Source organism: Aphanothece sacrum FPU1, from assembly GCF_003864295.1.
Taxonomy (GTDB): Bacteria; Cyanobacteriota; Cyanobacteriia; order Cyanobacteriales; family Microcystaceae; genus Aphanothece_B; species Aphanothece_B sacrum.
Map to the genome: position 1 here is coordinate 170,048 of NZ_BDQK01000005.1, position 56,831 is coordinate 226,878.

The 56,831-nt window shown below is 36.8% G+C and carries 60 protein-coding genes, 1 tRNA gene and 2 pseudogenes (2 of these 63 running past the window's edge); 27 read left to right on the plus strand and 36 right to left on the minus strand.

Annotated features, from left to right (window positions below; genetic code table 11):
- The 10 genes from AsFPU1_RS06825 to AsFPU1_RS06870 all read right to left on the minus strand — a co-directional run.
- A protein-coding gene (locus AsFPU1_RS06825; protein WP_124972033.1) for a cyanoexosortase B system-associated protein crosses the window boundary here: on the minus strand, window positions 1–377 show its 5' portion. It extends 343 nt beyond the left edge of the window; 377 of the gene's 720 nt are visible here — the first part of the coding sequence; it begins with the start codon at window positions 375–377; its stop codon lies beyond the left edge, outside the window.
- A complete protein-coding gene (gene crtB / locus AsFPU1_RS06830) occupies window positions 370–1,278 on the minus strand; it encodes a cyanoexosortase B (protein ID WP_124972031.1) in 909 nt (302 codons plus the stop codon). The genes AsFPU1_RS06825 and crtB overlap by 8 nt, the downstream gene beginning before the upstream one ends.
- 31 nt (window positions 1,279–1,309) lie before the next feature.
- The gene (locus AsFPU1_RS06835) at window positions 1,310–2,440 is read right to left on the minus strand and encodes a DegT/DnrJ/EryC1/StrS family aminotransferase (protein ID WP_124972029.1); all 1,131 of its coding nucleotides are present in this window, start codon (window positions 2,438–2,440) and stop codon (window positions 1,310–1,312) included.
- 36 nt (window positions 2,441–2,476) lie between these two features.
- Window positions 2,477–3,367, minus strand: a complete 891-nt coding sequence (locus AsFPU1_RS06840; protein WP_124972027.1) for an ABC transporter permease — start codon at window positions 3,365–3,367, stop codon at window positions 2,477–2,479.
- A gap of 627 nt (window positions 3,368–3,994) precedes the next feature.
- Window positions 3,995–4,372, minus strand: a complete 378-nt coding sequence (locus AsFPU1_RS23305) for a hypothetical protein (protein WP_172957440.1) — start codon at window positions 4,370–4,372, stop codon at window positions 3,995–3,997.
- A 396-nt stretch (window positions 4,373–4,768) separates the two neighbouring features.
- Window positions 4,769–5,278 carry a hypothetical protein gene (locus AsFPU1_RS06850; protein WP_124972023.1) on the minus strand — a complete coding sequence of 170 codons (510 nt, stop codon included), beginning with the start codon at window positions 5,276–5,278 and terminating at the stop codon, window positions 4,769–4,771.
- A 310-nt stretch (window positions 5,279–5,588) separates the two neighbouring features.
- Window positions 5,589–6,083 carry a DUF427 domain-containing protein gene (locus AsFPU1_RS06855; protein WP_124972021.1) on the minus strand — a complete coding sequence of 165 codons (495 nt, stop codon included), beginning with the start codon at window positions 6,081–6,083 and terminating at the stop codon, window positions 5,589–5,591.
- A 215-nt stretch (window positions 6,084–6,298) separates the two neighbouring features.
- Window positions 6,299–7,054: an SDR family oxidoreductase gene (locus tag AsFPU1_RS06860; protein WP_227873380.1), complete on the minus strand. Its 756-nt coding sequence runs from the start codon at window positions 7,052–7,054 to the stop codon at window positions 6,299–6,301.
- Between the two features lie 228 nt (window positions 7,055–7,282).
- The gene (ylqF, locus tag AsFPU1_RS06865; RefSeq protein ID WP_124972019.1) at window positions 7,283–8,116 is read right to left on the minus strand and encodes a ribosome biogenesis GTPase YlqF; all 834 of its coding nucleotides are present in this window, start codon (window positions 8,114–8,116) and stop codon (window positions 7,283–7,285) included.
- Window positions 8,117–8,146: 30 nt separating this feature from the next.
- The gene (locus AsFPU1_RS06870) at window positions 8,147–8,839 is read right to left on the minus strand and encodes a DUF305 domain-containing protein (RefSeq protein ID WP_124972017.1); all 693 of its coding nucleotides are present in this window, start codon (window positions 8,837–8,839) and stop codon (window positions 8,147–8,149) included.
- A 326-nt stretch (window positions 8,840–9,165) separates the two neighbouring features.
- Between AsFPU1_RS06870 and recJ the strand changes: the two genes are divergently transcribed.
- Window positions 9,166–11,127: a single-stranded-DNA-specific exonuclease RecJ gene (gene recJ, locus AsFPU1_RS06875; protein ID WP_124972015.1), complete on the plus strand. Its 1,962-nt coding sequence runs from the start codon at window positions 9,166–9,168 to the stop codon at window positions 11,125–11,127.
- An 86-nt stretch (window positions 11,128–11,213) separates the two neighbouring features.
- Entirely contained in the window at window positions 11,214–12,362 is a 1,149-nt protein-coding gene (locus tag AsFPU1_RS06880) for an aminotransferase class V-fold PLP-dependent enzyme (protein ID WP_124972013.1), read from the plus strand.
- Between the two features lie 225 nt (window positions 12,363–12,587).
- On the opposite strand, the gene fbp is transcribed toward AsFPU1_RS06880, so the two are convergent.
- The 4 genes from fbp to AsFPU1_RS06900 form a co-directional block, all read right to left on the minus strand.
- Entirely contained in the window at window positions 12,588–13,628 is a 1,041-nt protein-coding gene (fbp, locus tag AsFPU1_RS06885; RefSeq protein ID WP_124972011.1) for a class 1 fructose-bisphosphatase, read from the minus strand.
- A gap of 268 nt (window positions 13,629–13,896) precedes the next feature.
- The gene (locus tag AsFPU1_RS06890) at window positions 13,897–14,340 is read right to left on the minus strand and encodes an Hsp20/alpha crystallin family protein (protein WP_124972009.1); all 444 of its coding nucleotides are present in this window, start codon (window positions 14,338–14,340) and stop codon (window positions 13,897–13,899) included.
- Between the two features lie 691 nt (window positions 14,341–15,031).
- Window positions 15,032–15,412 carry a HepT-like ribonuclease domain-containing protein gene (locus tag AsFPU1_RS06895; RefSeq protein WP_124972007.1) on the minus strand — a complete coding sequence of 127 codons (381 nt, stop codon included), beginning with the start codon at window positions 15,410–15,412 and terminating at the stop codon, window positions 15,032–15,034.
- Entirely contained in the window at window positions 15,409–15,708 is a 300-nt protein-coding gene (locus AsFPU1_RS06900; RefSeq protein WP_124972005.1) for a nucleotidyltransferase family protein, read from the minus strand. Before AsFPU1_RS06900 ends, AsFPU1_RS06895 begins: the two co-directional genes overlap by 4 nt.
- A gap of 322 nt (window positions 15,709–16,030) precedes the next feature.
- Between AsFPU1_RS06900 and lysA the strand changes: the two genes are divergently transcribed.
- The 6 genes from lysA to AsFPU1_RS06930 all read left to right on the plus strand — a co-directional run bounded on the left by lysA (window position 16,031) and on the right by AsFPU1_RS06930 (window position 22,087).
- Entirely contained in the window at window positions 16,031–17,455 is a 1,425-nt protein-coding gene (lysA, locus tag AsFPU1_RS06905) for a diaminopimelate decarboxylase (protein ID WP_124972003.1), read from the plus strand.
- Between the two features lie 58 nt (window positions 17,456–17,513).
- Entirely contained in the window at window positions 17,514–18,431 is a 918-nt protein-coding gene (gene cdaA / locus AsFPU1_RS06910) for a diadenylate cyclase CdaA (RefSeq protein ID WP_124972001.1), read from the plus strand.
- Window positions 18,428–19,177 (plus strand): undecaprenyl pyrophosphate synthase, encoded by a 750-nt coding sequence (gene uppS / locus AsFPU1_RS06915; protein ID WP_124971998.1) that lies wholly within the window; start codon window positions 18,428–18,430, stop codon window positions 19,175–19,177. The genes cdaA and uppS overlap by 4 nt, the downstream gene beginning before the upstream one ends.
- 70 nt (window positions 19,178–19,247) lie before the next feature.
- Window positions 19,248–19,598, plus strand: coding sequence for a hypothetical protein (locus AsFPU1_RS06920; RefSeq protein ID WP_124971996.1), 351 nt, complete (start codon window positions 19,248–19,250; stop codon window positions 19,596–19,598).
- A 274-nt stretch (window positions 19,599–19,872) separates the two neighbouring features.
- Window positions 19,873–21,243: a 23S rRNA (uracil(1939)-C(5))-methyltransferase RlmD gene (rlmD, locus tag AsFPU1_RS06925; RefSeq protein WP_172957443.1), complete on the plus strand. Its 1,371-nt coding sequence runs from the start codon at window positions 19,873–19,875 to the stop codon at window positions 21,241–21,243.
- Window positions 21,244–21,679: 436 nt separating this feature from the next.
- A complete protein-coding gene (locus AsFPU1_RS06930; protein ID WP_501162111.1) occupies window positions 21,680–22,087 on the plus strand; it encodes an ATP-binding protein in 408 nt (135 codons plus the stop codon).
- Between the two features lie 90 nt (window positions 22,088–22,177).
- Here AsFPU1_RS06930 and AsFPU1_RS06935 read toward each other — a convergent pair whose 3' ends face one another.
- A complete protein-coding gene (locus tag AsFPU1_RS06935; RefSeq protein WP_124971990.1) occupies window positions 22,178–22,468 on the minus strand; it encodes a DUF6439 family protein in 291 nt (96 codons plus the stop codon).
- 348 nt (window positions 22,469–22,816) lie between these two features.
- Here AsFPU1_RS06935 and AsFPU1_RS06940 point away from each other — a divergent pair, with 348 nt between their 5' ends.
- The 3 genes from AsFPU1_RS06940 to hslO are packed head-to-tail and all read left to right on the plus strand — an operon-like array spanning window position 22,817 to window position 24,850.
- Entirely contained in the window at window positions 22,817–23,203 is a 387-nt protein-coding gene (locus tag AsFPU1_RS06940; protein ID WP_124971988.1) for a sll0565 family protein, read from the plus strand.
- Window positions 23,204–23,211: 8 nt separating this feature from the next.
- Window positions 23,212–23,898 carry a ribonuclease III gene (rnc, locus tag AsFPU1_RS06945; RefSeq protein WP_124971986.1) on the plus strand — a complete coding sequence of 229 codons (687 nt, stop codon included), beginning with the start codon at window positions 23,212–23,214 and terminating at the stop codon, window positions 23,896–23,898.
- A 52-nt stretch (window positions 23,899–23,950) separates the two neighbouring features.
- The gene (gene hslO / locus AsFPU1_RS06950; protein WP_124971984.1) at window positions 23,951–24,850 is read left to right on the plus strand and encodes an Hsp33 family molecular chaperone HslO; all 900 of its coding nucleotides are present in this window, start codon (window positions 23,951–23,953) and stop codon (window positions 24,848–24,850) included.
- Window positions 24,851–25,153: 303 nt separating this feature from the next.
- On the opposite strand, the gene AsFPU1_RS06955 is transcribed toward hslO, so the two are convergent.
- Window positions 25,154–26,788, minus strand: a complete 1,635-nt coding sequence (locus AsFPU1_RS06955) for a DUF655 domain-containing protein (RefSeq protein WP_124971982.1) — start codon at window positions 26,786–26,788, stop codon at window positions 25,154–25,156.
- Between the two features lie 161 nt (window positions 26,789–26,949).
- Here AsFPU1_RS06955 and AsFPU1_RS06960 point away from each other — a divergent pair, with 161 nt between their 5' ends.
- Entirely contained in the window at window positions 26,950–27,825 is an 876-nt protein-coding gene (locus AsFPU1_RS06960; protein ID WP_124971980.1) for an energy-coupling factor transporter transmembrane component T family protein, read from the plus strand.
- A gap of 125 nt (window positions 27,826–27,950) precedes the next feature.
- On the opposite strand, the gene AsFPU1_RS06965 is transcribed toward AsFPU1_RS06960, so the two are convergent.
- Window positions 27,951–28,526 carry a Uma2 family endonuclease gene (locus AsFPU1_RS06965; protein ID WP_124971978.1) on the minus strand — a complete coding sequence of 192 codons (576 nt, stop codon included), beginning with the start codon at window positions 28,524–28,526 and terminating at the stop codon, window positions 27,951–27,953.
- A 323-nt stretch (window positions 28,527–28,849) separates the two neighbouring features.
- Between AsFPU1_RS06965 and trxA the strand changes: the two genes are divergently transcribed.
- A complete protein-coding gene (trxA, locus tag AsFPU1_RS06970; RefSeq protein WP_124971976.1) occupies window positions 28,850–29,167 on the plus strand; it encodes a thioredoxin in 318 nt (105 codons plus the stop codon).
- A 666-nt stretch (window positions 29,168–29,833) separates the two neighbouring features.
- Here trxA and glgA read toward each other — a convergent pair.
- Window positions 29,834–31,267 (minus strand): glycogen synthase GlgA, encoded by a 1,434-nt coding sequence (gene glgA / locus AsFPU1_RS06975; RefSeq protein WP_124971974.1) that lies wholly within the window; start codon window positions 31,265–31,267, stop codon window positions 29,834–29,836.
- Between the two features lie 196 nt (window positions 31,268–31,463).
- On the opposite strand from glgA, the gene AsFPU1_RS06980 reads away from it, so the two are divergent.
- Both AsFPU1_RS06980 and AsFPU1_RS06985 read left to right on the plus strand, forming a co-directional pair.
- Window positions 31,464–32,630, plus strand: a complete 1,167-nt coding sequence (locus AsFPU1_RS06980; RefSeq protein ID WP_124971972.1) for a pyridoxal phosphate-dependent aminotransferase — start codon at window positions 31,464–31,466, stop codon at window positions 32,628–32,630.
- A 19-nt stretch (window positions 32,631–32,649) separates the two neighbouring features.
- A complete protein-coding gene (locus AsFPU1_RS06985; RefSeq protein WP_124971971.1) occupies window positions 32,650–33,147 on the plus strand; it encodes a universal stress protein in 498 nt (165 codons plus the stop codon).
- Window position 33,148: 1 nt separating this feature from the next.
- On the opposite strand, the gene AsFPU1_RS06990 is transcribed toward AsFPU1_RS06985, so the two are convergent.
- The 4 genes from AsFPU1_RS06990 to AsFPU1_RS07005 all read right to left on the minus strand — a co-directional run bounded on the left by AsFPU1_RS06990 (window position 33,149) and on the right by AsFPU1_RS07005 (window position 35,230).
- Complete coding sequence (locus AsFPU1_RS06990; RefSeq protein ID WP_124971969.1) at window positions 33,149–33,778, minus strand: cysteine dioxygenase family protein; 630 nt, start codon at window positions 33,776–33,778, stop codon at window positions 33,149–33,151.
- A gap of 144 nt (window positions 33,779–33,922) precedes the next feature.
- Window positions 33,923–34,180 (minus strand): type II toxin-antitoxin system RelE family toxin, encoded by a 258-nt coding sequence (locus tag AsFPU1_RS06995; protein WP_124971967.1) that lies wholly within the window; start codon window positions 34,178–34,180, stop codon window positions 33,923–33,925.
- Window positions 34,180–34,434 (minus strand): type II toxin-antitoxin system Phd/YefM family antitoxin, encoded by a 255-nt coding sequence (locus AsFPU1_RS07000; protein WP_124971965.1) that lies wholly within the window; start codon window positions 34,432–34,434, stop codon window positions 34,180–34,182. The genes AsFPU1_RS06995 and AsFPU1_RS07000 overlap by 1 nt, the downstream gene beginning before the upstream one ends.
- Before the next feature lie 193 nt (window positions 34,435–34,627).
- A complete protein-coding gene (locus AsFPU1_RS07005) occupies window positions 34,628–35,230 on the minus strand; it encodes a Uma2 family endonuclease (RefSeq protein WP_227873379.1) in 603 nt (200 codons plus the stop codon).
- Between the two features lie 219 nt (window positions 35,231–35,449).
- On the opposite strand from AsFPU1_RS07005, the gene AsFPU1_RS07010 reads away from it, so the two are divergent.
- The 3 genes from AsFPU1_RS07010 (at window position 35,450) to AsFPU1_RS07020 (ending at window position 37,144) form a co-directional block, all read left to right on the plus strand.
- Window positions 35,450–35,974, plus strand: a complete 525-nt coding sequence (locus AsFPU1_RS07010) for a DUF1993 domain-containing protein (protein WP_124971961.1) — start codon at window positions 35,450–35,452, stop codon at window positions 35,972–35,974.
- 26 nt (window positions 35,975–36,000) lie between these two features.
- Window positions 36,001–36,393, plus strand: coding sequence for a hypothetical protein (locus AsFPU1_RS07015; RefSeq protein ID WP_124971959.1), 393 nt, complete (start codon window positions 36,001–36,003; stop codon window positions 36,391–36,393).
- 127 nt (window positions 36,394–36,520) lie between these two features.
- On the plus strand, window positions 36,521–37,144 hold the full coding sequence (locus AsFPU1_RS07020) for a Uma2 family endonuclease (protein ID WP_124971957.1): 624 nt from the start codon (window positions 36,521–36,523) through the stop codon (window positions 37,142–37,144).
- Window positions 37,145–37,179: 35 nt separating this feature from the next.
- Here the strand turns inward: AsFPU1_RS07020 and AsFPU1_RS07025 are convergent, their stop codons facing one another.
- The 3 genes from AsFPU1_RS07025 to AsFPU1_RS07035 form a co-directional block, all read right to left on the minus strand.
- On the minus strand, window positions 37,180–37,518 hold the full coding sequence (locus tag AsFPU1_RS07025; protein ID WP_124971955.1) for a type II toxin-antitoxin system PemK/MazF family toxin: 339 nt from the start codon (window positions 37,516–37,518) through the stop codon (window positions 37,180–37,182).
- Window positions 37,505–37,714, minus strand: a complete 210-nt coding sequence (locus AsFPU1_RS07030) for a toxin-antitoxin system, antitoxin component, Xre family protein (RefSeq protein ID WP_124971953.1) — start codon at window positions 37,712–37,714, stop codon at window positions 37,505–37,507. Before AsFPU1_RS07030 ends, AsFPU1_RS07025 begins: the two co-directional genes overlap by 14 nt.
- A 119-nt stretch (window positions 37,715–37,833) precedes the next feature.
- Window positions 37,834–39,774, minus strand: coding sequence for a DNA polymerase III subunit gamma/tau (locus AsFPU1_RS07035; RefSeq protein WP_124971951.1), 1,941 nt, complete (start codon window positions 39,772–39,774; stop codon window positions 37,834–37,836).
- Between the two features lie 391 nt (window positions 39,775–40,165).
- On the opposite strand from AsFPU1_RS07035, the gene AsFPU1_RS07040 reads away from it, so the two are divergent.
- The 6 genes from AsFPU1_RS07040 (at window position 40,166) to ispD (ending at window position 45,556) form a co-directional block, all read left to right on the plus strand.
- Complete coding sequence (locus tag AsFPU1_RS07040; protein WP_227873378.1) at window positions 40,166–40,882, plus strand: SIMPL domain-containing protein; 717 nt, start codon at window positions 40,166–40,168, stop codon at window positions 40,880–40,882.
- A gap of 180 nt (window positions 40,883–41,062) precedes the next feature.
- Window positions 41,063–42,790 (plus strand): succinate dehydrogenase/fumarate reductase flavoprotein subunit, encoded by a 1,728-nt coding sequence (locus AsFPU1_RS07045; RefSeq protein ID WP_124971949.1) that lies wholly within the window; start codon window positions 41,063–41,065, stop codon window positions 42,788–42,790.
- Between the two features lie 149 nt (window positions 42,791–42,939).
- A complete protein-coding gene (locus AsFPU1_RS07050) occupies window positions 42,940–43,278 on the plus strand; it encodes a DUF2605 domain-containing protein (RefSeq protein WP_124971947.1) in 339 nt (112 codons plus the stop codon).
- A gap of 498 nt (window positions 43,279–43,776) precedes the next feature.
- Window positions 43,777–44,079, plus strand: coding sequence for a DUF2973 domain-containing protein (locus AsFPU1_RS07055; RefSeq protein WP_124971945.1), 303 nt, complete (start codon window positions 43,777–43,779; stop codon window positions 44,077–44,079).
- 103 nt (window positions 44,080–44,182) lie between these two features.
- Window positions 44,183–44,830, plus strand: coding sequence for a lysophospholipid acyltransferase family protein (locus tag AsFPU1_RS07060; protein WP_124971943.1), 648 nt, complete (start codon window positions 44,183–44,185; stop codon window positions 44,828–44,830).
- Between the two features lie 36 nt (window positions 44,831–44,866).
- Window positions 44,867–45,556: a 2-C-methyl-D-erythritol 4-phosphate cytidylyltransferase gene (ispD, locus tag AsFPU1_RS07065; protein ID WP_124971941.1), complete on the plus strand. Its 690-nt coding sequence runs from the start codon at window positions 44,867–44,869 to the stop codon at window positions 45,554–45,556.
- Window position 45,557: 1 nt separating this feature from the next.
- Here ispD and AsFPU1_RS07070 read toward each other — a convergent pair whose 3' ends face one another.
- Entirely contained in the window at window positions 45,558–46,175 is a 618-nt protein-coding gene (locus AsFPU1_RS07070) for a serine O-acetyltransferase (RefSeq protein ID WP_124971939.1), read from the minus strand.
- Window positions 46,176–46,257: 82 nt separating this feature from the next.
- Here AsFPU1_RS07070 and AsFPU1_RS07075 point away from each other — a divergent pair, with 82 nt between their 5' ends.
- Window positions 46,258–47,253: a glycosyltransferase gene (locus AsFPU1_RS07075; RefSeq protein ID WP_497462949.1), complete on the plus strand. Its 996-nt coding sequence runs from the start codon at window positions 46,258–46,260 to the stop codon at window positions 47,251–47,253.
- A gap of 91 nt (window positions 47,254–47,344) precedes the next feature.
- Here the strand turns inward: AsFPU1_RS07075 and AsFPU1_RS07080 are convergent, their stop codons facing one another.
- From AsFPU1_RS07080 to AsFPU1_RS07095, 4 genes and pseudogenes are all read right to left on the minus strand, one after another.
- Window positions 47,345–47,983, minus strand: a complete 639-nt coding sequence (locus AsFPU1_RS07080; protein WP_124971935.1) for a PAP/fibrillin family protein — start codon at window positions 47,981–47,983, stop codon at window positions 47,345–47,347.
- A gap of 75 nt (window positions 47,984–48,058) precedes the next feature.
- Window positions 48,059–48,295, minus strand: a pseudogene (locus AsFPU1_RS07085) (HEPN domain-containing protein); the annotation flags it as partial.
- A gap of 50 nt (window positions 48,296–48,345) precedes the next feature.
- Complete coding sequence (locus tag AsFPU1_RS22995) at window positions 48,346–48,891, minus strand: nucleotidyltransferase domain-containing protein (RefSeq protein WP_227873377.1); 546 nt, start codon at window positions 48,889–48,891, stop codon at window positions 48,346–48,348.
- Window positions 48,884–49,135, minus strand: coding sequence for a hypothetical protein (locus tag AsFPU1_RS07095; RefSeq protein WP_124971933.1), 252 nt, complete (start codon window positions 49,133–49,135; stop codon window positions 48,884–48,886). The genes AsFPU1_RS22995 and AsFPU1_RS07095 overlap by 8 nt, the downstream gene beginning before the upstream one ends.
- Before the next feature lie 213 nt (window positions 49,136–49,348).
- Here AsFPU1_RS07095 and AsFPU1_RS07100 point away from each other — a divergent pair.
- A pseudogene (locus tag AsFPU1_RS07100) lies at window positions 49,349–49,450 on the plus strand (IS1 family transposase); the annotation flags it as partial.
- Between the two features lie 60 nt (window positions 49,451–49,510).
- Here AsFPU1_RS07100 and AsFPU1_RS07105 read toward each other — a convergent pair.
- The 6 genes from AsFPU1_RS07105 to AsFPU1_RS07130 all read right to left on the minus strand — a co-directional run bounded on the left by AsFPU1_RS07105 (window position 49,511) and on the right by AsFPU1_RS07130 (window position 56,702).
- Window positions 49,511–49,584, minus strand: a tRNA-Met gene (locus AsFPU1_RS07105).
- Between the two features lie 121 nt (window positions 49,585–49,705).
- Window positions 49,706–51,865, minus strand: a complete 2,160-nt coding sequence (locus tag AsFPU1_RS07110; RefSeq protein WP_124972173.1) for a peptidoglycan DD-metalloendopeptidase family protein — start codon at window positions 51,863–51,865, stop codon at window positions 49,706–49,708.
- A 487-nt stretch (window positions 51,866–52,352) separates the two neighbouring features.
- Window positions 52,353–52,814 carry a tRNA (uridine(34)/cytosine(34)/5-carboxymethylaminomethyluridine(34)-2'-O)-methyltransferase TrmL gene (gene trmL, locus AsFPU1_RS07115; protein ID WP_124972171.1) on the minus strand — a complete coding sequence of 154 codons (462 nt, stop codon included), beginning with the start codon at window positions 52,812–52,814 and terminating at the stop codon, window positions 52,353–52,355.
- A 325-nt stretch (window positions 52,815–53,139) separates the two neighbouring features.
- On the minus strand, window positions 53,140–54,282 hold the full coding sequence (gshA, locus tag AsFPU1_RS07120) for a glutamate--cysteine ligase (RefSeq protein WP_227873382.1): 1,143 nt from the start codon (window positions 54,280–54,282) through the stop codon (window positions 53,140–53,142).
- An 88-nt stretch (window positions 54,283–54,370) separates the two neighbouring features.
- Window positions 54,371–55,840 (minus strand): hypothetical protein, encoded by a 1,470-nt coding sequence (locus tag AsFPU1_RS07125; protein WP_124971929.1) that lies wholly within the window; start codon window positions 55,838–55,840, stop codon window positions 54,371–54,373.
- A gap of 229 nt (window positions 55,841–56,069) precedes the next feature.
- A complete protein-coding gene (locus AsFPU1_RS07130) occupies window positions 56,070–56,702 on the minus strand; it encodes a transaldolase family protein (RefSeq protein WP_124971927.1) in 633 nt (210 codons plus the stop codon).
- A gap of 88 nt (window positions 56,703–56,790) precedes the next feature.
- Between AsFPU1_RS07130 and AsFPU1_RS07135 the strand changes: the two genes are divergently transcribed.
- Window positions 56,791–56,831 carry the 5' end (the start) of an ABC transporter ATP-binding protein gene (locus AsFPU1_RS07135; RefSeq protein ID WP_124971925.1) on the plus strand. The gene runs 1,810 nt beyond the window's last position, so 41 of the gene's 1,851 nt are visible here — the first part of the coding sequence; its start codon is at window positions 56,791–56,793; its stop codon lies off the right edge, out of view.

Sequence of the window (56,831 nt, forward strand, 5' to 3'; positions counted from 1 at the left end):
TGAATATCTACCCACTCTACTTGAGGATGATTTTTGTAGTAATCTTGGGGCATTAATAATAAAGTAACCGGATCTTGTTCGGGTTTTTCAATAATCTGCATTGACCATTGATTTCCTCCTATGACTATTTCTTTTTGGGTTAGAGTTTTCCATCCTTCTAAGGGTAAACTGGTTTTGCGAATACTAGCAATTTCCTTAATTTGTGTCACTTGAGGCTGATCTTTCCAAGTCCATTTTCCGCTTAAATATCCAGGAACAGCAGCTATGGTTATTGCTAAAGTTAGTAGGCATAAAATAATTATTTGAGATGGTAAAATCCCTTTTGTCATTTTCAACCCGACTCTTGATAAATTTACTCTATATTTTAGTTTATTCATGGGAATTTTCCCTCTCTAACTCCAGACTTTCTTGAGATTTTATGGAAATTTTATCCATCAGCCAATTTACACCAACAATAATGCCTAACATGATCACAGAATAAATGTCTCCTCCTGTTCCTTCATGTAAGGAATCAAATGCCTGTTTATTTCCTGTTCCATGAAACATGGCCAATAAAGAATTACGGATAATATTGGTGATTACACTAATAAATACGGCACTTATTGATAGAGAAATTACCCTTTTTTTATCATCTATTTTACCTGACCAATGTAACAATAAAAGAGAGACATATAAGCCAGTAAATAGCATTTTTAATCCAGCACAATAGGGAGCTACTTCAACCGGAATATTATTGACATATAAATAAATTCCATCAACATTAACATTTGCTCCAAATTGCATTAAAATAAATCCTGCCGCTCCTGCAATAAATTTTTGCAACGGTAAGGTATAAGGGGTAAGCAGATAAGGAATAGAATTGGGAGTCGCCAAAAGCACCAATAATAAGGGAAAACTATTCAATTTCAAGCCTGGCATTCCTTTAAGCCATAATAAAATTCCCCCCAAAATAATCGGGAAAGATAAATTCACTAACTCAATGGAACCCGTAATATAAAAGACTATCCCCACCCCCAACAAAAAACCTCCCAGAGGATGAATTTTATTATCTAAGTTTTCCCATTCTTTACTATTTTGATTAAACACTAAATAAGCAGCATAAGGCAAGCCAATTAATCCATGACTAAAATATTCATGCTCAGTGTTAATATTTTTATTGAGCCAGCCATCAACCCAGTGAAGCAAAATAGGCGCATACATCAAGGTAAGACACCCAATAATCAAAACATTACCTAGTTCTTTCTCAATCAATGGTCGCAGTTTTTGAGTAATTTGCATCGTTATTTACCTAACAATCAATGTAATATCTTTAAAGTAATGAAATTTGTGACCCAACCCATTCTATTTGTTCTGTACTTAATCCAGGATACATAGGCAAAGATAAAATTTGTTGACAAAGATCTTCAGCGTTGGGAAAATCTCCCAATTGATAGCCTAATGCTTTATAAGCAGGTTGTAAATGACAAGGAATAGGATAATGAATACCCGTTTGAATTCCTTTGTTTCCTAATAAGTCTTGAACCTTTTCTCGATTGAAAGGAAACTCTTGTCCAATACGAATTACATAAAGATGATAAACATGACCTTCCTCACTATAATTTTTAATGGGAACAATACCTTTATTTTCTAAAGGTTTCAACAACTCATCATACTGTTTTGCCGCCTCATTTCGTAATTGATTCCATTGGGAAAGATGGGGTAATTTAACCTGAAGAATCCCTGCTTGAATTGTATCTAAACGGCTATTAATTCCCAATTCCGTATGATAATATTTACTCGGTGCGCCATAATTACGCAAACTACGCAGGGTTTTGGCAATGTCCTCATCACGAGTTACCACTATCCCCCCATTCCCAAAAGCACCCAGATTCTTACTCGGATAGAAACTAAAGGCCCCCACACTACCCACAGAACCCGCATAATAGCCTTCTCGTTGCCCTAAATGAGCTTGAGCCGCATCTTCGACAATAATTAAATTATAAGCCCCCGCAAAGTCTAATAACGCTCTGGGGGAAACCATTTGTCCATAAAGATGAACGGGAACAATACCCTTAGTTTTTGTCGTCACTACTTTAGCCGCCTGATTTAAGTCAATCAGAGCCGTTTCGGGGTCACAATCGACTAAAATTGGAGTTGCTCCTGCTTGTAAGACTCCGATTACCGTAGCAATGAATGTATTAGCAGGGACTAACACCTCATCCCCTGAACCTATACCACAAGCTTTTAATCCCAAGGTGATCGCATCAGTTCCTGAAGCAACCCCTACCCCATACTCTACCCCACAAGCTTGAGCAAAAGCACTCTCAAACTCTCGTAATGCTTGGCCTAAAACAAAATCTCCCCGTTGTATTACGGTTTGTATCGCTTGGTCAATTTCTTTGTGAAGGGGTTCATGTTGGATCTTCAAGTCAACAAAAGGTACTGTTTTTAAGGAAGTCATTGAAAAAATAATTTTTATCTAAAATAAAATGTGAAATCAGGATCGACTCGTTTTTGGATCAAGGGCATCTCGTAAACCATCTCCAATATAATTGATGCTTAACACACTCAGAAAGATGGCTAATCCTGGAAATAAGGCCATATGGGGGGCCGTGGTTAAATAATCTTTGGCCTGAAACAGCATTTGTCCCCAGGTTGGTACATCAGGGGGAAATCCTAATCCTAAAAAACTTAGGGTAGATTCTGTAATAATCCCATTTCCTACCGCTAAGGTGGCCGCTACAATAATTACACTCAAAACATTCGGCAATAAATGAACCGAGATCAACCGACTTGGAGTTGCTCCTAAGGCTGTTGCTGCGCTCATAAACTCCATTTCCTTGAGTTTTAACACATTTCCTCTTACCAGTCGCGCTACCGACATCCAGTTAAGTCCTCCAATGACAATTACAACTAATCCAAAGATACCCAATTCTGGCCCCGCGATCGCTTTTAGACTATCCCGAAATAAATAAACTACCAATAGTAATAAGGGTAATTGAGGTAGGGACAAAAATAAATCCGTTAAGCGCATTAATAAATTATCTACTAACCCCCCATAAAATCCGGCGATCGCACCGATAGTGGTTCCTAACGCAATAGCGACTATCATCGCGCTAATAGCGACACTTAAGGAAATGCGTCCCCCAAACAACACCCTAGCTAGTTGATCTTGTCCAAGATCATTAGTTCCTAAGAGATGTTGTCTACTTGGTGGTGCGGCCGCTTGCGTAAAATCTATGGCATCAATTGGTATTGTATAAACAAAGGGCCCGATCACAATAGCGAGAATAATGATGATTAGGAGGGTAAGTCCTACAATGGCTAAGCGATCGCAGCAAAATCTCCCCCAAGCAAGTTGCCAGACATTCTCAGATACTTTTGTCATCTTTTGTCTCATTTTATAACATAATAATTATAAGATTTGGATAAAATATAAATAGTACTTTACAGTATTAATTACTACGTGAAATCAACAGTAACACGTTTCAGGTTAATTTCTCAAATTGAATAATTGTCAGATTCTCTCTATTACTGACTAACTAAGTAATCTACAAGTAATACTGTGATTATTATCACACAGTTTAGGTAATTTGGATCACAGGCAAAAGGACAAAAAAGTTTGATCATTTAATCATAAAGATTCTTGATTCCAATTATTTATATTTTGGTTAATGATGAAACATACCATAGGAAAAATACCTCTGTTAGCAGTCAGTATTAGTTTAGGATTGATGCTAGGAACTGCAGCTACAAAACCTGCTCTTGCGGGTTCATTTGACAAAAGTATCGTGAATAATAGTAATGGTCAAATCATAGGTAGCTTAAAATTTACTTGGGATGACGCAAATGTAATCAACAATGTCCTTGATAGTTATTCGGATTTAACAAGCTTTAACTATACAGATACTCAGGGTAAATCGTTTGATTTAGAGTTTGCTTCTACGACAAGATTTACAAGCAACTTTAACTACAATCTAGTGACTGGGGATTTTAAGGCCATCTCCTATAATACTTATCCCGCAAGGAATGGTTTTTTTGCTTCATCTGCTAGAGTAGCTAAAGATATATCCGTCACGCCTACAATATTTTTCAACGATTTCACCCTAGTTGATCGTCTGGTAGTACCCCCTGTAACACCACCTCCTGTAACACCACCTCCTGTAACACCACCCCCTGTAACACCACCTCCTGTAACACCACCCCCTGTAACACCACCTCCTGTAACACCACCTCCTGTAACACCACCTCCTGTAACACCACCTCCTGTAACACCACCTCCTGTAACACCACCTCCTGTAACACCACCGTCAATTTCGTACAACCCTTCTACAGCGAATTCTGACGCACAGTCTATTCCTGAATCTAGTTCAGTTGTTGGGTTATTAGTCATTGCTGGACTTGGTGTAGGGATGTCGAGGAAGAAATTATCTAAATAGTTCAGAAAAATACCTAATTTTTCTAATTCTCCTAGTTCTCTCTAAATTAATAGAGAGAATTGTTTTTTAGAAGATTTACCCACCCATAAGTGCTTAAACAAAATTAATTCACAGCCAGGGCGGGTTTATTTAACTTTGTTATGAGAATCATGGATTTATGTAAAAAACCCTCCGGCGGGTTGATCTAGTTTTTTTGTGAGAATCATGGATTTATGTAAAAAACCCGCCCCTACAAAATTTTTGGTAATTAGTTTTGTGTACCTACTTACCAATTCTTTAAATATAAGCTACATATCTTCGTAGGGGTCAACGGCCGTTGACCCCTAAACTATTTTCAAGAGAATTTTTTTTTACTTTTTAGAAGACATTAACTGTCTATGGAGGCAACCACTAATACCGAAAATTAATAATGCCGTTAAATGATTCGTTTCAGGAACAGGTTTAGGGGCTATAGCAAGCGATTCAACTGTACCTGTTTGGACATTATTAGAAACAAAAATAATCCCCACAATGGCATCATAGTCATATGTATTATCGCTTGAAGATAACTCGTCAAAAGAAAAACTTTCTAAACTAAATTGCACACTTTCTAAGTTAGCTAAAGTGTGGGTAAAACTAGGAATAGTTGAAGTTGAGTTTAGTGCAGTAAAGGTCATCATATAAGTAGAAACTTCATTCAAAGATATGAAGCCATTCCCATCATTATCTTGTCCTGCAAACACTCCGCTTACTGTGCCGCCATTATCCCATCCTAACTGAGTAAAATTAAGATTGAGAGCGTTAGCGGGTGCATTGCTTAGACCCAAAACTAGGGTAATTCCTGTAGTAGCGATAGCTAATGAATTTGTCAAATTTTTCATGACTTAAATAATCCCATGAGAATTGGTTGATTGCAATTACTAGAATTTTATGTCAAATTTTCATAAAAAATTATAAAAATAATCCTAAAATCTAGTTGATTTATCTCTATAATAACTAACAGAAAGTGATTTTTCGAAAAAAAAAAAAATATATATTTATTATTTGACATATTTTGTAAAATAAGTTAATAATAAAGGATTATTCGACAAAAAGTTAATACAAAATTAAACTATACTTAATATAAGCATAAAGAAAAGACTATATTAGACGATATTATTCAAGTACTAAGTTAACGTACTATCTTGACTCTTACCACCAATTTGTTCCTGGTTCCCCTTTAAATGGCCCAACAATATTATTTGTAATCCATCCCCCATAAAAATCCCCTGATTGAGGTTTTACTAACTCATCATTGACATAACAAGCATCCATTAAACTAGCATAAAAACTATAGTATTCTTGAAGATTAATAAAATTGGATGTTGGCTCAAAATATCGCCAAGCAGCATTATTTATATATTTCTCACCGACAGAAACATCGTAATAACTACACCAACCTTTCCATTCACACCAAGTTTTTCTAGGTGTTTCTATCAAGTGTTCTAACTTAATATCTTCAGAAGGAATATAATAAACAGGTGGATGACTGGTTTCTAATACTCTTTTGCCTCTAGTTGTTTCTGCCAAAACAACACTATTACAGATTATTTTCAGATGTTTATTTGTATCTTCTAAAATAGCAGGACGGGGATAATCCCAAACAGATTCTTGACCTGGTTGTGGGGGTATAGGATTTGGTTTCATTATTAATAATTTCCTGAAATATTTAAGTAGGTAGACAAAATTAATTACATAAAATTTGTAGTAGGGGCGGGTTTTTCTTAACCCGCCGGAGGTTTTTTTACATAAATCAATGATTCTCACCAAAAAACTAGATCAACCCGCCCCGTTTTTTTACTATATTATACAAGTGAGGTACATAATTTTCTTATTTTAGGGAAAAAGAGGATAATAAGCACTTATTGAGCAAGAAACCCTCCATCGATCGCAATATTTTCTCCAGTAATAAAAGAGGCTTTATCAGAGCAGAGAAAGACGACCATATTAGCCACTTCTTCAACTTTTCCAACTCTTTTCATAGGATGTTTAGCGATAAATTCTTGATAAAAAGGAAAGGCTAACATTGGACGAGACATTTCTGTTTCAATCACACCAGGAGACACGGCATTAATGCGAATATTGGCGGTGGCAAATTCTAAGGCGGCCGACTTAGTTAATCCTAATACAGCGTGTTTACTAGCTGTATATAATAGACAAACTGGTGCTAATCCCACAACTCCCAAAATAGAGGAACAATTAACAATTGCCCCACCTCCATTTTTTAACATTTGAGCGACTTGATATTTGAGACAAAGAAAGACTCCTTTAACATTGAGATCAAAGACTTTATAATAGTTTTCTTCGGTTTCTTCTAGTAGAGGATTCCCCACAGCAACCCCTGCATTATTAAAGGCACAATCTAATCTACCATAGTGGAAAACTGTTTGCTCAATTAAGGCTTTGATTTGTGCTTCTTGAGTAATATCTGTGGCAATAAAAATTCCTTCTCCTCCTATTTCTTTAATTAATTTAATCGTTTCTTCGCCTTCTTGAATACGACGGGCAGCAACTACAACTTTAGCCCCTTGTTGAGCAAAAGCAAGGGCAGTTGCTCGGCCAATTCCTGAACTTCCTCCGGTGACTAAAGCGACTTTATTTTCTAGATCTTTCATCATTAGGTAATATGAAATTGCTAAAGGTTTTGTATCAATAATAGGGGGTGTAAGTAGTTGGACATAAATAAACAATACTATGTTAAGAAATGTAACTAGGTTGTAACCCCTCTCCGGCGCTCCGGCGCTCCCCTGCTCACTTCACCGTAACGTTTATTTTTGTCCAGTTACTTAGGGCGGGTTTTTCACACAATTACCTGATTCTCTAAAGTATGCTAGATAAACCCGCCCCTACGGTGGAAATTCTAAAGAAAGTTCTCCCATTAGCCCTTTACGAAAATCATTTAATAATTGCATAGCTGCTCTTTCTTTATCTCCTTTATAACGATTATTTCCTAATGTGTGAATATATTGTTCTCCTGTTATTTCAATAGGATCAAGTTGATAACGAGATAAGAAAATTTCTTCATAATTTAACTCTACTAATAAATCAATTAAAGCGGCTGCAATTTGTTGATTATCATAGGCAGCTTCCCCAATATCTTCACAAATAGCTAATTTTATCGCATCTTTTTGATTATGAAGTTTAATGGGAATTACTCCAGGAGCATCTAATAATTGGATATGATCAGATATGCGTACCCATTTGAGTTGACGAGTCACCCCTGCTCGTCTGGCACTTTCTACGACTTTACGCCCCAATAAACGGTTAATTAAGGCTGATTTTCCTACATTAGGAAATCCTATCACCACAGCACGTACCGGACGAGACAGCATTCCGCGATCGCTTCGTCGTTGGTTGATGGATATTCCAGTTTCTTGAGCAGCTTTTTCAATAGCTTTGACCCCTTTTCCCTGTTTAGCATCAGTAAAATAGGGGTTTTCGCCTTGTGCTTTAAACCAAGCTAACCAGTCTTTACGGGCCGACTCGGAAATCATATCTACACGGTTAATCACCAAAATTCGGGGTTTACTACCTATCCATTGGGGAACATCGGGATGATGGGAGGCTAAAGGAATACGCGCGTCAATCACTTCTAATACTACATCAACTCGGTTTAATTGTTCTTTGAGTTGTCGTTCTGCTTTGGCAATATGGCCAGGATACCATTGAATTATGGGCATAGATTATTTAATAATTAATATTATACTTTTTTATTGTTTATACCAAGTTTTTAGCCATTGTTTCATTTGTTCAATTTCTTTTTGTTGTGAACTAATAATCTCATTAGCTAATTGTTTAATTTCAGTCCGTTTAGATTTGTTTAAGGCATCTTTAGCCATTGCTACAGCCCCTTCATGATGAATAATCATGCCATCCATAAAGCGTAAATCAAACTTATCATCATCCGCACCAAGAGATTCAACCATAGCCATGCTTTTTTCTTGTTCTTTGGTCATAGCTATTATCGGTTGAATCTCACTCCCATAAACGACAGGTTCCTTACTGGCTTTAGGATACCAAACTTGCCGCCATTTTTGCAACAAATCTTTTTCTTCTCGCTGTTGAGCAACAATAATATTACGTGCTAAACTCTTGATTTCAGGACGTTGAGATTTTTCAGAGGCTTCTTTTGCCATGGCGATCGCTCCAGCATGATGCAGCCTCATGGCATCAATAAACCGTAAGTCGTAGTATTCATCATTTGGCCCTAAACTCATATTACTACCATGATTCATGCTTTCATGGTTCATCTGTTGGTTATTACTACCATTTGTTGTGGTTTTTGAGGTTTGAATATCTTTTTGGGAACTTGTCGCACAGGAAGTTAACCCAACGCTTGTTAAAGAGACAAGTGCGATCAATGTTAATGCTAAAAATTTTGTTTTGTCAGATACGGGTTTCATAAATTTCACACTTAATATGAGAATTACATATTTTCTATTTTAATTCATTTTTAAAAGTTGAGTCAAGATGGTTCTACCCGACAAGTTATGGTAAATTATTATAAATAATAGACTTTAATGCTAAAGAGTAGGGGTCAACTAAAGACTAGGGGTCAACGGCCGTTGACCCCTACTACAAAACAAATAAAGGTTGCCTACCCAACCTAGAAATTAGTCCGCGAAGGTGGACTTCGTTTTTATAGCACAAGGCTTTAGCCTTTTATTAATTATTAGTTTAGTATGGTATGGTATTCCTAATTTCTTATATATTTTTGTCTTTTAATCTTATGAAATTACCCCATCAACGATGGTCTATTGCTTCTCCTGATCTGACAAAAGTTAATCAATTAGTACAAGAAACTGGTTTATCTTCTCTCCTGGCTCAAGTAATTATTAACCGAGGAATTGATACTCCTAATTTAACTCAAGTTTATCTTAATCCTGAATCTCAGATTTTGCCTTCTCCTTTAGATGAATTTCCTGATTTATTTATTAGCATTGATTTATTAAAAAATGCGATTGAAACGGGAGAAAAAATTGCTATTTGTGGAGATTATGACGCGGATGGTATGACCAGTACCGCACTATTATTAAGGGCTTTAAAGCATTTAGGAGCAGATGTTTATTATGAAATTCCTAGTCGTATGAAAGACGGTTACGGAATTAATACTAGAATTGTGGAAGGATTTGCTCAAGATGGGGTAGGACTTATTTTAACAGTTGATAATGGTATTGCTGCTTATGAACCCATTGAAAGAGCAATAGAATTAGGATTAAATGTTATTATTACTGATCATCATGATCTACCAGAAAAATTACCCCCTGCTGATGCTATTTTGAATCCTAAATTATTACCAGAAAATTCTCCTTATCGGGGCTTAGCTGGGGTAGGAGTGGCTTATATTTTAGCGGTAACAACTGCTCAAAGTTTAGGAAAAATACAAGGAATTACCACACCTTTATTAGAACTTTTTACTCTAGGAACAATTGCCGATTTAGCCCCGTTAGTAGGGGTTAATCGTCGTTGGTTAAAACGAGGTTTGCGTCAATTGCCTAATTCTCAATTACCTGGAATTCAAGCATTAATGCAGGTAGGGGGAGTTAGTGAAGAACAAAAACAATTAAAACCTGATGATATTGGATTTAGATTAGGGCCAAGAATTAATGCAGTGGGGCGTATTGGTGATCCTCAAATTGCCATTGAATTATTAACAACTGATGATTTAGGTATTGCATTAGACAGGGCCATGCAATGTGAACAAATTAATGCTAAACGTAAAGCCATGTGTGAACAAATTGAATTAGAAGCCATTTATTTAGTTGAAACTAAGCCTATTCTTTGGCAAAAAGCTAGAGTTTTAGTGATTATTAGCTCTCAATGGCATCATGGGGTTATTGGTATTGTAGCTTCTCGTTTAGTAGAACGTTATGGGGTTCCTGTGTTTATTGGAAGCTACGAAGAAGATGTTAGTAAAATTAGAGGTTCTGCGCGAGGAATTGAAGAATTTAATGTGTTTGAAGCGTTACAATTTTGTGATGATTTATTAGGCAAATATGGGGGACATAAAGCAGCGGGTGGGTTTAGTTTATTAGCTAATAATTTAGAGATATTTGAGCAAAGATTAAGTGAATTTGCTCATCAATCTTTAGAACCTGAACATCTTAAACCTTTAGTTAAAATTGATGCTCAGGCAGATTTTCAAGAATTAACACCCAATCTTTATCAACATATTGACGGGTTACAACCTTGGGGAATAGGTAATGATTTTCCTGTTTTTTGGACACCTAATGTTAAAATTGTAGAACAAAGAATTGTCGGCAAAAATCACCTAAAGTTAGTGCTTTCTCAAGATAATAATGAACCGTTAATAAAGGCTGTTGCTTGGCGTTGTGGTGACTATTTTCCTTTATCTCAACGACTTGATTTAGCTTATAAACTGAAAGAAAATAGTTGGAATGGGGAGACAAATATAGAATTAGAGATTGTGGGGATGCGTTTACCTTTGTCTTCCATCAATCTTAAACCAGGAATGTTTTACTATCAAGGAAAAACTTACACTTGTAACTTTGTTAAAAATGAAAATGAATTAAGAATTAGAAATGAAGGAGGGAAAGTATTAGCCATTAAACAAGGGCAACGAATGGGATTATTAGGAATAAGTCGAGAAACCGCCAAACAAGTTGATGTTACTCAACCTCCCTATTATAATTTAATTAAAGTAGCAATGGAATTTTTAGGGATTAAATAAAAATAGGGTAGGGGTCAACGGCCGTTGACCCCTACTAAGGTAATTAAACTAAATTTAAATTTGTCATTAATAGTTGTAGAAAAAACATGAATAATTCTCTTTGGTTATTAAATTCTAATATTACCTTTCTTAATCATGGTTCCTATGGGGCTACTCCTATTCCTGTTTTAAATTATCAAACTTATCTTAGAGAAAAATTAGAACAAGAACCTGTTGATTTTATGGCTCAACAATTAGAACCATTATTAGATGAAGCAAGAGAAAAATTAGCCAATTTTATTAATATTGATTCCCCAAATATTGCTTTTATTCCTAATGCTACTTTTGGAGTTAATACAGTTTTACGTTCTCTTTATTTTAAACCAGGAGACGAAATTTTAATTACCAATCATATCTATAATGCTTGTCTTAATACTGTGGAATTAGTCGCCAAACAAACAGGTGCTAAAGTTATTATTGCTTCTATTCCCTTTCCTTTAACTTCATTAGAGCAAATTATAAATCCTATTTTAGATAAGGTTTCTTCTCGCACAAAAATAACATTAATTGATCATATTACTAGCCAAACAGCGTTAATTTTTCCCCTTGAATATTTAGTCAAAGAATTGAGTCAAAGAGGAGTAGAAACCTTAATAGATGGAGCGCACGCACCAGGTTTTTTACCCCTTAATCTTCGTAAAATAGGGGCAACTTATTATACCGGAAATTGTCATAAATGGTTATGTGCGCCCAAAGGAGCAGCCTTTCTCTATGTTAGACCCGATAAACAATCCCAAATACGCCCTTTAATTATTAGTCATGGGGCCAATTCTACTCGTAGCGATCGCTCTCGTTTTCTGTTAGAATTCGATTGGATGGGAACTAATGATTATACCCCTTATTTATGTATTCCTAAAGCCATAGAAGTGATGGGAAACTTATTCAATAATGGGTGGTTAGGGTTATGGGAAAATAATCATCTTTTAGCCCGTCAAGGACGAGATATAATCTGTGAAAGATTGAATATTTGTCTACCATGTCCCGATGAAATGATAGGTTCTATGGCTTCTATTCCCTTGCCAAAATTATCTGTATCAGGAGACAAATTATATCATGATTTAAGAGAAGAATTTAAGATACAAATTCCGATTATTCCTTGGGGAAACGAGCAATATTTAGTCAGAATTTCTGCTCAGTTTTATAATAATTTGGAGCAGTATGAATATTTAATCGATGTATTAAGTCGTTATTGTTAGATATCAGGGCTTAATGGTATTAAGCCCCTACTTTAAATCCTATAGGGGCCAATGGCCATTGGCCCCTACTAATTGTTAACTAATGGCACAACCTTTTAAGATCAAACCAAACCGTCTTAACATAATTTTTAACAAAAAAGAGTAGGGTAACATTGACAGTAATTCCTTAACTAATGAACTGTTTAAACATGAAAAAACTGACAGTATTTCAGCTTTTTATTATTTTTATTTACTTTGACTAGCCCGACGTTTATGATCAGTAATAAAAGATTCTACAAGATTCACATCTTCTTTAGAACCAATAATTAAAGGACTTCTCGCATGAAGCTTATTCGGGACAATATCTAAGATATCAATAGTCCCATCACTTGCTTTTCCTCCTGCTTGTTCGACTAAGAAAGCTAGGGGTGCAGTTTCATAAATAAGACGTAATTTTCCTTCAGGTTTTTTAACCGTTCCTGGGTAAAGAAATACACCTCCCTGCATTAAAATTCGGTGCATATCTCCCACTAAAGCACCACTATAACGGGCAGTATAACCTTCATGACGATGGACATAACGAGTGTAATCTCGAATAGCTTCATCCCACTGCCAAAAATTACCTTCATTGGTACTATAAACTGGCCCATGATCAGGAATTTTAATATTTTCTTGGGCGAGAATAAATTCCCCTAAACTTGGATCAAGTAAAAAAGAATGAACCCCATGACCAATAGAATAAACTAAAATAGTAGAGGGGCCATATAAAATATAACCAGCCGCAAGTTGTTCTCGTCCATTTGTTAATAAATCTGTGCCTTCTCCATCTAAATCTTCTCCTGTTTGTTGACGAATTGCGAAGATTGAGCCAACATTCATATTAATATCAACATTGGATGATCCATCAATAGGATCATAGAGCAAAGTATAACGACCAATAGGACAATTTTCAGGGATATAATATGGTTTCTCCATCTCCTCAGAAGCAAGACGACAAACTAACCCACTTTGCTTAAAAACAGAGATAAATACATCATTAGCAAAGATATCCATCTTTTTGACAGATTCCCCTTGCACATTAGTTTCCCCGGTAAATCCTAATACATCTGCCATTAACCCGGCCCGACTGAGACGACGGGCGATTAATTTGCCTGCTAAGGCAATTCGAGTCATAATGGCACTGAGATCCTGTGCTTCAGGGGAAAAGCTTTGAAGTTGTTGTAAAATGTGTCGAGAAAGAGTGGTACAGTCCCGATCAAGACTATGTTCTGGAATGATGATGGTCATAATGAAGTTCCTTGGACGCGACTGCACAGCAGTTAACAGTTAGAAGTTCCTTCGGCGCGATTGCACAGAAGTTTGACTTCATTGATATTATTACTGATCTTAATCAATAATTTTCCTAAACCCCCATAATTTTAGACTAGCTTTAGCTTATGTTCAAAAAATCAGGACGCTGTTTTATTTAGCATTACTATATTAATTATTACCATGACAAAAAAAACTCCGGTACAAACCGGAGTCATGACAGGAATTATCAAGAATTAACTAATCACTAACCTAGATTAATTTTGACAACTTTATTCTTTTCTTCTTCTGCTTTAGGTAAAGTTAAGGTAAGAATACCCTCTTGATAATTTGCCGTAACATTATTATTATTGACTAAAGCCGGTAAGGCAATAGAACGAGAGAATTTCCCGTAACGAAATTCAGTACGAGTCACTCCATTTTCTTCTGATTTCGTTTCTTGTTTGCGTTCACCACTGATATAAACGGCTTCTTTGGTTACTTGAATATCCAAATCTTCTGATTTCATTCCGGGAAGTTCTAATTTAAGTAGAATGGAATCATCAGTTTCCGAAAGTTCAGCCGATGGAACATATGTTAGATCTTTAAGTTCTTGGCCTAAATTAGTTAACAACCCATCATCAAATAGTTGATTAAGTTGACGTTGAAGTGTGTTCATTTCTTTCCAAGGATTATAACGAACTAATGACATGATTCTTATCTCCTTATCTTCCAACTTGTTAATGTTGTCTCTGATTGATTTCATCCTAACGTCATAAAATAGGTAAGACAAGACGGGTTTTTCGACAAAAAATGGTGTAGTTTACTCCCTAAAAAATAGAGAGATTAATCAGTGAAGAAAACCGTAAATTTAGGTTCGGTTGTCCACCTAGAAGTAATTGGGAATTGGGAATTTCTCACACATTATTGAGGATTGCTAAAAAATTATATATTAACAAACAAGTAAGCCCGTGAAGGCGGGCTTTGTTTTAGTAGCTAAACCTTTCAAGGTGTTAGCTTTCGATGGGTCAGCATCTGATTACAGGAAGTTTAAAGTATAATCCTATTGAATTTCTTCAACTGCACGGTGTAACATCTTATCTTCTACGACAGAAAACTTTAAATAGCTAGATCCCATCGTTCAAATGTTAACCGTTAAATCCCACAGGGCATAATGATATTATACCCCAACAAAAAATTTCAAAGGGGTAAGTAACTGGACAAAAATAAACGTTACGGTGAAGTGAGCAGGGGAGCGCCGGAGCGCCGGAGAGGGGTTACAACCTAGTTACATTTCTTAACATAGTATTGTTTATTTATGTCCGACTACTTAAACAGAATTATAAAACCCTATATTAGTTTTTAAAAACCATATGGAGGTTTAAGAACGCGATCGCTATTTTTCAGCAATTGTACTCTGATTTTAAAGCTTGAATGGCTGTCTGTAAAATAGGAATGTCTTCCCTACAGGTTTGAAAAATAACTTCAGGTTGAATTTGGAAATAGGTATGACTGAGAATATCACGAATCCCTTTTGCGCCGCGCCAGTCAACATTAGGAAAGCGTTCAAATTGAGAAGGCGAAATTTTTTTTTCAAGCTTTTTTATACTTTCACCAATTGCAATTAACATCATGGAGATCGCATCAAGTCGCATCTGATTATCATAATTTTTAGTGAAATCTATCGGGCTTTGGATGGGAGCAAAATAATAAAAAATCCTAGAAATTCCCTCATCAATTTGATCGAAAATTTCGTAAATGAGAGCATAATCTTTATCGCTCATATTATGATCGTCTCCTGTTTTAAACGCTCACGAAAAAACGGTCTAAACGATTGACTTTCATGAACAATATCTACATTGCAATCTAAAAGAGTCATTAATTCTTCTCGCAAATGAGTAAGTATAAATAAGCTTGGTTTGTTCAGTTTAACGATAATATCAACATCACTATCATCCCTAGCCTCATTTCGAGCGACAGAACCAAAAATTCCTAAAGAAATTACCCCATACTGCTCAAATAAATCTGCTTTATGTTGTTGTAGTATGGCTAATACTTGATCTCGCCGTGAACAATTCATAATATTGATTTAATCTTTTTAATATTGCAAGAAAACATAAAATCATGAATTATGAATTATAAATATTGTAGGGGCATGGCATTAACAAATCAGGGAACCCACAAATAAATTATAAACTGCCATGCTCAACTCTTAACAAAATGACAGTCAAAAAAATTATGAATTATAGCGATCAAATACAGATATTAGGTAGACTGGTAGAGGAAACCGTTTTATCAGTAATTCGGTGATAGATGTGCTAACTCATTGATGAGGGAGTGCTTATTGATTCCGAAGTTTCCCTCATGTCCCAAATTTCATCTAGACAGATTACCCATAAACTATGATATCAACAGAGCTAAAAACAGCCAACTCAGGAAAGGATTATATTCCCGAAATTATCCCCGGACAAAAACAGAGATCGCCCAATCAATCTCTATTACCTCTGAGTGCCAGCATTAACAAAAATGACTGTTTAGAAATCGGTGGATGTGATTTAAAGACCTTAGTAGAACAATTTGGTTCCCCCCTCTACATCCTAGATGAATTTACCCTACGCACCGCCTGTAGTCAATATCGAGAAGCTTTTAATACTTACTATCCAGGCATTTCTCAAGTTATTTACGCCTCAAAAGCTTGGAGTTGTTTAGCGGTTGTTAGTATTGTAGCTAGTGAACAATTAGGCTTTGATGTGGTATCAGCCGGAGAACTTCATACCACTGTAACCGCCTTAGAAAAAATGGGCTACTCCCCCGAAAAAATAGCCAATCAAATCTATTTTCATGGCAATAACAAATCCGTCGAAGAACTTCAATTAGCCATCGCAATAAAATGTACTATTATCGTCGATAATTGGTTAGAATTAGAAACCCTAGTTAAATTAGGTAATCTCAATCCCAATAATCCCATCCCCATTCTTCTAAGATTAACCCCAGGCATCGAATGTCATACACACGAATACATTCGCACGGGACACTTAGATAGTAAATTTGGCTTTGATCCCCATCAAATTGAAGCCGTTTTTACCTATGTTAGTCAACAAAAAGCTCTCAATTGTAGAGGATTACACGCTCATATTGGTTCCCAAATATTTGAACGTCAACCTCATCAAGATTTAGCAGATGTCCTAGTCAAATGGATAAAAAAAGGACAAACTTACGGACTAAACCTAGAAGAATTAAATATTGGCGGAGGTTTAGGTATTCGTTATACTCAAAGTGATGATCCCCCCAGTATCGAAGAATGGGTTAAAGCCGTCAGTCAAGCTGTTACCAAAGCTTGTCTTGCCGAAAATATTCCCTTACCCAAACTCATCGCCGAACCAGGGCGATCGCTGATTGGTTCGGCTTGTGTTACAGCTTATACCATAGGCAGTCGGAAAGAAATACCAGAAATACGGACTTATCTAGCAGTTGATGGAGGAATGTCAGATAATCCCCGTCCTATCACCTATCAATCCCTTTATCGGACGATTATTGCCAATCGGATGTCAACCCCCTTAACAGAAACTGTCACCGTCGCTGGTAAACATTGCGAATCAGGGGATATCCTAATAAAAGATGCCCAGTTGCCTCAAACACAACCAGGGGATATTCTAGTAGTGATGGGGACAGGAGCCTACAACTATAGTATGGCTTCTAATTACAATCGTTTGCCGCGGCCGGCGGCCGTCTTAGTCCAAGACGGAGAAGCCAATCTAATCGTGCAACGAGAAACCATTAACGATCTTATTCGACAAGATCGTCTACCTGACAGGCTTTTAGCTTAGCTGAATGCCTAATTGTTCTTATTGTCTTGAGTGATCTTTCATCTTGTCGTCCTCCATCATGTCGGGTGAGCCTCCTGACCATCGCTGGATGCCCTCAGAATTGATCCATAACAGTCTTGACATTGGTTTAGTGCTGTTATTAACCTACTTGATGCTCCTCGCTATTGGGGAGCGTCGTACCCTATGGATGGTTCGGGGGCTAATTATTGTAATGTTGGCAGCAGTGATCAGCGAAAAGCTACAATTAACACTGCTCAATTTTGTGTTGGAAAAATTAGTTTTAGGGGCCGCCGTGGCCATGGCCGTTATTTTTCAAGGAGAATTTAGACGGTTTCTTGAATTGTTGGGTCGTGGACAAATCCTAAAATTGTTTCAGGGGCGACGACCTGCCCCTAAAGTTGATAGTGTGATTGATGAAATTGTCGATGCGGTTAAAGAACTTTCCCAAAACCGAACCGGGGCCCTGATGGTGCTGGAAACTTTTGCCTCTGTTGATGGCCGAGTTTTTGTCAATTCAGGGGTTCCTTTAGATGGGGAAGTATCAAAAGAACTGATTCAGACTATTTTTCAGCCAAAAACTTTACTTCACGATGGAGCAGTTTTTATTCGGGGTTCTCGTATTATCTCGGCTGGGGTCATTTTACCCTTATCCGAACAAACCACCTCCCGTCAGTTGGGAACTAGACATCGGGCCGCTATGGGCATTACCGAAAGAGTGGATAATTGTTTATGTATTATTGTTTCTGAAGAAACGGGTTCGATTTCTTTAGCCGAAAGGGGAGTTCTTGATCGTCCCCTAACTAGCAGTAAACTAAAAGAGTTACTCGAGCAACGATTTTCTCTCCTGGTTGAGCGAGAATCTGTTGCACCAGCTTGGGGTGTCCTCAGCCGTACCATTAGGGGAAAAGTCCGAAATCTATTGCAAAAACGTACTGTTAATGGTTCTTCCTCGAACTCATCAGAAGATAAGAAATGACTGTTAAGCCCATTGTGTTAGACATTTTACCCACTGATCTCGATCACGCCCGTTTGCCTAAACATATCGCGGTGATCATGGATGGCAATGGACGCTGGGCCAAGCGTCGTGGACTGCCTCGTATTATGGGACACCAACGGGGTGTAGATACTCTCAAAGACTTATTGCGTTGTTGTCGAGATTGGGGTATTCCGGCCTTAACGGCTTATGCTTTTTCTACGGAAAATTGGGGCCGCCCTCTCGAAGAAGTGGAATTTCTCATGACTCTGTTTGAGCGGGTCTTGCGTCGTGAATTACGGGAAATGATGGAGGAAAACGTTAGAATTCGTTTTGTGGGCAATTTAGAGGCTTTACCTCCTTCTTTACAAGATGAAATCTCTCGTTCCATGCAGGATACTCAAACTAATACCGGAATTCAGTTTACGGTAGCGACTAATTATGGGGGACGACAAGAAATTATTCAATGTTGTCAGGCGATCGCCACTCAGGTTAAACAAGGTTTAATTAATATTGAAGACATTGATGAATCAGTGTTTGAGGGTTATTTGTATACTACAGGTATTCCTCATCCTGACTTATTAATTCGTACCAGTGGAGAAATGCGGCTCAGTAATTTTTTATTATGGCAATTAGCTTATGCTGAAATTTATGTGACCCAAACTCTTTGGCCAGATTTTAATAGGGAAGAATTTCACCAAGCATTGTTAGCTTATCAACAGCGAGAACGACGCTTCGGTAAAATTTAGCAACATTTCCTTTGGTGAAACGGTCAACTCTGGTTTATAGTAGCGGCAAGTGTTATCTTTTTAAATCGTCATGTTGACTTCTCGCAAGGATCAGAAAAACACCGTAAATGTCACTAAATATCTACCCCAACTCTCGGAAGCTAAACAATTAGAAGCCGAACAAAAGAAAAATGTTCTAATTCTTGTTGAGAACCTAATGGAGCGCGAAGAAGCCACATTTAAGATGATTATTGATTGTCTTTATGATGTTGGTTCCGTTAACTATATTAATAAAAAATTTAAAGTTCGTCCGGTTAATCGCATCATGCGATTGATCGCTCGTTTGTCTAAATCAGGGTTTCGGACTATTGCTTTTTATTGGGTTAAAAAAAATTCTCCTAAGATAATTGTCGATTGGCTGTTATCTAAAGTTAAATTTTAACAAGCAGGAGTTGCCGTAGGGGCGGGTTTTTGACAATGTTAGATAAACTGATTTATGTAAAAAAAACTCCGGCGGGTTTATCTAGTTTTTTTGTGAGAATCATGGATTTATGTAAAAAACCCAGGGCGGGTTAAGAAAAACCCGCCCCTACTACACATATTATGTAATTAATTTTGTCTACTTACTTACTAATTCATAATTCATAATTCATAATTCATAATTCATAATTCATAATTCATAATTCATAATTCATAATTCATAATTCATAATTTATATGTATCAACAAGGAAATCTCATTCAAATAGATATTACTGATCTTAGTAATACGGGGGATGGAGTCGGACGTTTTGAAGGACGAGCCATTTTTGTACCGGATACGGTAACAGGCGATCGCGTTTTGGTGCGTCTACTTCATCTGAAACGTCAATATGCTCACGGGAAATTACATCAATTATTGATTCCTTCTCCCCATCGTCTGCGTCCTAGTTGTATCGTGGCTGATAAGTGTGGAGGATGTCAATGGCAACATATTGATCACAGTTATCAACTAACAATAAAACAACATCATGTCACAGAAGCTTTAGAACATATCGGAGGGTTTATTAATCCTCCTGTTGCCCCTATTATATCTTCTCGTGATGAACTTAACTATCGCAATAAAGCAACTTATCCTTTGGGTTTGTCATCTACCGGAATGGTTCAAACAGGTTATTATCGTCGTCAAAGTCATCAATTAGTTAATATTAATCAATGTCCTATACAAGATAATCGCCTTAATCCTTTATTAGCAGAAATTAAAGGAGATATTCAACAACAAGGCTGGACAATTTATAATGAAACTAAGCATTCTGGACAATTACGCCATCTTTCTCTACGCATTGGACGGCGAACCGGAGAAATGTTATTAACTTTAGTTAGTACAGAAAAAACACTCAAAAATCTAACTCAACAAGCTCAAATATGGTTAGAACGGTATACAAATTTAGTCGGAGTTGCCCTTAATTATCATCCTGAGCGAGGTAATGTCATTTTTGGAGAAGAAACCCTTAATATTGCCGGCCGACCCTATTTAAGAGAGAATTTCGCGGGTCTGGAATTACATTTACGGGGTGATACCTTTTTTCAAGTTAATACAGAAGCAGCAGAAGCTTTATTAAATGGGTTGTTAGCAAGACTCGAATTAACAGGAAAAGAACGGTTAGTGGATGCTTATTGTGGTATTGGAACTTTTAGTTTACCTTTTGCGTCACAGGTCGCAGAGGTTCTGGGGATTGAAATTAACCCTAATTCCATCATCCAAGCTCAAGAGAATGCTCAAATTAATGGGATTAAAAATGTCACTTTTAGACAAGGCAGGGTAGAAACTATTTTACCTCAACTTCCATGGCATCCCGATGTAGTCATTCTTGATCCTCCCCGTAAAGGTTGCGATCGCAAGGTGATTGATACCCTGAGAAACCTTCAACCTACTTACTTAGTGTATATCAGTTGTCAGCCAGCCACCTTAGCACGGGATCTCCAACGACTCTGTAAAGATGGAATTTACCAACTTTTATGGGTACAACCTGCAGATTTCTTTCCTCAAACCGCTCATGTTGAATGTTTAGCCATTCTTAGACATTTAGACATAAATGTGTTATTATAAATAATAGTTGTTTTGACAGGTTTAATTTTTTTTACGCTCATTTTGTCCCAACAAATCAGCATAGCTTAGTTTACTCTAAAAGTCAATTAATCTAAAGATTCAATTAAATGTGGCTTATGAATTTTTTAAGAATCAATCAGACTGAATAATTGCGAAATATATTGTATCCTAATGAGTTCAATGATGAAAAGTCATAGCAAAAAATGATGAATCAAGATCAACGAAAGCAAAAATTTAATTTATTTCTTTTTTTTTATAGTAATCATCAAGCAATATTTATGACCTCTTAAAAATCGTCAAATAAAGAATTTAGCGAGGTCTAGCTGTGCGATGGCTGGCTAAAAAATGAATTTTCATTCCTATTAAACGATTAGTATTAGAGGTAAACCACGTGATTTCTATTTCACTGCCTCCTACGAGAAGAAGCTGGAGTACAATGAGCTTCACTTCCACCCTTTATTTATGTCCTGTACTTGATTTACTGTTAGCAAAGATCCCTTCATATTTAAAGCCAGAAATCAGGTTAGGATTACAAGAAGCTTTAGTTAATGCGGCCAAACATGGTAACAAACTTGATCCAACTAAGTCAATTGTGGTGAAGTTTTCTGTTACTAAAGAGGGATATTCTTGGCTTATTTCTGATGAAGGGGCAGGATTTCCTGAATCCTGTAATTGTAAAGATTGTCCCCCTCATGACTTACCCCCTGAAGAATCTGAACATGGTAGGGGTTTGTGCTTGTTACATGAAATTTTTGATCAAGTCCATTGGGAAAAACAAGGGGCCCAATTAAGACTTTGTAAACAAGTCAAGAAAAACAAGCAGAAACAGGCGTTATTCGCTTGATTTCCCTCAGCCTAAAGGCTGAGGCTATATGGACGAAGCCCGCGAAGGCGGGCTTCGTTTTGATAGCTGCACCTTTAAAGGTGTCAGCGTTTAATGCTGTTTAGTTGAATTACCGTGTCCTGGACAAGGAAGAGGAGAGATAGAACGGTCTAACCAACCTGTAGCCTGATGGAGATGAGGGAGAGCTTCTTGAGGTTGTTCCTTAAGTAAAAATACTAACGCAGCCGCTAATTGTTGTTGCGCTTGTGCTTGGCGATCGCCTTTAAGACTGTGCCACTGATTGGGAGTAATAGTTAGCTTTTCGGCCAAAGCTTGAGCTAAAGCGAGGGGAGTAGCCGATTGTAACTGGTCGGTATTAGATACAGATGAGGTGTTCAACATAGGAGGTAAGATAAAGTGCAAAATCAAACCTTCCTAAATCTACTCAAAGTTGAGCAAACTTAAGTCAGGTATAGTATTACCAGTGAAGATGAAGGTGATAGATGTGCAAAGTACGATTAGAAAATAATCGTACGCCTTGGATTAATTGTTAGTTAGCTTTGGTGAGTTAGGTTGAATAGCTAGATCTAAATTATAGCACAAATAGAAGCGAGGGCTTTTAATATTTTTGTGTGGAACCTGCGTCTGCACCTTGTAAGTCTCGTCCCCGTTTGAACTTCCTTGATTTACGTCAATGACTTTTGTGTAATACTGATTGATGGGGAATAAATAACAACAATTGCCGTCAAAATGTCTCAATCCGAGCCAAATCACCCACCCAGTCAAAATGAGGAATTTGACCATACCCTCAGAGAACTAGAGCGATCGTTAATTGCTCTAAAAACCCGCTACAAAGAAATTCAAGAAGCACAGAAACGTCAAGGCGAACTTGAGCAAAGCTTACAAGACAAACAAGCCACCTATCCCGAATTAGAGCGAGAATTACAAAATATTCAAGATGAATTACAACAATTATCTCTAACATTAGAAAGTAATTTACTCTCGGATGGAGACGTGAAAACTTTATTTTGGGAAGGGGTAAGACGAGGATTATTAGGGGAAATGTTTTGGCAAATTATCCGATTTGGTGGCTTAGGAGTGCTTATCGGCTGGTTATTGAAAACGTGGGCTAATTAGTAAATCAAATGGCTAAATTACCTTCTTTTAACAATCCAAGCTTATTAGACTGTGCCTTGACTCATCGTTCCTATGTCAATGAACACCGAGGGGCCATAGAACATAACGAACGCCTAGAATTCTTAGGAGATGCCGTCTTAGGGTTTGTGGTAGGAGAACTTTTGTATCGGCGTTATCCCGAATTAAGCGAAGCGCAATTAACCCGTTTACGCTCTAGATTAGTCGATGAACCCCAATTAGCCAAATTTGCGGCTCAATTAGGCATTGGGGAGATTATGCACTTAGGACAGGGGGCCATTAAAGATCGGGGACGAGAAAACCCGTCTTTGCTCAGTGATACCTTTGAGGCTATGGTGGGTGCTTATTTTCTTGATTCAGGGATGGAAGCAGTACAGGAATTTGTGCGATCGCTGTTTGAAGACGCAATTAATGATTTAGTTATGCCTGAGTCGAGAGTGGTGTCTGTAACTATTATTGATGTGAAAAACCGTCTACAACAATGGGCCTTAGCCACTCATCAAGAAGTCCCAGAATACTTTTTAATCGGAGAATCAGGACCAGATCACGGTAAAGAATTTACTTTTGGAGTACGCATTAAAGGTCAAGTTTATGGCATAGGAAAAGGCAGACGTAAACAAGATGCCACCAAAATAGCGGCCGAAAATGCCCTCAAACAGTTGGGAGAATTTGTCTGAGAAACGTTAAATTTAAAATAACCAATTGACATCAAGAATTTAAAGGGTATTCATGGCGGATCAATTAATACGGGCCACCGCAGCAGAGGGCGGAATTAGGGCCGTGGGCATTATTTCCACTCGACTGACAGAAGAAGCTAGACAAAGACATAAACTTTCCTATGTCGCTACTGCTGCATTAGGTAGGGCCATGACTTCAGGGTTATTACTCGCTTCTAACATGAAACGAGAAGACTCTCGCGTTAATCTTCGCATTAAAGGCAATGGCCCTCTGGGAGGGTTATTAGTCGATGCGGGGTTAGATGGCACTGTACGGGGTTATGTAGCCCATCCTGATGTGGAATTACCCCCTAATGCTAAGGGTAAACTGGATGTGGGTGGGGCTATTGGTAATGAAGGCTTTCTTTATGTGGTACGAGATGTGGGTTATGGTTATCCCTATTCGAGTACGGTTGAGTTGGTTTCAGGGGAAGTGGGGGAGGATGTGGCCCATTATTTAGCTACTTCTGAACAAACTCCTTCTGCTTTATTGGTGGGGGTATTTGTGGGGGCGCAAGGAGTAACGGCTGCAGGTGGTTTATTATTACAAGTAATGCCCAAAGCTTCTAGAGATGAGGAATTAGTGGCGACTTTAGAATCTCGTGTGGGTGCGCTTTCTGGTTTTACTCCTTTGTTACAAGCGGGCAAAACTTTACCGGAGATTTTTGAGGAATTATTGGGAGATTTAGGATTAGTTATTTTCCCTGAAGTTCAGATGTTACGTTTTGATTGTCGTTGCTCGTTTAGTCGGGTTTTAGGGGCGTTAAAACTGCTCGGAGAAGCTGAGTTACAAGATATGATTGAGAAGGATGATGGGGCGCAAGCGACTTGCGAATTCTGTGGGGAAGTTTATCAAGCCAGTAGTGATCATTTGACTCAATTAATTGACGATTTACGCACTGAATCTGTTTAATAAACATAGCACTATCCCACCCACACCCTGCCAAGGGTGGGGTTAACTGTACAAAGCCTGTCTACACAGGCTAATGTTAATAAAAGTCCGCGCTCGTCGGGCTTTGTTTGTATAGCCACAGGCTTTAGCCTGTCGGCGTTTAGGACTAAGTTGACACTAATAAACGGCCGTTGACCCCTACGTATAATAAAACAGGGGCGGGTTTATTTTATTTTTTGTCAGCATCATGAAATTTTGTCAAAAACCCAGGGCGGGTTTATTTTATTTTTGTCAGCATCATGAAATTTTGTCAAAAACCCGCCCCTACAAAGTGATTTTATTTTCTAATTTTTTGAGTTTACTATTACCAATTCCTTTGACTCTTGTTAAATCTTGTAAGGAGGTAAATGATTTTTCTTGACGTGCTTCAATAATTCTTTGGGCTAGTTTTTCTCCAATTCCAGGTAAGGTCATTAATTGTTCTAAACTAGCAGTATTGACGTTAACTAATTCTTGAGATTTTTCAACTGATACTGGTGCTGAAACCTCCGAACATTTTTCTTGTTCTTGTTTAATTTTTTTGTTAACAAAATCAGGAATACCTAAGATAGCATCCTGATATAATCGCTTAAATTCTCGCAAATAATGAGCAGTGATTGTTGGATTTTTGATAATTAATAAAGTTTCATCGTTTTGAGTATTAGCTGAATTTGACCAATTATGAGAACCTGTAATAATTATATTATCATCAATTATACCAAATTTATGATGCAGTTTATCCCCATCTGGAATATTAGGAATTCCTACCGTATTAATTGCTTTTTGCCAGGGTTTATTATCTAATTCGTATTTACATTTATTGCTTAAAGCTACTCCTAATAAATCTAATGCTTCACTATAATTACGATAAGCAAATTGAGGATCGATCAAGGCTTTTATAGAAACTCCTTGATTGTTTTTTTCTTCAAGAATATTAGCTAATTTTTGCTCACTAAAAACAAATAAGGCTAAGTTAATTGAATTTTTTGCTTGATTTAACGTATTGCCAATCAGTCCATTACTGGTTATTTCCCAATTATTAGTTGCAGAATTAGGAGAAAATTTTACCGTCATTTTTGAGTCGCCAATGGTTAAAGTTTTAGGCGATCGCTGAAGTTTATTGATGCCAAATTTACTGTCTTTTTCGCCTCCGACTCCATCTCCCCACATCTGGTTAAATTCTTTGGTAAAAATATCAGCAAGTGGGGCAGAATTAATTGTTAATAAATTATTAGCATTGCCTCTCGTTTCTGGATTATCAAAATCTCCATGAACATCACTCATGGTAAAGTTAGGTGAACCTGTAATCACTTTTTTTTGATCAATTACCATGAATTTATGGTGCATTAATCCTGTTCCTTTAGAACCATCTTCTGTATCATCAATAATGTTTATTTTTCCCTGTTTTAAAATAAATATAGCATCTCTATCACTAAGTTCTTGTGAGCTTAATTTACCATCTTTATTAACATCAATAAAAGCGAAATAACTCTCATATCTTTCTGCTTCTCTTTCTTCTAAATTATCAAGTTCTGTAGTAGTTAATTGACGAATAGGACTATTATAAGTATTTTCTAAAATTAGTCTAATTTTAACTCCTTCATCTGTCTTTTTAACGATAGCTTTAGCCAAATTTGGCAGACGTAATTCTTGAACAGCTATATCAATCATTGAAGTAGCAGAATTCACATTATCAATGAGAATTTGTTCTAAATTATCACCCCCACGTTTCATCGAGCGATAAGGTTCCGTATAATCAGCCCCTTTTGCCTGATTATGATTAAAATAAACTTGAATAAACGAATCTTGTTCTAATGGGTTGGGACGTTCAATTTGTGCTTGAGTATGACAAGCATTCACACTCCATAATCCCATTAATAATAATACAAAATATATCCACTTTGACCAAGGTTTTCTCATACAATATTCCTCAATACTTGAACTAATTAATTTTTCAGAGGTTAGGATTAGAGAAATTAGATTATTTGACTATTTGAGCTATAATTGTGAGATACTAAAATGATATTTACATCTAGCAAAATTGTCTTGAGATGTAAATATCATTACCTTCATAATACACTATGGACTTACTGCGATCGCTCCCCATTGGACTATATTTAGAAAAACCGATTACCTGGCTACATCAACTCGATCCGAGAGTTAAATTAGTTTGGCTAATGACCTTTCTGCTTGCCCCTCTTTTATCTAATCCTATCTGGCGATTATTTTTAGTTGGTTTGTTAATATTCTTAACATTCGCAGCTAAAATTCCTTTACGAGTTTGGAAGCAGCAAATGGGATGGTTATTAACTTTATGTGTCCTAGTATTTATTATTACTACTTTAACTCCCGATGGTTTAGGGATAACTTCTCAACCTCGTCTACCAGAAACGGAATTTTCTTTACCACAACCCAATAATTATCAATATGTTTTAGTAGATAAGGGTCGATTGTTTATTACCCGTCGTTCCTTAGACTTAGGCGTAAGAGTTAGCACCTTAATCTTCGTTCTTATTTATAGCACAAATCTCTATTTATTAACAACTGCTCCTGAAGAAATTACGGCAGGTTTAGAAGAATTATCGGAACCTTTACGTCGGTTAAAAATTCCGATTACGGAAATTATGTTAACTTTAACTCTTTCCTTAAGATTTATTCCTTTAGTCTTGGAGGAAATACAAAATTTAGCTCGTTCAATTCGTACTAGGGCAATTAATTGGCAAAAATTAGGAATTAAAAGAAGTTTACAAGTATGCTTAGTAGTGGTAGAAAAATTATTAGAGAATCTGTTAATGAGGGCTGAAGAAATCGCCATAGCAATGGAAGTTAGAGGGTTTACAACTCCTAACGAACATCGGGTACAATGGCATCAATTACGATTAATTAGATGGGATTGGATTGCATTAGGAATGTTAATTCCTTTTTGGTGTGCTAGATTCTTTCTTGGTGGAATGTAAAAATAATTAATCAAATTGTAGGTTGGGTTGAGGTACGAAACCCAACAAACCCTAATCTAATCCACGTGCATTACATGAAACAGTCCATTAGGGTAAGTTAGACGAGACTTTCCTCTATTAGATAATCACCAAACTATTTTTAAATCTAAAACTAATTCTGGTAATACTTCTTCCCCTAATAAAAATTCAGGATTAGTTAAAATCTCTTTATCTTTCCCTTGACGATAAATTTCAATTAGACGAGTTTTTCTATTAATTAACCATCCCAATTTAACCCCATTACTCATATATTCTTCTATTTTGGTTTGAATATCTTTTAAATTATCGCTGGGTGATAATAATTCTAACACAAAATCAGGAGCAATGGGGGGGAATTTTTCTCGTTGTTCAAGAGTTAATTGATTCCATCTATCTAAACTTATCCAAGAAACATCAGGAGAACGATTTGCACCATTAGGTAACTTAAAACAAGTATTAGAATCAAAAACTTTACCTAACTTTTTTTGTCGATTCCAGATGCCAAATTCAACGACTAATTCTGCATTTCTATTTCCTGTTTCTCCTCCTGTTGGTGACATGATAATTAATTCTCCTTTGGCATTTCGTTCAAAGTTTATATCAGGATTTCGACGACACAATTGATAAAATTGTTCATCCGTCATTTGACAAATAGGTTCTAAATTTAAGGTGTAAGTAATCATGATAATGACTCCTAAATACTTAGGGTGATAACAAAATAATATTATATGTCTAGTAGTGGACTATTTTCCGCTAATTTGGTGTATTGTAATTAGGGTTTGTTGGGTTTCGTACCTCAACCCAACCTACAATATATGGTCTGATTTTAGATGAAATTCATCATTTATTTATTCCTCGATTCTCACAAAAAAACTAAATAAACCCGCCCCGACCTTTGTTAATTATATGTTACAATTAATTCAAGAGATGGAAAATAAAGTATAATTAAGAATTGTCCACTAACAATTCTTAATTATCAAGTATCCATTATCCATTGTTAAAAGTTATGGCAGTTAAAAAAGAATTTACAAGTTTTGAAGATCTTCTAAATAGCTCAAAAATCCCCGTATTAGTTGATTTTTATGCGACTTGGTGTGGCCCTTGTCAAATGATGATGCCTGCTATAGAACAAGTAGGACTGCAAATGAGAAATAGGTTACAAGTAGTTAAAATTGATACAGACAAATATCCAGGGATAGCCTCTAAATATCACGTTCAAGCATTACCGACTCTGGTATTATTTAAGAATGGTAAACCAGTAGAACGTATAGAAGGGGCGATGCAAGCGTCTCAATTAATACAACAATTATCCATATTGGTTTAAACAGCCTTCAACCTAAAGGTTGAGGCTATGGAAACAAAGCCTACCTGCGTAGGCTTTTCCTATCTTAGCCCGCGAAGGCGGGCTTGGTTTTGATAACTGAACCTTTCAAGGTTTCAGGAGTTTTCTGTTATTAAACAGCCTTCAACCTCAAGGTTGAGGCTACAGAAACAAAGCCTACCTTCGTAGGCTTTTCCTATCTTAGCCCGTGAAGGAGGGCTTGGTTTTGATAACGGAACCTTTCAAGGTTTCAGGAGTTTTCTGTTATTAAACAGCCTTCAACCTCAAGGTTGAGGCTACAGAAACAAAGCCTACCTTCGTAGGCTTTTCCTATCTTAGCCCGTGAAGGAGGGCTTGGTTTTGATAACGGAACCTTTCAAGGTTTCAGGAGTTTTCTGTTATCAAACAGCCTTCAACCTAAAGGTTGAGGCTACAGAAACAAAGCCTACCTTCGTAGGCTTTTCCTATCTTAGCCCGTGAAGGCGGGCTTGGTTTTGATAACTGAACCTTTCAAGGTTTCAGGAGTTTTCTGTTATTAAACAGCCTTCAACCTCAAGGTTGAGGCTATAGAAACAAAGCCTACCTGCGTAGGCTTTTCCTATCTTAGCCCGTGAAGGCGGGCTTGGTTTTGATAACTGAACCTTTCAAGGTTTCAGCCTTTAATGAGAACTAACCGGACAATTTCATTAAAATTTGCAATTTATCCTGTTCATCTTCGCTTAATTCTCCCGGATGTCCGAGAACCTCCTTATAAACCTTAATATACTCAACGGCTGACTTATACCAACTAAACTCATGAGTCATTCCACGCTGTTGTAACTTAGCCCAGTCTTGTTTAAAGCGGAAACCTTCCCAAGCCCGTATCATACAAGTAAGTAAGTCTAAAGGTTCATAACGGTCAAAACAATAACCGGTACCACTTTCCTTGATAGGGTCATAAAATCCTACCGTATCAACTAACCCTCCCGTGCGTCGAACAATAGGAACTGCCCCATAACGCATGGCTAAAAGTTGACTAATACCACAAGGTTCAAAACGAGAAGGCATTAAAAACACATCCGAACCCGCATAAATACGCCGTGAGAGAGCATCATTATACAATAATTGTACAGAAAGACGACCCCGAAAACGAGAAGCTAGTTGCCACAGTTGACCCTCATAATAACGATCACCAGTTCCCAAAATGACTAACTGAGCATCAGTATAAGCCATAAAGCGATCGAGAATTTGTAATACTAAGTCAATACCCTTTTGTTCAACTAGACGAGTAACCATACCCATCAAAAAAGCCCCTTTATTGACTTCTAAACCCGTTTCCTCCTGAAGACCAATTTTATTAGCCACACGCCGGTCTAAAGTATCAGGGCTAAAGGTTTGGTGGATAAATCTGTCCGTAGCTGGATTATACATTTCCAGGTCAATTCCATTAAGAATACCCACCAAATTATTTTGAATATAGGAAAGTAACCCCTCTAACTTTTCCCCATAAGTAGGAGTTTGAATTTGTTGGGCATAAGTAGGAGAAACAGTAGTCACTCGTCCCGCAAATTGTACAGCAGAAGCCATCGCATTGTCCCCTTCCATATACCAGGGACACCAAGTCACTTGTTCTAAAAACGCCCGCCCAGGCCCTTGATAAGCCAAGTTATGAATAGTAAAGACAGTGGTGATATCAGGAGATTGGTGCATCCACACGGGAATCATAGCCGTATGCCAATCATGACAGTGAATAATCTCAGGTTTCCAATAATTCCAGGCAAATTCAGCCGCCCCGTTCGCAAATAGGGTAAACCGCCAATATTCATCCTCTCCATGATAAATGCGACGAGGGGCAAAAGTAGGATGAGCAAATAAATAGAGAGGAACATCTGAATCAGGCAGTTTAGTTTCATAGACCTTAAAAGCCTGAAACATAGCGAACCCTTCCCAAACAGGTTCATCAGGAATATCGACTTTATCGGGCAAAAAACCATAATAGGGCATAAAAATCCGCACATCATAGCCCAATTGATGTAAGACTTTAGGTAAAGCCCCAATAACATCCCCCATACCTCCAGCTTTCGCTAAAGGAGCGACCTCAGCCCCAACAAATAAAATTCGCATCTTTGCTTTTGAGTTTTCGGTGTTTATTAATCAGTTTACTCTGAATAAGCCCCCTTAACTTTATTAAAGACTAGACAATACTACTCGGATAAGTGCTATGGTCATTCTTGTTAAAAAAGTCTTAGTCTAAAGACAACCAAAGAATGGTAGTGACACAATATCAGTAACAATTATTAATAGGCTTACAAATACCCTGATGATTAAACTAGCAACCAGAGTCACAAAAGTTCCTCCGTCCATTACCCTAGATATTGCGGCCAAGGCTAAGGCCATGAAAGTGCAAGGAATTGATATCTGTAGCTTAAGCGCAGGGGAACCGGACTTTGATACACCACAACATATCAAAGAAGCTGCTAAAATGGCTCTCGATCGCGGTAAAACTAAATATGGGCCGGCATCAGGAGAACCGAAATTACGTGCAGCGATCGCCAAAAAGTTGCAGAATGATAACAAGTTAGATTATGCCCCAGAAAATGTCATCGTTACTAATGGGGGTAAACACTCTCTATTTAACCTGATGTTAGCTTTAATTGAAGCAGGGGACGAGGTTATTATTCCGGCCCCTTATTGGTTAAGTTATCCTGAAATGGTCAAATTAGCTGAAGGAACTCCCGTTATTGTTAATACAACGGAAGCTAATGACTATAAAATCACCCCGGAACAATTACGTCAAGCTATTACTACTAAGACAAAATTATTTGTTCTTAATTCTCCTTCTAATCCCACAGGAATGGTTTACACTACAAGTGAAATTAAGGCATTAGCTGAGATCATTATAGAACATGATTTATGGGTAGTTTCTGATGAAATTTATGAAAAAATTCTCTATGATGGAACAGAACAGATTAGTATTGGATCATTGGGGTCAGAGATTTTTAAACGGACTATTATTAGTAATGGTTTTGCTAAAAGTTATTCTATGACAGGATGGCGTATTGGTTATTTAGCAGGGCCAAAAGAATTAATTAAAGCAACCAGTATTATTCAAAGTCATAGCACCTCTAATGTATGTACTTTTGCTCAATATGGGGCTATCTCCGCTTTAGAAGAATCTCAAGATTGTGTCCAAGAAATGTTACAAGCTTTCACCCAAAGGCGGACAGTCATTTTAGACAAAATTCGTGCCATTCCTCATTTGAGTTGTCCGACTCCTATGGGGGCTTTTTATGTTTTTGTAGATATTAGTCAAACGGGCATGAATTCTCTAGAATTTAGTGATAAACTGTTAGAATCACAACAAGTAGCCGTGATTCCTGGCATCGCCTTTGGAGCAGATAATTGTATTCGGTTATCTTATGCAACCGATCTTACAACTATTGAAAAAGGAATAGATCGATTAAGTCAATTTGTCAATAGTCTTTAACAGTTTTAGGAGAATTATTATGTCATACAAAAGAATTTTTGTCGCCTTAGATAAGTCCCCTTTTGGTCAGGTTATTTTTGAGAAAGCTGTATCTTTAGCAAAACAAAATGAAGCAGCTTTAATGTTGTTTCATTCTTTACCAATTGAAAATAGAACAATTCCTCCTTATGCTAGTGTATATGAGGGAGAACTTGCCGATTTTTCTTATTTAATTAGACAACAAATAGAAACAGAAACAGAAACAGTTAAGGAATGGTTATCAAATTATTGTACTTTAGCGAATGAACAAGGTGTTGCCACAGAATATGACTGGAAAATTGGAGAACCTGGCCGTTGGATACGAGATATAGCTAAAAATTGGAATGCGGATTTAATTATAGTGGGAAGACGAGGACTTACAGGAATTAGTGAAATGTTTTTAGGCAGTGTCAGTAATTATATTGTTCACCATGCCCATTGTTCAATCTTAATTATTCAGGGAATAGAAATAGAAGAAGAACCAGGGGAAAAAGTCTAAGCTAAAAATTCCGTGCTTTATTAGTTAAAGCATCAAATTGAAATCGTTTTGCAGGGTAAGTATCCCCATAAATATTCAAAGTAATAGAGGGTTCATCTCCTACCGCTTCTACACAATGAATAGCCTCAGTAGTCAAGGCAATAATGTCCCCTGATTCTAACACTTTTTCTTCGACTTTATCAATTTTATGAGGAAATTCTGATGTAGGAATTCGTTGCCAAAAAGTATTTTTTTGTTGTCCTTTCAAGGTTGCGACTACTCCCCAAGTCCCATGATTATGAATAGTTGTGCTAGTACCAGGTAACATAATTTCGGTTTGAATTGTAATAGGATATCCTAGTTCATCATAAAGGAGTAAAACCCCTGTTTCTGTTTTGGGAGATGGTTCAGGAATTCGGGTATTTACCCAATAAACATTAAGGATTAATTTACGCACTAACCGCCGTAAATTAGGTAAAAATTCTGCTTCTGTTTCTCCCGTTATCTCTGCTTGTTCAAGAATATCTTCTAATTCACAAAGAAATCGATAAAATCGATATTGAGTAGTCGGTATTAATAAATCCCACTGTCTGGGAGACTCACAAGCAATACAGTTACCCGCTTCAGTTACTAACCAATCTTGTTTAGGCATTTACTTCTCCTTACTATGGTCTAAAAACTGTTATTATCTGCTAATTCAATTGTTAATAATACTCGAAATTTAAAACAAAACAGTAATAATTTAAGTTAACTTAATTGTAAAGATAGGTTAATGAGTATGAATAACTATTTAATGCTACTCTCCATAATGAGTTTTTGTCCTAACAATCAAAATTGATTTATCTTCTTCAAAAATTTCATATAAAATTCTGTCCTTAATATTTAAACGATAAGAATAAAGTCCTTTAAGTTCTCGTTTAAGTTGTTTTCCTAAATATGGATTTACTCGCAAAACTTCATTGATAATCTCTTTTAATTTCTCTCTTTGTTTATCAGTTAACTGATTAATGTCTTTCTGGGCTTTCTTAGAGAAAAACACTTGATAATTATTCATTATTGCTCAAAAACTTGTTCCATTGTTAATGTTTCTCCTTTTCTATATTCTGCTCGCGCTTCTTGAATATCTGATACAATGTTAGGATCTTCAAGTAATTCAGCAGTTTCTGTCCATGATTCTAATTCGCTTTTATCAATTAACAGAAAACTTTGATTATCTTGAACTATCAGAACTCCATCTGGTTCAGATTTAGCCCGTTCGATAATCTCCTCGAAGTGTTTTTTAGCGTAGTCTAGAGTGACATGATACATATTTTACTTAAAACTAATATTTTTGGGGATGCTTATTCACTATTATGATTATTTCTCGAAGAAAAGAGTGTCTATAGGCGCACAGATTTTCCATTATCTATATAATATCATGTCAAGTTAAATAGGTCAAGTAAAAAACATTTTTTTATCGTTTTTCCCTTATTTTAAACTTTAAGTTAATACTAATAAATGCTTATGATTGAAAAATCTGTTCTGGGGTTAAATTTAGTTGAGGAAAAAGAGGAGAAATTAAGCGATCGTTACCTTTAAATAATTGTAATTGATATTCCCCATCAATTAATTGACAAATGGTAATAGTTGGTTGTTTAGGAAAGCCTATATATCGCTTACCACCTAATCCTAAATAATCTACAATCCAATATTCAGGAATCCCTAAAGATTCATAATCAGTCATTTTATAAACATAATCATCCCGCCAATTGGTACTAACTACTTCAACCACTAAACGAACCGATGAACCTTTAGTAATGGTTGATGATTTTTCCCAGAGAGGTTCGCTGCTGAGAAAATTGCGATCTAAAACTAAAATATCTGGACAATAAGCACTATCTTGATTAGGCAATTTAACCAAAGTAGAATTAGACAAAAAATAAGGAAGTTTCAAACTACGAATTTGTAAAAATGTTTCTCCAGACAAAAAAGCGATCACTTCTTCATGTTTTCCCGTTGGTTGCATTTCAACAGTTACCCCATCAATTAATTCATAACGTCCATTTTCTGGATTCCAGTCCAAAAATTCAGCAAAAGTCATCAGGTTAGTTGCAGTTAAAGCCATTGTATCCCCCATAACTTGACAATCTCTATCTCTTAATTTTAAACTATTTCAAAAAATCTTGTAGGGTGCGAAAACGTGCGTGTAACGCACCAAATTTATTGAGTTATAATTTTTGTTAAAATTCGGCAACGCCGACGAGTATAGTGGATTGTTTCATCTAATTTGGTGTGTTAGAATTCGGGTTTGTTGGGTTTCGTTCCTCAACCCAACCTACAATCTATGGAAAATCAGAAGATCATAGCACTACAAAATATCTTCAGTTCTAGACTCGATACGTTGAGTCATCTCTTGGAGGTGGCAGAAAGTCATTTTGCAGATGATGTAGAGTCTATATTGCAGCGTCGTATCGCACCCGATATGTTTCCTTTCAGTACACAAATAACATTTGTTTGCAATCAACCTCGAAACTTCGCATTGTGGTGCTTAGGACAGTCGGTAAATAACTTGAACCCCGATGTAGCATCTCTAGATGAGGCGCGTGGTCATATTTCATCGACTAAGGAGTTGTTGGCAAGTATCAATGTTGCTGATTGTAAACTGTCAGAACTAAATCGACTTGATCTTGGGCAAGGGCTATATGTAGAATTATCTGGACTTTCGTATGTAGATGATTTTCTGATGCCAAACTTTTATTTCCATATAACAACGGCGTACAATATCCTGCGTATGGCAGGAGTACCAGTGGGTAAGCGCGACTTTATGATGCATTTAGTCCCTTCTGTGAAACATCAAAACAACGTTTAACAAACCAGTCAGCTTATGTCAAGACAATGATACTGTTCACAACAGGTTTACTATTTTTCATTACAGGATGGCTGGCGATTGAAATTGTCCAGAAAATCTGTCCTGGCGATGCACCAATGAATCAGTTCAGGGAAGCCCTTATTTTGGGTACTATTAGTTTTTTGTGGGCTTTGCTGCAACGGTTTCTCACAGCTTTTGCCTCACTTGGAGAGATCATGCCTTTAATGATATTAGCAGTCATAGGCTCTACAATTGCAGCTATTGCATCATCCATCCTTTGGTATTTTAAGGATTCAACGGGTAAAGGACGGTATACTTTGAGAAATCTTTACACTTTGATAGGGGTGATGCGATTTGTTTTTTACAGTCTTAGTATTAGTCTTGGATCAATTTTGGCAATGACAAAACTTGCCAGCTAAAAATCAAGATATTCCTCGATTATTTAATGGTTATCAACCCATCAACAAGCAGGAAAATTAAAGTTATTATTTGGCAAGAATATGACGCAATATAATAAAGTAAATAAATAGAGGATTAGGAGGCGATATGGTATTAACTAAAGCCTATGCTGATCGGGTTGTTCTTTATCAAATTAGTTGGCAACAGTTTGAAAATTTACTCATAGATTTAGGAGAAAATCGTTCAGCCAGAATCGCTTATGATAATGGAACCCTAGAAATTATGACTCCTTTACCAGAACATGAATATTTTAAACAAGCGATTAGTATTATTATTGAAGATGCTGCTGAAGTTTTAGAATTAGATTATGAGTGTTTGGGTTCAACTACTTGGAAAAAAGAGATTCAAAAAGCAGGCATAGAACCGGATAATTGTTTTTATTTTCAAAATGAATCGTTAATTAGAGGAAAATTGAGTTTTGATTTGAATTATGATCCGCCTCCTGATTTAGCATTAGAAATTGATTTAACAAGTAAATCTTTAGATAGATTTCCTATTTATGCACGTTTAGGAGTTCCCGAAATCTGGTGTTATGATTCTGGAGAATTAACAATTTATCAATTAGAAAAGGGAAATTATTATGAGAAAGAACAAAGTTTAGTGTTTCCTAATCTGAGAATTCAAGAAATTCCTTCATTAATTCAATCTCACCGGATGGTGGGAAGAAGGGCTTTCCGAAAAGCTGTTAGAGAATGGGTAAAAAACAACTAACTTATTTGTCAAAAAAATAGTTTTATTTAAAATAATCACCCTAAAATGCTTGCAATTATCTTCTTAAGATTCTGGACATCTGACTCTTGAAGTTGACCCAATTTTCTAATAACTAATGTTTTTTCAAGGGTAGAGATAACGGGTTTAATCACAGAAGGTTTTAGGAGTCCAGCTAATGAAGAATCCATAATGCGCCACTCTCCTAAGCTTAATGGTAAGGTAATCTGGCTAGTAATTGCCATAATGATCAAGTCTGGTTTGACTTGGTTATAAGAATTAGAACTAATAATAACAGCAGGTCTTTTTTTACTAGAACTTTGATCAGTAAAAGGAAAAGGAACAAGAACAATATCACCAAACTTATAGATCATCATAGACGGCATCTTCAGGATTATCCCAAACTTTATTAAAGACAGATTCTGAGAGTTTTGTCGATGATAAAATTAGTTGTTGCTCAGTTTTTTCTGCATTTAGGGAATCAATAAATTGTTCAACTTGTTGGATTTGTTCCCAGGAGAGTTTTTTAACCTTCTCAATGAGTCGAGTTTCTAAAGAGTTATTGATTGTCATAGCAATATTAGCGCGTTTTAATTACCCTGTCATTATAAACATTTTCTTAGTGTTTAACTTCTATATTTGTCGAAAAATATGATCCCCCTTGTTAAGGGGGACTTGCCATAATCTCACCCTTAAAAATCAAGATCTTCTTCATCTTCTGGAATTTTAGGCCGGTTAATCACAATTCTTGGAGAAGAAGGAGAAGCAATATTATTAGTCTCAGTTACATTCTTAAGAGAGTTTTCTGATGTTTCTGTCTCCCAAGTATCACTATAATTAATAATTTCTCCGTCAAACACATTAGCAAATGATTCGACAACTTTTTTGAGATCTTCCTCAGAAATCTCCGTAAAATCGTTGCTTGGTGGTATAAAAGCAGGTTCAGGGGGGTTTGGAGGTTGTTTCTTGGGAGAAGGTGACTCAGGTTCAGAGGGGACAACTTTGGCAGGTAAAGGGTTAACAATTTGTTGGTTGACCTTAGATGAAACATTAGAAGATGTGGGTTTGAGAGGGACAGATGAAGAACTAGGAATAGATGAGTCAACTTTAAGATTAACTTTGACAGGATGACCGCAAAAAGCGGCAAAACCTGCTTCAATGTCGGCTAATTTTCCTTTCGCTACCTGTAGTAAATTGGCATTTTTTAAGCCAATATAAGCCACTTTCTCCTCAAAACTTATGAGGTAACAGTGAGGCCGCATGAAAGCTTGATTAAACGGTGATATGTGTCTTAAAACAGATTGCCAAATTTGTTCTAAATTAGTCGGTTGTAGGGAGGGTGTGGCAGTTTCAACAGGTGGAGGTGATGGGGTGATGGAGTTAGAAGGTGATGGAGTAGGGGAGGATGAAGAAATAGGGGAGTGGGATGGAGTAGGTGAGTGGGAGGGAGTAGGGGAGGTTTGAGGAGATGGGGATAAGGTCGGTTGTGGGGTTGGTGTTGAGGGTTGAGAGGGTGACGGGTTAATAATTTGCGGAGAATGACAAACAGAAGGTAATAAACTTAACAGTGTTACTTCTAACCATAAACGAGGTTGAGTGGTATTTTTCACTTGAACTTCACTATCTTTGAGGCGTTTTTGTCCATTGAGAATTACATCAAGTTCCCATTGTTTAGCTTCCTGACATAAATCTTGCCAAGTTGCAGCAGTAACCGCCACTAAATCTGATCGATTAGGGGCAGTTTTCGCAATTAATAAGTTAAGATAAAAACTGGCTAAATTTTGTAAAACTATTAACGGTTCTCGGCCACGATTCATTAATTGACGACAACAATCAATCACTGAAGGTGAGTTATTAGACGCGATCGCTTGTAATAATTCTAATAAATCTCTTTCGGGAACTGCCCCCACTAAATCCCAGACTTTTTCAATAGTAATTGTCCCTGATAATAAACTTAATTGATCTAACAAACTTTCTGCATCTCTTAACCCTCCATTAGCCATTTGACCCACTAAAGTTAAGGCTTCATCTACTATATTAATGTTTTCTTGGCTGGCTATTTTTTTGAGATGGGCCACCATTGAATCTAAAGGAATACGTCGATAATCAAACCTTTGACAACGAGAAATAATAGTAGGTAATACCCGTTGCGGATCAGTGGTAGCTAAAACAAAAATAACTTGTTCTGGAGGTTCTTCTAAGGTCTTTAATAAGGCATTAAATGCTGCCACACTGAGCATATGACATTCATCTATCACATACACTTTATAACGACATTGTACCGGGGCAAATTGCGATCGCTCAATAATTTCTCGAATATTATCAACCCCTGTATTACTCGCTGCGTCTATTTCAATGACATCTAATGCTGATCCTCTGGCGATCGCCCGACAAACTTCACATTGACCACAAGGAGTCGCAGTAGGAGAGTTAACGGCTAAACAATTAAGAGATTTAGCTAAAATTCGCGCACTAGAGGTTTTTCCCGTTCCTCTTGGCCCCGTAAATAGATAAGCAGGGGCAATACGTTGAGTGGTGATCGCATTAGTTAAGGTAGTAGCGATCGCTTCTTGGCCCACTAAGTCAGCAAAGATTTGAGGGCGATATTTGTGATGTAGGGGTTCATAAGACATGGATAATTAACAATTAACAAGGAACAATGGATAATTAGGGTGTGCTTAAAAAGTCTTTTAGTGGGGATAGGGAAAGCCGCATCTGGCAACAGGCAACAGTTTTTTGATGCTTTAACCCATCCATTATATTAAGCTAAGACGCATTTAAACAGGGTATTTGTTTGTTTAGTACAAAAACTTAAACTCCTTCTCCGGCGCTCCCCTGCAATCTCAACTAGCAATTTATATGCTTAACAGCTTAGCTGTTCAGCAAACCCTAATTAGCAAACCCTAATTAGCAATTCATAATTTATAATTCATAATTCATAATTTATAATTCATAATTCATAATTCATAATTCATAATTCATAATTTATAATTTATAATTTATAATTCATAATTTATTTGTGATATGAAAGTTTTATCTTATCAGGGTTTTTTCGGAATATTAGCGATCGCTAGTTATCTTAGTTTAGGTTTAATCAATCCCGCAATGGCACAAGAACGGGTTTTACGGCTGTTAACAGTTACAGGACTTGGTATAGAAAGAATTCCAACTACTTTAACTCAAGTACAGCTTGGAGTGGAAATTCAAGCGAAAACAGCCGCAGAAGTACAACAGGAAGTGGCTAAGCGTACTTCAACTGTTGTTGAGCTTTTGCGTTCTCGTCAAGTAGAACAATTACAGACGACAGGAATTAATCTACAACCTAACTATCAATATAACAATAATGAAAGACGATTAGTGGGTTATATTGGCACGAATACGGTCAGTTTTCGGCTCCAGACAGAAAAAGTTGGTATCTTATTAGATGAGGCGGTGAAAGCAGGGGCAACTCGTATTGATGGGGTCAGTTTTACGGCTACAGAAGCGGCTATTTCAGTTGCGCAAAAAGAAGCTCTACGTCAGGCGACAACCGATGCACAACAACAAGGAGAAGCCGTTTTACGGGCTTTAAATTTTACTTCTAAAGAAATTGTGAGTATTCAAATTAATGGAGCTAATGTACCTCAACCCCGAATAGTTCAAGCCGAACAGTTTTCAAGAACAGCAGCTAAGGATATTACACCCGTTATCGGTGGTGAACAAACGGTACAAGCTTCTGTTACTCTACAAATTAGCTTTTGAATAAAAGTTCCTACAAGGAACTTTTGCCGCTTAACAATAAACCCCTGGACACACTAAGTCTAGGGGGTAAATACAGAGCCTAATCTTATCACGAAATATAAGAGAAATCATAAATTTTACCCTTTGTTTCAGGTTTTCAGTCACCATAGAAACAACACCTGATAGCCTGTTGAAATATAAATGTTAGAACACGATGTTATTATCATTGGTGGTGGATTAGCTGGATGTCGCGCCGCCTTAGAAATTAAACGTCTTAACCCTAGTGTAGATGTGGCTATAGTAGCGAAAACTCATCCCATCCGTTCCCATTCTGTGGCCGCCCAAGGCGGTATTGCCGCTAGTTTAAAGAATGTTGATCCTAATGATAGCTGGGAAGCTCACGCTTTTGATACAGTCAAAGGCTCAGACTATCTCGCTGATCAAGATGCTGTTGCTATTTTAACCCAAGAAGCTCCCGATGTTATTATCGACTTAGAACACATGGGGGTCTTATTTTCTCGTTTAGAAGATGGGAAAATTGCACAACGGGCTTTTGGTGGGCATACTCATAATCGTACTTGTTATGCGGCTGATAAAACGGGCCATGCGATGCTTCATGAATTAGTCAATAATTTACGTCGTCATGAGGTCAAAATTTACCAGGAATGGTATGTAATGCAGCTTATCCTCGAAGATGGGGACGCGAAAGGTTTGGTCATGTATCACATTGAAGATGGAGAGATTGTCATTGTTCGCGCTAAAGTGGTAATGTGTGCGACGGGAGGTTATGGACGGGTTTTCAATACTACCTCTAATGATTATGCGTCAACTGGGGACGGCTTATCTATGTGTGCAATAGCCGGTATTCCCTTAGAAGATATGGAATTTGTGCAATTTCATCCTACGGGGTTATATCCGGTTGGGGTGTTAATTTCTGAAGCTGTACGGGGGGAAGGGGCCTATTTAATTAATAGCGAAGGACGGCGTTTTATGGAGGATTATGCCCCGTCTCGCATGGAATTAGCCCCTCGTGATATTACGTCTCGGGCCATTACCCGAGAAATTCGTGCTGGCCGGGGTATTCATTTAGATGGTCGGCCTGGTGGCCCGTTTATCTATTTGGACTTGCGTCACATGGGTCAAGAAAAGATTATGAGTCGTATTCCTTTTTGTTGGGAGGAAGCACACCGTTTGGTAGGAGTAGATGCGGTTTATGAACCTATGCCTGTCCGTCCTACTGCTCATTATTGCATGGGAGGTATTCCGGTTAATACGGATGGCAGAGTCCGGTTGAGTGGGGATAAGTTAACGGAAGGGTTATTTGCGGCCGGAGAATGTGCTTGTGTTTCGGTTCATGGGGCCAACCGTTTGGGTAGTAATTCTTTGTTAGAATGTGTGGTTTATGGACGAAGAACGGGCCGCAGTATTGCTGAATATGTAAAAAATCGTAAATTTTCTGAGTTTGATTCTCAATCTTATTTAGACAATGCTAAACAAAGAATTCAAGGTTTATTAACAAAAAAAGGAACTATTCGTTTAGGGGCATTACGACAACAATTTCAGGATTCTATGAGTGAACATTGTGGGGTTTTTCGCAGTGAAGAAGTAATGCAAGCTGGACTCACACAAATTCAGGAATTTAAAGAAAAATATAATCAGGTTTATCTCGATGATACTGATAGTTGTTGGAATACGGAATTAATTGAAGCTATGGAATTACAGAATATTATGGTAGTCGGAGAAATTATTTTGACTTCTGCGTTTAACCGTAAAGAAAGTCGAGGGGCCCATTCACGGGAAGATTATACTCAACGAGATGATCCTAATTTTCTTAAGCATACCTTAGCTTATTATTCTGTGGCCGGTATTGATGTTCAATATATGTCGGTAGCTTTAGGAATGTTTGAACCGAAGGAAAGAAAATATTAGATATTAGGGGTAATTCATGAATTACCCCTACAATAATATATGATACCCAATCGAGTTTAACAACCCCTATGCTTAAAAAATTTATTTTATTTTGTTACAAAATCTAAAAAACGCTAAGATATATGAGAATATATAACACTTTTTTTTAAATGTCTAACTCTCCTATCCCAAAACAAGAACTCCTGAAAGCTGTCCTAGAGCCATTATTAGAGGATTTTGAATACTGGTTTACTCGCGCTCATAATTTATTAGAATCTGAGCGAATCTTATTTTTATCCGTAGAAGAACAGGCGGATTTGCTCGAAAGAGTTAAAATAAGAGAAAAAGAAGTAAAAACAGCTAAAATACTATTTAAGACGATGGGAGAAAAGGTGGGAATTGATACTTCTGTGTTAATTCATTGGCATAGCTTAGTTGCTCAATGTTGGCAAGTGTCGATGAAATGGAGATCATACTCAGAAAATACCCCTCCTTTTTCTGGATCTTAATGAAGATTACAATGATTCCAAAATTATCGGAAAATTGGGTTTAAAACCCCGTCGTTCTACGATGGTTTTTTTGTCTTTGATTAACTAAAACAAATTAATTTGTGTTAGTATATAGTTAGCGGTAAAGCGCACAAACAATAACTTGGAGTAGCTTCCCCAACTTTAGAACGTCGGAACAAATATCGCCCTAGAAAATGTAATGGTGACGCGGCTAGTAGGTTGAAGTTTGAAAACATGGCTAAACAAATAAATAGAATTTAGATCCGTTTGCGGTCGGTACGCCCGTTAACGTTAAACAAACAGCCCAGTAATGGCGTTCTAGCGGGGACTATTGCAGTCTAGTTAAGAGTCTATATGGGAATCCACTCGTATGCACGGCAGTGGAGGTTCAACTGACAATACTTGGTAAGCTAGTTAGATAAGCTAGAAAAAAACTTACCCATTTCATAATTTTGACTGACACCTCAAACCAGAGGTACTTTCTTCGGAGGACTTAAAATGTTACATCTAATTTACATTGTGGCATTCACAATCATTGCTTTTTTAGCTGTCAGTAATCTCATTCGTAGTTTAATTACAGTGAGTATGGACTCTCAACGAAACTATTCTAACCGGGGTGGGTCTTCACCCAACAGAGGGATAAATTCTCTTAACATTCATCCAGAATTATTAGATGAAAGAGGAAGACCAATTAATGAACCTTTATTAGTAATGCGTTCTGTTAGTGTAGAAGATGCCAGACAAAAACTAGATGCTTTATATAATTCTTCTCCCAATAAACCTCAAGAAAAGGAAGAATAAATTTAAGCATAATTAATTACAAACTACCCAGTATAGCAGCAGGGAATTCAACTTTTTGGGTTAACTAATCAATCCTTAATAATTAACAGAAATTATACCTAACATGACTCTTGGGGATTTTCGAGAAAGAGAACCAATTACTAACTTACTTCTTTACCATCTTTTCAGGGATTTTGTCATTGTCCCCCCCTTCTATACTTATTTTAAAGGACGGGTTTATGATAGCAAAAAAGTTCCCCAAACCAAACCACACATTGTTGTTAGTAACCACGCTAGTTATTTTGATCCTCTAATTATTTCTCATTCTGTGGGTCGTCCGGTTGCTTATATGGCCAAAGAAGAATTGTTTGATATTCCTTTGCTTAAACAATGGATGATGTTATATGGAGCTTATCCCGTTAAGCGAGAAACAGGCGATCGCGGTGCTATTCGTGCTGCGATCAATGCTTTGCAAAATGGTTGGATGGTAGGCATTTTTTTAGAAGGAACTCGTACTCCTGATGCTCGAATCAGTTATCCTAAACTGGGAGCAGCGATGATTGCTGCTAAAGCGCAAGTACCTTTACTTCCTATGTCTTTATGGGGAACTGAAAAGATTTTACAAAGTTCTTCTGTTCCTAAGTCGGTTCCCCTAACAGTTAGATTTGGAGAATTAATTGATCCTCCTACTTCAAGTAAACGAAAAGAACTCGAAAGTGTTACTCAAAAATGTGCCACCATTATCAATAGTTTACACGATTTAGGACGTTAATATTCTTGGTGATAATTGTTAATAAATAACCCAATTATGTATTTATTAATTCCTGCTGCGGGACTGGGAAAACGTATGGGGAGCGATCGCAATAAACTTCTCTTAAATTTATTAGGTAAACCCTTATTAGCTTGGACACTTTTGGCCGCTGAATCTTCTCATCAAATTCGTTGGATTGGTATCATTGGACAATCCTATGATTTCCCTGATTTTAAAGAAATTCTAGGGACTATTTCCCTGACTAAACCAGTGGTATTAATTCAAGGGGGAGACACTCGTCAAGAATCGGTTTATAATGGGTTACAAGCACTACCAAAAGAGGCAAAATTCGTTTTAATTCATGATGGAGCAAGATGTTTAGCGACTCCTAATTTATTTGATAGTTGTGGGGAAATTTTATTAACTTGTCCCGGTTTAATTGCAGCTATTCCTGTTAAAGATACAATAAAAATTGTTAATAATAATAATTTAATTGAAGCTACTCCTAATCGTTCTCAATTATGGGCCGCTCAAACCCCGCAAGGGTTTGAGGTCAAATTATTAAAAGATTGTCATGAAAAAGGCCGAGAGTTAGAGTGGGAAGTAACTGATGATGCTGCTCTATTTGAAAAGTGTCAGTTACCAGTCAAAATTGTAGCAGGAGAAGAAACTAATTTAAAAGTAACAACTCCCGTAGATTTAGCGATCGCAGAATTTATTTTACGTCAAAGATTAGGAATAAACTAAATTATAATTCTTCTTTAACTTTGACTCCATCTCGTTTAATAATATAAGCAGGAACTCCTACAACAATACAATTATCGGGTACATTTTTAATAACAACAGCATTTGCTCCTACTGTTACATTATCTCCTATTTTAATATTACCAATTACCTTAGCTCCGGCTGTAATTCTAACATTATTACCAATATTCGGTCGTCCTGTTTTATCCTTATAACCAATGGTTACTTGTTGATTAATCCAACAATTTGCGCCTATATCTGCCATAATAATTGTGCTAAATCCATGTTGAATAAATAAACCTGGCCCAATATTACAACTATTATCTAAAAAGAAATAGGGACAGTCTCGATAGATTATTTTTAATAAATACATCCAAAATCTACCGCTAAAATTACCTTTAAATAGTCTAAAATAATAAAGATTACGAAATTCTGATGCTTCTTTTAAAAGAGCTAATAATTGAATATAAATAGTTCTTTTTTCCCAAGATAAACATTCTCTCCATCTTTCTACATCAGCAATAATAATCTCTTTTTGATCTGTTAATAAAAAAGGAATTAATAGAGGAGACATCATCAAAATTCCTAAAAAAAAGAAAATTTGTCTAATAAACTGTTTCATTGTGACTCAAAAAATGTTAAATTACAAACTGAGTTGATTATACGGATAATCTATCTCATAATCAACCTATTCATTACTGAATCTGTTCTACTCTATGTTAAATTCAACAGAACAGTTAGCAACTCAATCATCTTTTTTTCCTCAAGTATCCGTCATCATTCCTATTTATAACGGTGAGGAAGATTTATCCGATTTAATTAATTGTCTGCGATCGCAAACTTATCCTAACAGTAAAATTGAGTATCTTTTAGTTAATAATAATAGCAATGATAACACATCTAAGATATTAGGAGAAAATGTTATTGAGATGACAGAAATAGGAATTAATCTAAAAGTATTAAATGAGAATAAAATTCAAAGTTCTTATGCGGCCCGTAACCAAGGGATTCGTCATGCAACTGGGGAAATTTTAGCCTTTACGGATGCTGATTGTCGTCCCATACCTAATTGGATAGAAGAATTAGTTAAACCTTTTATGGACGAAAAAGTAGGGATTGTGGTAGGAGAATTAACCGCATTGCCAGGAGAAAGTTTATGGGAAAAATATGCTGAACGTTACGAAGTAATGTCACAAAAATTTCTTTTAGAACATCCTTTTCTTCCCTATGGACAAACAGCTAATTTAGGAATTCGTTACAAAATTTTTCAAGAAGTTGGGTTATTTCGTCCTTATTTAACGACGGGTGGGGATGCCGATATTTGTTGGCGAATTCAACAAAAGACTAACTGGAAAATTGGGGTTTCTCCTCAAGCTATTATTCGTCATCGTCATCGTTCTAGCTTAAAAGAATTTCAAAGTCAATTTAGACGTTATGGTTGTTCTAATCGTTATTTACATGACTTATATGATGTAAATTTAATGCCAGAATTTACTATAAAAGAAGCTAGTTATCGTTTAGGTAGTTGGTTATTTAAAGATATACCGAAAAACATGATTAAATTAATAATGGGAAAAGCTACCCCTTTAGATTTAATTAAAACTCCTATTGATTTAATCAGATTTCAAGCAAGAAGTCAAGGACAAAAAGAAGCACAACTTCCTGAAAATGCTAAAGAAATTGAGTGGTTATCAAATTAAATTAATAATTATCAACTCATGTTATTATTATTTAAAGTTTGGTATAATTAGTTTAACCAAGCTAAACTAAGTTTATAATGAAAATAACCAACTAAACTTTAGATAAAATGTATAAACCACCGTCTCCTCCTCGTCCAATGCGTAAATTTTCATCAAGATAAGTAATATTAAAAGTAGGAATTCTTTGGGGAGGATTACGGGCCGGAACTACTTTAAAAGGAGAGAGTTTAGGAGTAGGAATTTGACCAATTTTTTCAATGGATAAGTAACGTTTATCAAAATTAATATTAAGTTTTTGATTAGGGAGGGGACAACCATTCTCTTTAGCAGGTTCAAAAGTAGCGGTAACTAAGACATTACCTGAAAGTAATCTTAAACTATGTTGTACAAAAGCTTGATTAAAAAAAGATTTAGTTTTGAGGTCAATAACTTGATAAACTGCCCCCACTTGAAAGCCATATTTAAGAGAAGTTAAAGCACGAATTTCTCTAGAAGTAGAGTATTCTAATTTCCAAATACCATCTAATAGATTAACTGCATAGAGTAAGGGATATAAATTAGGATTTTTTGCTTCTACACATTGGGTTAAATATTCAATTTCTTTAGCTACTTTATCATTTAATTTAACATTGGTAAGAGGGGAACCCCGTTTAATTTGACCAGGGGTTTTAAGTTTTTCAATAGTGGTGAGAAGTTTTTGTTTAAGATTAACAGTTTCGGGAATATTCATATTAGATACTATGGGGGTTAAATATTGTTGTCAATCAACACATAGCCATCATAACTAAAAATTGACAGTTTTATTTTAAGATAAGTATAAAATAATGCTTTGTATAAAAAAATTGGCATCTTTTAATATTTCTTGACATTCGGCAAAAACAAAACTAACACTTTCATTATAATCGCTTAATTGCTGTATTAATCCTCGGTGAGTATAAGGATTAATTGCTTTAGATTCTAAAATCGCTTGAGTAGCATAATATATTCCATAATAAGCGCGAGAAATAGAAGCACGGTAACGATGATTATTGAGTAATAATTCTGCTGTTTGTAGTTCTTAATTGGCTAAATTGAGTAATTTTTGAAGGCGATTCATATCATTAAACCTTCTTTTCTAATATTCTTTAATAATGGGGTAGATTGAGATAAATATGTCTCTTCAGAGATGGGAAAAATAGAAATTAATTCATCATATTTTAAACTCAATTCTGTGGTAACTTCTCCCATTCTCTTAATTTCATCATAGGACGATATTTTACCTTTAAGAACAACCATAATATCTATATCAGAATTTTGGTTTGCTGTTCCTCTTGCTTGTGAACCATATAAGATAATATAAACTAAGCGATCGCAGTATAAGTCATTTAATACTTGATGCAATTCTTGTAATAATGGGTTAAGTTTAGGTGAAGTTAGCATTTCCATATAAGTAATTAATTGATTTTTTCTTTCTGGAGATAAATAACGATCAAATTTAGGACGGTTTATTACTTCAATTAATTCTATAAATATTGAATTAGAGAGTAAAACTAGACCTAAATCTTGAGATTTATCTAATGCTTGTCGAGGTTTACTACCAACAAATAGAAAGGCACTCACGAAAACATTAACATCAATTACAAAGTATTTTTCAGTCATCTGTTTCTGATAAAATAGCCTCTAAAATCTCAGGTGTTAATCCATTTGCTTGTGCTTCTTGACTCGATTTATCCATTGTTTCTCTAAATTTTTTTAGTTTTTGTTGTCGAGATTCCATTATTTGTAATTGTAATAATGCTGATATTTTTAACTGTAGTTGTTCTTGTTCTTCTTGACTCGCTTGGCGATATATTTGGGCGATTTCTGATGATACTTTAATGGTAATTTCTTCTTGCTTAATCATCGTTTTACTCTTTAATATATTTAGATTATAGCATAAAATTAGACAAATTATTCACTACTATCTAGTTTAACCCCTAATTCCCCTAATTGCTCATTTATCCATTAGGTAAATGCAGATAAATATTTTGTTATTAAGGAAATAAAATAATAAATACGGTAGTAGTAAATATGTGGTGATAAAGGAAATTAGTTAATTTTAAAATGTTGATTTTTTGTTAGAAAGACTTTATCTTTCTCTAAAAAAATAGAAAATCATATCGGAGCTATCTGGAATTTTATTCATCATTATAATTTGGCGATCGCCTGTAAATTATAACATCACTACTTTTACAGGACTACCCGAAAGACAAATCATTAGTTAATGTACAATTTTAAGTGGCTCGAGGCAGATTTGAACTGCCGACCTTGGGCTTATGAGTCCCCTGCTCTAACCAACTGAGCTACCAAGCCATATTTTTTTCACCTTTTCTAGTATACAACACAATCAACAAAATGACTCACCTTTCCCAAAAAAATCAGAGGGAGATATCCCTCTGAAAATAAGACAACTTGACTCAATAACTAAGCTCAATCACGAACCTCGGTCTTTAGGCAAAAAGGCAATCGGATTGACCGCTCCACTGCCACCAGGATGAACCTCAAAATGTAAATGAGGGCCGGTACTGCGTCCGGTACTTCCCATTAGAGAAATTTGTTCACCTTGCTCTACCATTTGTCCACGACGAACTAAAATGCGGCTATTGTGGGCATAAAGGGTGACACTTCCGTCAGCATGACGGATTTTAACCAAATTGCCATAACCACCCGAATTCCATCCCGCCGAGATGACCTCACCTGGGGCCGCTGCCATGATTGGTGTGCCGATAGGAGCCGCAATATCAATGCCTCTGTGCATTCTGCCCCAACGGCGACCATATCCAGAAGTAAGCACCCCTTTAGTGGGCCAAATATAGCCCGTAAACTGCATGGGGCCATTCGGTAAATAATTATCAGGAGAGGATAACGGGGGTAAATCAGGCCCAACGTTAGTACCGACAGGAATTTGGAACGCCTCATTATACTCTTGAGCATCACTTGGAGCAGTCCCAATTATTTGAGGTGGTGCTGAGGGTAACTGTCGTGTAGTCCGACGGGTAGGTTGAGCAAATGTCGATTGACGTTGGCGATCGCTATCCCATTCAGGATTTAAGGATTCCCCCACTACTGTATCAGTGGAATTGTCTTGAGCATCAGGATTAACCTCAATAGCTATAGATTGAGGATTTTGACCATAATCTTGCTCAAGATTAGCCATATCCCTTCTGAGTTTTTCCGTGTAGGAGTCAGGGGCCGCACTAACGGAAATTTCAAGAGTGTTAGTCTGCTGTTGAGGGAGACGGTTGTCTTCAAAACGACTGGTGGGGCCCTCACTGACCGTATTAAAAGAACTTAAGGGTCTGCCTAAAGGAGTTAACCGGGAGGGAGTTCGTTGAGCTTGAGCAAAAGAGCCACGCTGAGGAATCACCAAACTTTGATAAACTTTAATCTTATTCGGATTGGTGATACCGTTAGCGCGAATTAGTTCAGCCGAAGACAACCCATGACGACGGGCGATACTGTTAAGAGTATCTCCAGGCTTGATTTGATAGAATTTTTGGCTAACAGGTGCAATTACTCTAGGTTGACGAATAACTGCAGGTTCTCTAAATGAGGACGGCTCAGAATTGACATCAATTTCTTGAGGCGAAGGAGAAGTATTAAAAGCCGATGACTCAGCAGAATTAATCGGTGTTTGGGAGGGAACCACCGGAATAGAAATAGGTTGCTCAAAGTCTGCTCTGGCGGTTTTTTGCGAATTTGCCGGAGGAACTGAGGGTAATTCAGGCAAAGAGGAGGTAATTGGACTCGACTCTTGTACCTCGGAAGGAGCTAGAGAAGAAGCATTTGCTCTCAGATTCGATTCTGAAGATTTAATAACCGTTGTAGAGGGTTTAACTCTTGAGGAACGAGAAGGGCTGGAAATAACTCGTTTTTCAGTTTCCGCCGGATAGACGGGGATTTCAATGGCCTCAGTGACAATATTCTGGGCGACTACTGTTCTATCTTGAGGAGCCACTTCTACAGGATTTAAGGATTGACTCACATCAGATACATTGCTCGCTGACTCAATATGAGGGTTAGATTTTTCTGTCTTAAGCTCCGCTAGGCTCTCTTTTAGACGCTTGCGAGTTTCTCGTAAATGATCGAGAGATGTATTGAGGGGTTTTGACGCAATAGCCTCAGATTGAGGAGCATTGGCTACAATTTGTCGAACTGGGGCCACTAACTTCTCAACCGCAGGAATTCTAATGGTTTGCCCTGGCATTAAAGCTGTTGTCACAGATATCTGATTGCTGTTGGCGATCGCCTGGGGTTCTACCTGATATTCTTGGGCTAATTGGTTAATAGACTCTCCCTGTTGAACTTTATGGAGAGCTAAAGGAGCTTCCTGACTCAGACTCGACACTTGGTCAGCATCAGACGAAGCAGGAAGGGTCGCAATTGATGGATTAGCTGAGATGGTATCGGCTGCCATTGCTGCTTTACTTTGGGCTAACAACATTCCCGTAGCACTCATGGAAATGGCTAGTCCAATCATGGCTGCAGAACGACGCACCCGACCATAACTGTCCTGAATTGTCTGTTTATCTTGCGCTTCCTCTGAAATGGACTCTACTGGTGCAATAGTACAGTCGGCGAGACAAGAGGAAATTGCTTGTACCTTCTGTGTAAATGTGTCTTTCAAAAAAAACCTCCTAGTGTGTGAACGAGCGATTAGTAACTAATGAGTCCGGTGGAGTTGTCTTGATTGTGAGCAGAGCTTCTCAAAAAAAGTGTTAACCCAGATCGCTGGTTAAGTCAATATATATATTTGGTTGCCATGTTATGAAAGAGTAACCTGTTTTGTCAATTTTAGACAAGTTGCAAATCATGGTTATTGGCTTGAGTGACCTTTTATCCCTAGTTGGTCGGGTGCGAGTCCGTAGACGGCCTGAGTTTGCGGAAGGTTTCCTTTTGTTGAAATGATAGTTTGTTCTCCATAAACATTTATCAGCAGATTTTCCCTGAAATATAGACAGGGAGAGGTTTTTCCCCTTATTAATTTTTATTAACTTTTTTGTCTCAATTTTACAAAATAATTGATAGGAATTTCTTATGAATTAACCTTTTTAGAATGAATTTCTGGAAGTTAATACCCTCTAACCTAGATTGGGCAACTGTCTCAGGGCTTCAAATAAACCAATGCCCACGCTAACAGATAAATTTAAACTGCGAATATTTGGATTAGTAATAGGAATATAAAGGGTATTATCACAAGCAGTTAAGAGAGATTGGGGTAATCCTTCTGTCTCAGAGCCAAATAAGAGCCAATCTCCCTCTTGAAAGCTGAATTTTGTATAACAATCCTTACCTCTGACACTAAATCCTAGTAACCTTCCCCCTCGCTGTTGACAATGCTTGATAAATTCTTCTACATCCCCATGATAGTGGAGTTTTACCTGGGGCCAATAATCTAATCCGGCTCGTTTGAGGTAGCGATCGCTTAATTCAAAGCCTAATGGTGCGACTAAGTGCAATTCTGTGCCAGTTGCAGCACAAGTTCGGGCAATATTTCCTGTATTTGGGGGTATTTGGGGGTTAACTAAAACAACTCTAACCATAAAAATAGATAATTTTTGTTTATCAATCAGAATCAAGTTCTGAATCATTAGATTTTCTTAATTGATCAAATTTGATTCATTGTTAATAATTATCTATTGAATCTCAGATCCATCAAATTAACAGGACTTAAGCACCAGAACACTTATAGCAACATTTTAGAGCGAAGTGTATAAAAAGTTACAATTTAAATTTTATTAGTTTTTGCGGCAAAATTCATTGTACAGCCAGGGCGAGTTTTGATATAGTAGGGGCGGGTTGATCTAGTTTTTTGTGAGAATCTAGGAGTTATGTAAAAAACCCGCCCCTACGAATTTTAAACTTTACTTATGCTGCTAAGAGAGACTCACATAATTTGTCTTCTAAGTCTTCTTCGAGTTGAGCAACTTTGTCGATTTCTTGAGTTATAATAGAGGGGATATCCTGAGCCATCTCATATTGTCTCAACCACTGTTGAGCAAGATTCCCTTGTCGTAAAATCTTTTTCAGGGGACTGAGAAAACAACTAAAACCTGCTTGTTTAGCAAAAGGCCACACTTCTTGATACAGTTCTTCTATCCAATCTTGAGCTAAAATTTCTCGACCATCTTGCCAATGATGGAGAGTTGCTCCTAAACTAGACATGGCTGCAGAAATTTCATTGCGATCGCTTATTTCTAACAATTCTTCAGAGGATAACTGACTCTGTTGTAAAGGATCAAGATCGGGCTGATGAATTAATTGTAATAAACGAGCTTCTAATAAGGCAATAACCGATAATAAGGCAATGGGGTCTACAATTAGGTCACATATTCTCAATTCTAAGCGATTGAGATTATAAGGACGATTATCTCCATTAGGACGGACAGATACCCACAAATGGCGCACATTTTGCATGGTTTGTAGCACTAACTGTTCTTCTGTCCATTGGATAAAATGAGAATGACTCTCAAACAGAGGAACATGCTTAGGGGTTTTGGGAAATAAATGCCAACGGGTAGAATGAGATCCGGTTATTTCTCCATCTAAAAAGGGAGAAGATGCACTCAAAGCTAGATATAAAGGAGCTTCCACTCGTACTAATCTGCAAGCCCTCATTAAAATTTCGGGATCACTAATACCAACATTAAGATGAACACTTGCAGTAACTACCTTAGTGCCGTAAGTTTTTTCAATATAAGTATGATAAGGATTTTGGGGATCGGAACGATAAAATTGACGGCTATCGCCCAAAGAGAGGGTACTTCCCGGTATTAGGGTATAATTGCCAATTTTTTGTAAATACTGTCTTAAATTGCGTCTAGGACGCACTAGGGCGCACAATAGACGATCATAAGAAGATAGGGGGGCTGTTGTATATTCAACGTTGCGATTATCGGGTTCTCTGACAAATCCGTCCAAGTCTTTGGTGATACGATCAGATAACCCTACAATCTTTCCTTGAGGGGTTCCTGTATACATTTCTACTTCAACGCCTTTTGATAATCGTATCATTTTACCTCAGTATGACTAGGCACTGACCCTAGTTTCTTATTCTCTATTATCCGTTATCGGGTCGCTTAGTTGTACTTGACAGTTTTCATTCTTGGTCTAATTCTGGTAATTTTAAGAGCATCCCTGCAATGAACCAATAATAAACCGCTACTGGATCAACGGCTAAGGGATAATAGTAAGGATTATAGCTCATAAATAGAATGAAGACCCATAAACATAATCCGAGGCCACGTAATTGAGGATTTTTTAAGGAACGATAAGCTTTAAATGTTAAAACAGTTAAAGTTGTTACCACGCATAAAAATGCTATAAATCCTAAAATTCCTATCTCATAAATAACTTTAACATAAAAGATTTCAATCAATTGAATTTGTCCCAAATTACGAGCCGCACTAGCTGTTTTTCCTAATCCATACCCTAAGAATTCTACTCGATCATCTGCTAACCATTGGAATTGCTCAAACATAAATTTTTCGGGAGGGGAATACTGCCAACGGCGAATAAAATCTATAATTGCTTCTTGGACTATGCCAAATTGACTAATTATAATAATGCTTAAAAAAGCAATAATTCCTAACTTAATGGAAATTTTTTTGTTTTGATTTTTTGTTAATAATAATAACATTAAATAAATAATAGGAACTAATAATAAAGCGGTTCTTTGACCTGAAATCAAAGTAGCTATTAAGACAGTAGTAATTGCACTCCAACTGACCATCCGCCAGGGGAAAGAAGATTCATTAATACTCATTCCATAACTAATAAAACTACTAGCAATTAGAAACCAAGACCATTGCCAAGGAGAGACAAAAGTTCCCGGAAGTCGAATTAAGTTTAACTGAGGATTATATAATAATGAGCCTCCTACAAAACACTGAGCTTGTAAACTTGCTTTATTTGCGGCAGATGCTTCTAATCCTGTATTACCAGCACAAATACCAGTTATTAATAATAAATATTGAATCAAACATAAACTACAAACTATTAAAATTACTGTTAATAATACTCGATTTAAGTAAAGTAATTTTTCTTGAGTATTAATCCAATAATAACCGCAAATAATTAAGGGAATATAGCTTAAAAATATTTTCACTCCTACCAGTCCCATCATATAAGTTTTTTCTGGTAAATTAATTAAGAAAAATGTCAATACAACACTAATAATTAATAGGCCAATAGCTATTAATAAAGGTTTAATTTTAGGCAAAAGTTGAGGCCAAGCTTTAGCACTAATAATAATCCCTAATAATGCTGGAAAATAAAACCCATCTTTTGCTAAATGAAAGACTGCATAGGAAGGAGTATAAGCAACTTTTCCTCCGACTGCCTTAAAAACTCCTGCCACAGCATAAGTCATTGTTCCAGCAAAGGGAAGATAAATTAAAAATGCTAATAGTCCCCAACGGGGAAAAAGATAAGCTAAGACTACACAAGGAACTAATAACATAGTCATTATTGCTCCTTTCCAACCAACAAATAAAACCAAACAAAAACTAATAAAAATTGTAGTAAATATAGTGGCAATAATAACAATGAGTTTTGTTTCAGAATTCATAATGTTCTACCGACTAATTGGGAAAAAATATATAAGTAAGTTACCATATTTAAAATGTCTTAGTATGATTTGATTGTGTTGAGTTTTGGGTTTTTGATGTTGGGTTTCGTATCTCAACCCAACCTACAAATTATTACTGGCGTTGCTGATTGATGGTATGATTTGTATCTCGCGCAAAGAATCGACGCAAAGAATGGTTGTTTCCTACTCTGATTGCTGCAACGCCTTATTACTTAATTCCCATACCTTTTTCATTAAATTCAGTGACTGTTTGTTCAGATAATTCATGAGTTGTCATAGCGGCTAAAATAGGTAAGGGTAAAGTTAAATGATGGGCCCCTGCTAACAAGGCAGAAGCCGCTTCTTCTGGGGATTTCAAACTAGCAGCTAAAATTTCTGTCTCACTGCCTTCGAGTAACTGTGACATTTGTTTAACTAAGGCTAACCCATCCCCTAAAAGTTTGGTAGCTCGATTAACATAAGCAATAGCATATTTGGCCCCGCATTCTTTAGCAATAACGGTTTGTGCTGCACTATAAATAGCGGTTACAGCGCAAGAAATCTCACTAGAAAGTTTAGCTGTAACTTGAAACCCGATGGCAGTTGCAGGAATTTTTAAGACGGTTTTAGAACCAATTATTTCGTAAGCTCGTCTACCTTCAGCTACCATTAAGTCAAACTCAGTTGTTGTCAATTGATAATATAGTTCTCCTGGACTGATTTGAGCGAGTTGTTTTAGGGTATCTTCAGGGGATAACTCACTTTTGGCTAATAGAGTAGGATTAGTAGTGATTCCTTTTACCCATCCCCAAGGGATAATGGTTTGAGCTTCTTTGATAATGGCAGAGTCAAGATAAAGCATGAATTTTAAATTAAAACTATCTTATTATATTGTAGTTAATATACAAGGAATTTGTTAAAATTGCCGTAAACCTAAACAGATTAAAGTTATGAGTGATATTATTCTTGATGTTTCTAATCTTCGTGTTGA

Bases quoted from the DNA above. Each gene is read 5' to 3' on its own strand.
- AsFPU1_RS06890 (WP_124972009.1), bottom strand. From the start codon at position 14,340: ATGTCATTAGTTCGTTATAATCCTTGGAAAGAAATGAACACACTTCAA.
- AsFPU1_RS06955 (WP_124971982.1), bottom strand. From the start codon at position 26,788: ATGAGAAAACCTTGGTCAAAGTGGATATATTTTGTATTATTATTAATG.
- AsFPU1_RS07015 (WP_124971959.1), top strand. From the start codon at position 36,001: ATGATACTGTTCACAACAGGTTTACTATTTTTCATTACAGGATGGCTG.
- AsFPU1_RS06960 (WP_124971980.1), top strand. From the start codon at position 26,950: ATGGACTTACTGCGATCGCTCCCCATTGGACTATATTTAGAAAAACCG.
- cdaA (WP_124972001.1), top strand. From the start codon at position 17,514: ATGTCGGGTGAGCCTCCTGACCATCGCTGGATGCCCTCAGAATTGATC.
- AsFPU1_RS06895 (WP_124972007.1), bottom strand. From the start codon at position 15,412: ATGAGCGATAAAGATTATGCTCTCATTTACGAAATTTTCGATCAAATT.
- AsFPU1_RS07045 (WP_124971949.1), top strand. From the start codon at position 41,063: ATGTTAGAACACGATGTTATTATCATTGGTGGTGGATTAGCTGGATGT.
- lysA (WP_124972003.1), top strand. From the start codon at position 16,031: ATGATATCAACAGAGCTAAAAACAGCCAACTCAGGAAAGGATTATATT.
- AsFPU1_RS07020 (WP_124971957.1), top strand. From the start codon at position 36,521: ATGGTATTAACTAAAGCCTATGCTGATCGGGTTGTTCTTTATCAAATT.
- AsFPU1_RS07130 (WP_124971927.1), bottom strand. From the start codon at position 56,702: ATGCTTTATCTTGACTCTGCCATTATCAAAGAAGCTCAAACCATTATC.
- AsFPU1_RS07030 (WP_124971953.1), bottom strand. From the start codon at position 37,714: ATGACAATCAATAACTCTTTAGAAACTCGACTCATTGAGAAGGTTAAA.
- AsFPU1_RS06980 (WP_124971972.1), top strand. From the start codon at position 31,464: ATGATTAAACTAGCAACCAGAGTCACAAAAGTTCCTCCGTCCATTACC.
- AsFPU1_RS07080 (WP_124971935.1), bottom strand. From the start codon at position 47,983: ATGAATATTCCCGAAACTGTTAATCTTAAACAAAAACTTCTCACCACT.
- recJ (WP_124972015.1), top strand. From the start codon at position 9,166: ATGAAATTACCCCATCAACGATGGTCTATTGCTTCTCCTGATCTGACA.
- AsFPU1_RS06835 (WP_124972029.1), bottom strand. From the start codon at position 2,440: ATGACTTCCTTAAAAACAGTACCTTTTGTTGACTTGAAGATCCAACAT.
- hslO (WP_124971984.1), top strand. From the start codon at position 23,951: ATGGCGGATCAATTAATACGGGCCACCGCAGCAGAGGGCGGAATTAGG.
- AsFPU1_RS07005 (WP_227873379.1), bottom strand. From the start codon at position 35,230: ATGGCTTTAACTGCAACTAACCTGATGACTTTTGCTGAATTTTTGGAC.
- AsFPU1_RS06850 (WP_124972023.1), bottom strand. From the start codon at position 5,278: ATGAAAAATTTGACAAATTCATTAGCTATCGCTACTACAGGAATTACC.
- AsFPU1_RS06940 (WP_124971988.1), top strand. From the start codon at position 22,817: ATGTCTCAATCCGAGCCAAATCACCCACCCAGTCAAAATGAGGAATTT.
- AsFPU1_RS07070 (WP_124971939.1), bottom strand. From the start codon at position 46,175: ATGAAACAGTTTATTAGACAAATTTTCTTTTTTTTAGGAATTTTGATG.
- AsFPU1_RS07055 (WP_124971945.1), top strand. From the start codon at position 43,777: ATGTTACATCTAATTTACATTGTGGCATTCACAATCATTGCTTTTTTA.
- AsFPU1_RS06880 (WP_124972013.1), top strand. From the start codon at position 11,214: ATGAATAATTCTCTTTGGTTATTAAATTCTAATATTACCTTTCTTAAT.
- AsFPU1_RS06985 (WP_124971971.1), top strand. From the start codon at position 32,650: ATGTCATACAAAAGAATTTTTGTCGCCTTAGATAAGTCCCCTTTTGGT.
- AsFPU1_RS07050 (WP_124971947.1), top strand. From the start codon at position 42,940: ATGTCTAACTCTCCTATCCCAAAACAAGAACTCCTGAAAGCTGTCCTA.
- fbp (WP_124972011.1), bottom strand. From the start codon at position 13,628: ATGACCATCATCATTCCAGAACATAGTCTTGATCGGGACTGTACCACT.
- ispD (WP_124971941.1), top strand. From the start codon at position 44,867: ATGTATTTATTAATTCCTGCTGCGGGACTGGGAAAACGTATGGGGAGC.
- AsFPU1_RS06995 (WP_124971967.1), bottom strand. From the start codon at position 34,180: ATGAATAATTATCAAGTGTTTTTCTCTAAGAAAGCCCAGAAAGACATT.
- AsFPU1_RS06935 (WP_124971990.1), bottom strand. From the start codon at position 22,468: ATGTTGAACACCTCATCTGTATCTAATACCGACCAGTTACAATCGGCT.
- uppS (WP_124971998.1), top strand. From the start codon at position 18,428: ATGACTGTTAAGCCCATTGTGTTAGACATTTTACCCACTGATCTCGAT.
- AsFPU1_RS06930 (WP_501162111.1), top strand. From the start codon at position 21,680: ATGAGCTTCACTTCCACCCTTTATTTATGTCCTGTACTTGATTTACTG.
- AsFPU1_RS06920 (WP_124971996.1), top strand. From the start codon at position 19,248: ATGTTGACTTCTCGCAAGGATCAGAAAAACACCGTAAATGTCACTAAA.
- ylqF (WP_124972019.1), bottom strand. From the start codon at position 8,116: ATGCCCATAATTCAATGGTATCCTGGCCATATTGCCAAAGCAGAACGA.
- AsFPU1_RS07035 (WP_124971951.1), bottom strand. From the start codon at position 39,774: ATGTCTTATGAACCCCTACATCACAAATATCGCCCTCAAATCTTTGCT.
- AsFPU1_RS07010 (WP_124971961.1), top strand. From the start codon at position 35,450: ATGGAAAATCAGAAGATCATAGCACTACAAAATATCTTCAGTTCTAGA.
- AsFPU1_RS06870 (WP_124972017.1), bottom strand. From the start codon at position 8,839: ATGAAACCCGTATCTGACAAAACAAAATTTTTAGCATTAACATTGATC.
- AsFPU1_RS06860 (WP_227873380.1), bottom strand. From the start codon at position 7,054: ATGATGAAAGATCTAGAAAATAAAGTCGCTTTAGTCACCGGAGGAAGT.
- rnc (WP_124971986.1), top strand. From the start codon at position 23,212: ATGGCTAAATTACCTTCTTTTAACAATCCAAGCTTATTAGACTGTGCC.
- rlmD (WP_172957443.1), top strand. From the start codon at position 19,873: ATGTATCAACAAGGAAATCTCATTCAAATAGATATTACTGATCTTAGT.
- AsFPU1_RS06855 (WP_124972021.1), bottom strand. From the start codon at position 6,083: ATGAAACCAAATCCTATACCCCCACAACCAGGTCAAGAATCTGTTTGG.
- AsFPU1_RS07040 (WP_227873378.1), top strand. From the start codon at position 40,166: ATGAAAGTTTTATCTTATCAGGGTTTTTTCGGAATATTAGCGATCGCT.
- AsFPU1_RS07125 (WP_124971929.1), bottom strand. From the start codon at position 55,840: ATGAATTCTGAAACAAAACTCATTGTTATTATTGCCACTATATTTACT.
- AsFPU1_RS06965 (WP_124971978.1), bottom strand. From the start codon at position 28,526: ATGATTACTTACACCTTAAATTTAGAACCTATTTGTCAAATGACGGAT.
- AsFPU1_RS07000 (WP_124971965.1), bottom strand. From the start codon at position 34,434: ATGTATCATGTCACTCTAGACTACGCTAAAAAACACTTCGAGGAGATT.
- AsFPU1_RS23305 (WP_172957440.1), bottom strand. From the start codon at position 4,372: ATGACTAATAACCCAACAACTGAACTAGATTCAGGAATAGACTGTGCG.
- trmL (WP_124972171.1), bottom strand. From the start codon at position 52,814: ATGGTTAGAGTTGTTTTAGTTAACCCCCAAATACCCCCAAATACAGGA.
- AsFPU1_RS22995 (WP_227873377.1), bottom strand. From the start codon at position 48,891: ATGACTGAAAAATACTTTGTAATTGATGTTAATGTTTTCGTGAGTGCC.
- crtB (WP_124972031.1), bottom strand. From the start codon at position 1,278: ATGCAAATTACTCAAAAACTGCGACCATTGATTGAGAAAGAACTAGGT.
- AsFPU1_RS06990 (WP_124971969.1), bottom strand. From the start codon at position 33,778: ATGCCTAAACAAGATTGGTTAGTAACTGAAGCGGGTAACTGTATTGCT.
- AsFPU1_RS07095 (WP_124971933.1), bottom strand. From the start codon at position 49,135: ATGATTAAGCAAGAAGAAATTACCATTAAAGTATCATCAGAAATCGCC.
- glgA (WP_124971974.1), bottom strand. From the start codon at position 31,267: ATGCGAATTTTATTTGTTGGGGCTGAGGTCGCTCCTTTAGCGAAAGCT.
- AsFPU1_RS07025 (WP_124971955.1), bottom strand. From the start codon at position 37,518: ATGATGATCTATAAGTTTGGTGATATTGTTCTTGTTCCTTTTCCTTTT.
- trxA (WP_124971976.1), top strand. From the start codon at position 28,850: ATGGCAGTTAAAAAAGAATTTACAAGTTTTGAAGATCTTCTAAATAGC.
- AsFPU1_RS07060 (WP_124971943.1), top strand. From the start codon at position 44,183: ATGACTCTTGGGGATTTTCGAGAAAGAGAACCAATTACTAACTTACTT.
- AsFPU1_RS06840 (WP_124972027.1), bottom strand. From the start codon at position 3,367: ATGACAAAAGTATCTGAGAATGTCTGGCAACTTGCTTGGGGGAGATTT.
- AsFPU1_RS06900 (WP_124972005.1), bottom strand. From the start codon at position 15,708: ATGAATTGTTCACGGCGAGATCAAGTATTAGCCATACTACAACAACAT.